This window comes from Bradyrhizobium sp., from assembly GCF_047605465.1.
Taxonomy (GTDB): Bacteria; Pseudomonadota; Alphaproteobacteria; order Rhizobiales; family Xanthobacteraceae; genus Bradyrhizobium.
The window spans coordinates 1-56067 of record NZ_JASGFS010000043.1 but is presented as its reverse complement, the minus strand read 5'-3'; the positions used below and the strand labels follow the sequence as shown (position 1 = coordinate 56067).

Sequence of the window (56067 nt, the reverse complement as noted above, 5' to 3'; positions counted from 1 at the left end):
GCTCGGCGCCGAAATCGTCATCGCCGCAAATCTTTCCAGCGACATCTTCACCCATTCCACGACGATCTATTCGCACGGCGCGATCCCGCAGCCGGTCGCACCGCCTGCCGAAGAGACGACCGCCAAGCGGCGCTTTCCGCGATTCTTCTCGCCCGAGAAGACCATGAAGCGCGAATTCTTCGGCGGCGGCGGACGGCCCGGCATCTCCTCGGTGATGGTCGACGCCTTCAACATCATGCAGGACCGCATCACCCGCGCGCGCCTCGCCGGCGATCCGCCGGACCTTCTCATCACGCCGCGGGTCGGACAATTCGGCTGGTTCGACTTCCACCGTGCCGAGGACCTGATCGCGTTCGGCGCCCGCGCCGCCGAGCGCGCGCTGGACTCGATCCAGGAGGCGATCGACGGTCTGGCGCCGGCGCCCGCGGGCAACGCCCCGCAGGTGAGCGAGTAGAGCGGACTCAGGCCGTCTTGATGTAGTCGCGCAGGGCTTCCTGCTCGGACTCGTATTCCTGCACGCGGCGCTTGACGATGTCGCCGATCGAGATGAGGCCGACCACCTTGCCGTTGTCGATGACGGGCAAATGGCGGAACTTGCCCTTGGTCATCATCTCCATGAGCTCGGCGACCGTGTCGGCCTCCTTGCAGGTCACGACCTTGCGGGTCATCACGCCGCTCACCGGCTCTTCCAGGACGCCCGCGCCGCGCTCGCCGAGCACGCGCACGATGTCGCGCTCGGACAGGATGCCCTCCAGCCGGCTCTGATTCATCACCAGCACCGCACCGATCTTCTTCTCGCCGAGCAGCTTGACCGCGACCGCCAGCTTGGCGTCCGGATCGACGCTCATGATCTGATGGCCCTTGGTGTTGAGAATGGAACGTACCGTCATTGTCGCCTCCCTGAATCGGACCCGTCCGCGTTTCGCGGTCCGGACTTGTTCACGAGTCTTCAACTAACAGTTTCAGCGCCGGTTTCATGCTCAGGCGCTTGTCGAAGCATTGCCGATACCGGCTTGTCGCTTCTGATCATTCTTCGCGGGAATGATGGATGAAATCGTGTCGAGCCGCAAGCGCCGCTTCAAATACGATTTGAAATGTCCTGTGATGACGCATCCGCAGCATCGCTTCGCACGCGCGGCACGGGATCGAACAGCGCGAACAGCAACAGGCCGGCGACGAAACCGCCGATATGCGCCTGCCAGGCCACGCTCGCCCCTTCCGTGCCGACACCGATCGCACCGACGCCGAACACGATGTTGACGCCGAACCAGACCGCGAGGAAGGCGATCACCCGCCCGTCGCGCAACGCCCGCGACAGCGGCAATGCCGGAACCTTGGCGGCGGTGTCGGCATCGGTACGGCTGAACGACAGGAAGCTGCCGCGCGCGAAGGCGAAACGGATCGCGGCCGCCATCGCGCCCGAGACCGAGGCGGAGGCGCCGATCATCGGCACGACAGCATGCTCATGAGTGACGAGATGGGCGAGCGCACCGGCCGCCGCCGTCACCGCCATGAAGGCGAAGAACCTGACGGCGCCGAAGCGCCGCGCCAGCGCACTGCCGAACGGCAGCAGCCACAACACGTTGAAGCCGATATGCGTGAGGTTGGCGTGCAGCAGCGAGTAGGTGACGAAGGTCCAGACCTTGGCGCCGGCGCCGCCGGGGATCTGCAGATTGAGCAGCGAGGAATCGTAGCGCTTGGGGATGAAGCCGAAGGCGTCGATGGTCCAGTTCTCGTACTCCGGCGGCAGCAGCACCCGCAGATGGATCACCGCCAGCAGGACGATGTAGGCCGTCAGCGCCGTCGGCAGCGTCAGGATCGGCTCGCGCCGGGGCTCCGGGAGGAGTTCGGCCGGCTGCTCCGGCGGAGAATTTGGCGGGGAGTCCAAGGGAGCTTCGCTTTCAGGCGCGACTGAACACTCACGTGGAGATATGCGCCTTTGCCCACCCTGTGCAAGTGCACAAATGGAAAAGGGAGGGCCCTGGGAGGCCCTCCCTGTCCGTGTCGGCCTTCAGGGCCCCAGAGGAATAAGGAGTATCCCCACCCCTCCCCGCGGCCCGTGACCAAACTGTTTGACGCCCGTGTACAGGCCTCGCCGAGAACCTGGAAAAGAACGGCGAGGCTTGCGACCGCGGTCACCATAGCAGCGCGGCGGAACAGGCAAAGCGCATAGTTAATTTAACGTTAACGACGCAAAGACCCGGCAAGCTCGCCCGAAAAAGCCCCTGCGGCATGGACGCTGCAGATCCCCTCCTGCACAACAACAAAGGGATCGCGGGTGCGCTGGAGCGGGACAGGTTTGTCCCACGCGGTTGCACCCCGGGGTAAGCGTTCAAACATGAAACATCCGTCGAGCCGCGAGTTCTTCGCGTATTGGGACAAGAAGCGCGGCAATGCGCGGGCGCCCGACCGGGCCGATATCGATCCGGCGGCCGTGCGCGGCCTGCTCGGCGACATCTTCGTACTGTCCTGCGAACAGGCGCTCGGCTTTCCATTCCGCGTCGCCGGCACCCGCGTTTGCGCCCTCACCGGCCGCGACCTGAAGGACCACAGCTTCGCGGCGCTGTTCACCGAGGCGAGCCGCAGCGAGATCGAGGAGATCGCCACCGTCGTGGCCGACGAGACGCTCGGCGCGATCGCCGGCGTCACCGCCATGCGCGAGGACGGCAGCAAGGCGCATCTGGAATTGCTGCTGCTGCCGTTCAATGCCCGTCCGCATACGCCCGTCAGCCTGACCGGCGTACTGGCGCCGTTCGACGATGAATGCGGCACGCTCGGCACCTTCACCCTCACCTCGTGGCGCTACCTGCACCAGCCGGAGAAGCTGCTGCCGCGCGCCATCCGCAAGCTGCAGATCGCACGCGGCCTGATGGTGTATGAGGGGCTGCGATAATCCCTTCGTGCCCCGGACGCCGCAACGCAATCCGGGACACGAGATCGTTCAGGCCTCAAGCGCCGAACGTCACGGCATCGCCAGGTGCCAGGCGCCGTTCAGGAAACCGTCGCCGGTGATGTCGCCGGGCTTCTGGTCCTTGGCGAAGGTGTAGAGCGGCTTGCCCTTGTAGGCCCATTGCTTGGAACCATCCTCGCGCGTGATGACGGTGTAGCCGTCGCCCGCGGCATCGCTGGCTTCCGCCTTCAGCACCGGCCAGTTCGTCGCGCAAGGACCGTTGCAAGCCGACTTGCCGTCGGCGTCCTTGTCGAAGGTGTAGAGCGTCATGCCCTTGGCATCGGTCAGCACGGCGCCCTTGTCGGTCTTGCCGGTCTTGGTCGGCGGCGCGGCGAATGCGGCGGGGATGATCGCGAGCGAGGCCGCGAGCGTGAGCGCGAGGCGGATCGAGGATGTCGTCATGGTGTCTCCTGTCATGCAATTGGCTTGCATGGGTAGGACGCCGCGCGATGCCCGGTATTCCTCGGGCGCCCGCATGGATATTTTTCACTGCACGCGACAGCGCGACGGAATAAATTGGATTCGACGAGACCACACGACGGATCGACATGAGCAAGTCGCATTGGCGCCGCGCGCACACGTCCGACCTGCACGCGATCGGCGCGATCGCGGCGCGCCTCCATCCCGATCTCCCCGAACGCCCCGAGGTGTTCGCGGAGAAGATGCGGCTTTATCCCGACGGTTGCCGCGTGCTCATCGCGGACGGCGAGATCGCCGGCTACGGGCTCTCGCATCCCTGGAAGCAGCACCGGATTCCACCGCTCGACGGCTTCCTCGAACGGCTGCCCGGTGACGCGGATTGCCTCTATGTGCACGACGTTGCGATTCTGCCGGATGCCCGCGGCGGCGTCGGGCGCGCCTATGTCGCGACGATCGAGCAACTGGCGCGCGCGGCGGGCATCGCGACGCTCGCGCTGGTCTCGGTCTACGCCACGCGGCCGTTGTGGGAGCGTCTCGGCTTTCGGCCCGTTCCGGCGGATGCGGAGCTGCTCGCGAAGCTCAACTCCTACGGCGCAGGCGCGACCTACATGCTCCGCGGCCTGGACGCGGCGTAAAGTCCCCCTCGTCCGTCGCGCTCACGCGGGCGTGAAACGTCCGCCTCGAACCGGCTTCGACCAGCTTCCGTCGAAGCAGAGTGCGAGCCGTTGCGGTCTCGCCGAACCGAGGCTGGAGAATGTCCATGACACTCACATTGTCGAAAGCCGCGTTCATCGCATGCGTTGCGACGACCGCCCTCACCGCGACCGGCGCCGGCGCGGCGCAGCTGCGCAACTATGGTTGCGACCTCGTCTTCTTCGATAGCTGCGGCGCGATCGACGCGCAGCAGCAGGCCGGCGGACGTCGCGTCATCAATCGCGACACCTCGCCGACCTACATGAAGCAGAGCGATCCCCGCTACAATTCCGCGATGCGTGATGCCGGAGGCGGTGGTGGTGGTGGCGGAGGCGGAGGTGGTGGCGGCGGTGGTGGCCGCTGAGCTCGTCACACGTCCCGGCATGACGATGCCGACGGAGCGGTCCGCCGGCATTGCTCTGGTCCAGTCGCCAAGGCTGCCGATCAGCCTCGGCGCTTCTTCTTCGGCTTCTTTCCGGACGGCCCCTTCGCGGCCCACGGGGTGACCGAAGGCGGCTCTGCCTGACCCTGCTTGTTCCGATGCTTCTTGTTCTTTCCGAACGTTGGAGCATCGTCGAATTTCGGGGCGTGCTGGCCATGAGCCTTGCCGCGCGGCTTGAACCCGCGCGTGTCACGCGGGCGTTCGTCGCGATGATCGCCGTCGCCGCTCTCGCGCCGCGGCGCGTGCGACCGCCCTTCCGAAGGCGCTTGCCGCTGCGGCGCGTCCGTCATCGGCTCGATGCGGATGCTGTCTTCCTTGTCCGGACGCTTGACCTTGACGGCGAAGGAGTCCGCGACCCGCTTGGAGATCTCGAACTCGGTGGTGGTGTCCATGATCTTGATCGCGCCGATGTCGCGCTTGTCGATGCCGCCGCGACGGCAGATCATCGGCAGCAGCCAGCGTGCCTCGGCATTCTTGCGCTTGCCGATCGCGGCCCGGAACCAGACGGTGGCCTCCGTCATCCCGTGGCGCGACGATTTATCGGATTTCGATCGGGGCCTGGCGGGACGGTCGCCGCCATCTGCGCCCTGGAATTTGTCGCGACCGCGATCGTCGCGCGGCCGGCTGCTGCGCTCGCCGGGATCGATGATGTCTTCGGGCGACGGCAGCCGCGCGCGATAGAGCCGCGCGAGCGCGGCTGCGATGTCCTCGGCCGACCGCTCGGCCAATAGCGCCTGCGCCATGACCAGATCGTCGGGCGTGGTCTCCTCCGTGAACAGCACGTCCTTCATGCGCTCGTGGTCGAGCTTGCGGATCTCGTCGGCCTGCGGCGCGGTGCCCCAGACCGCCTCGGTCCCCGAGAGATCGAGCAGCAGTTCGGCGCGGCGCCGGCGCGCCGGCGGCACCAGCAGGACGCTCGTCCCCTTCCGGCCCGCGCGCCCCGTCCGGCCCGAGCGATGCTGCATGACCTCGGCGTCGTTGGGCAGGTCCGCATGGATGACGAGGTCGAGGCTCGGCAGGTCGATGCCGCGAGCGGCGACGTCGGTCGCCACACAGACGCGGGCGCGTCCGTCCCGCAGCGACTGCAGCGCCAGGGTCCGCTCGTTTTGGGTCAATTCACCCGACAGCGCGACCACGGAGAAGCCGCGCTCCAGCAGCGCCGCCTGCAAGTGCCTGACGGCGTCGCGCGTGCTGCAGAACACCAGCGCGCTCGGCGCCTCGTAGAAGCGCAGCACGTTGACGACGGCGTGCTCGACGTCGCCGGGAGCGATCCGGATCGCGCGGTACTCGATATCGGCATGACCGCCTTCGTCGCCCGCGACCTCGATCCGGAATGCCTGCCGCTGATACTGCTTGGCCAGCGCGACGATGCCACGCGGGAACGTCGCCGAGAACAACAGGGTCCGCCGCGTCTCCGGCGTGGTCTCGAGGATGAACTCCATGTCCTCGCGAAAGCCGAGATTGAGCATCTCGTCGGCCTCGTCGAGCACGACCACCTTCAATTCCGAGATGTCGAGACGGCCGCGGCGCAGATGATCGCACAACCGTCCCGGCGTGCCGACGACGATGTGGGCGCCGGCCGCGAGTTCGCGCTGCTCGCGCCGCGGATCCATGCCGCCGACGCAGGAGACGACCCGCCCGCCGGCATGCCCATAGATCCATGCGAGCTCGCGCTGGACCTGCATGGCAAGCTCGCGCGTCGGCGCCACGATCAGAGCGAGCGGCGCGGCCGCCGGCCCGAACTGTTCGGCGCCCTCGAACAGATCCTTGGCCATGGCCAGCCCGTAGGCCAGGGTCTTGCCGGAGCCGGTCTGCGCCGAGACCAGGAGGTCGCGGTCGGCGGCCTCATCGGCGAGCACGGCGAGCTGAACGGGGGTCGGACGGTCGTAGTTTCGCTCGGCCAAAGCTCGGGCGAGCGGCGGGCTCAGGGACGGAAAAGACACGGGATGGAAAACCTTGGTTGATCCAGGCGCGGAATAGCGAGCCGAGGGGCCTGAAACTGCGTGCGCGGCAGACGGGGCGGCCGCACGCTGATGATTTGATTTGGAGGCTCTTTACGCCATGAGATCGCAAATAACCATGCCTATGATGCATGACTTGGCGGAAAGAGCCGCGCGCTCAACCCCAAGTCGAGGTGCGGCATGGCACGGCTTGGCGAGCTCTAGTCCCTGGATGTCACCAGCCTGTTGAAGCCGCCGGCAAGTCTCGCCCTGACGCGCATGACGTAGTCCTTCGCCGCGTAGCTCAGGGCGCGTATCGCGCGCCAGGCTTCGGTGGCCTGCAGCCACGCCCTCGCCTCGACGAACTTCCCGTAGCCCCAGGCGAAAGCCGGAATCTTCATCAGCTTGTCACGCGTGAGGTGGAACAGGCGCTCGACCAGAACGAGCTTGAGCAGCTCGCCGACGATGAATGCCCCCGCTCCGCTCAGGAACTGACCGGTCGCGACGAGGTAGGCGGCCACCGGCTTGATCGGCTCCAGAATGATGACGGGCACGGAAAACAGGGCGAGCGACGGATAAGGCGGCAGTGACCTGATCCAGGCCCGCAGCCGCTTGAACTCGAAATGCCGCCCCAGCCAGCGCGAGATGGGTCTCGCCATGGCCATGAACACCGCATCCACCAGGAAGTAGATGGCGGCGAGGATATAGGTGATGGGCGTCAGGATTCGCTTCACGGTAAACTCTCCCGCGAACTGAAAGCCGGAACCTGGGCTTTAGTTTCACCCTGGGATGGATAGTTCGCGAATTCCCTGTGGAACTTTCTGGGCACAGGCCGCGATCGGGCATTTCGCTGCCATTTTTGCGGAGAATCCGGCCTCAAATCTCCGCGTAGATCTCCAGCAGATTTCCGTCGGGGTCGCGAAAGAACAGGGTCCGGTGTCCGAAGGACTGGTTCGTTGGCGGCGACTGCAGCGCCACCCCCTGCCGCACGAGTTCGTCGGCGCATTGATCGACCTCGGGCGCCGATACCTTGAAGGCCAGCTGCAAGGAGGCGCTGCCTGCCGGCACCTGAACGTCCCCTGCGGTCCGGCCGGGTCTTGCCAGCGCCAACGTATTTCCGCCTACGCCGTATTCGATCCAGTTCGGCGAGAGCTCGCGCAGCAGGGGAAAGGCAAGGACCTCCTCGTAGAAGCGCCGCATCGCCGCCATGTCGCGCACGAAGATGACGGTGTAGTCGATCGCGCGAATGGCGCGGAAAGGCGAGCGCGGGTGTCGGCTCCGTTGCGCGGCTTGTTCATCCATCAGCGTGTCATTCCATTCCAAGATCGCCGCAGTGCGTAGCCCGTCCGGGCGACGGCCTCACTCGACCAATTCCGGCCACGGCACGATCGTCGACTTCACCGTCTTCATCGCCATCGCGTCCTTGACCGCCTGAGCGACGCCGTCCTCCGTGAACGGATAGATCGTCTGCATCTTCAACCACGGATATTTGTCGCGGGTGCGATAGAGCATGTCGACGCCGAGCGGCAGGTCGTTGCCGGTGAAGCCCCAGGAGCCGAGCACGTTGAGGTCCTTGGTGCAGATGCGGTGCCATGAGGTCTCGATCGAGCCGGCATCGGTGAACTGGCCCATCTCGACATAGGTGCCGCCGTCGCGCAGCATCTCGATGCCCTCGGGACCGGCGGTCGGGTGTCCCGAACAATCCATCACCAGATCGGCGCCGAAGCCGCCGACGATCTCGCGGACGCGCGCGATGCGGTCCTGCGGCGACCCGATCTCCTCGATGTTGACGGTCGCCTCCGCGCCGAACTCGCGCGCGAGCTTGAGCCGCGGCTCCTCGGGCGCGCCGACGCAGATCACGCGCCCTGCCCCCATCTCCCTTGCGGCCGCGACCGCGAGAATACCGATTGGACCCGAACCCTGGATCACGACCGTGTCGCCCCAGCTAAAACCGCCGGCGCGGCTGGCGCGATTGAAGGCGCGGATGCAGGACGTCAGCGGCTCCGACAGCGCGCCCAGCCGCAACGACATGTCGTCGGGCAGCTTGTAGATCTTGGTGCCCGGCAGCATGTCGAGATCGACATAGACATATTCGGCCCAGCCGCCCCACATGTGAGGCGCCTTGTCGAAGCCGAGATAGCGGCCGTAATAGACCGGCGTCAGGCACTTGTTCGCGGTCGGCGGGTAGTGGATGCAATAATAGCAGCGGCCGCAGGGCATCAGCGGCGGGATCATGACCTTCGAGCCGACCCGCAGCGGCTTGCTCATGAAATCCTCGGTGAATTCATCGCCGCATTCGACGATCACGCCGCCGATCTCATGGCCGAGCGTGAACGGCCAGGGCAGCGGTTTCGGCCAATGTCCCTTCAGGATGTGGAGGTCGGTGCCGCAGACCCCGCAGGCGCCGATCTTGATCAACGCGGCCTTCCGGCCGACCTTCGGCCACGGCACGGTGCGGATGACCGGCTCTGAGCCCGGCCCTGCGTGGGTGCAGACGCGGATCTGTTCCATGGCTGTCTCCCTCACCGCCCGCCTGTTATGATTGATTGGTGCGAGCTGACGGGAAGCGTATGTGAGATGCGCGGCCATGCCAAGCCGCGGCGCATTGCCCGCATGAGCGATCTGAAAAATGACACGCCTTCGACAGCCGGCATTGATCGTCTTTGGTGGACTTCCCGGCACCGGGAAGACGACGCTTTCCCGCGAACTGGCCGTGCGGCTCGCGGCGACGCATCTTCGGATCGACGCCATTGAACAGGCTCTGCGGGACTCCGGTCTCGCGGTCGGTGCCGCAGGCTATGTCATCGCCAACGCGCTCGCGGCCGAAAACCTGAAGCTCGGGCATCTCGTCATTGCGGACTGCGTCAATCCGGTGATGGCAAGCCGCGCGGGCTGGCGGCAGACCGCCTTGCAGAACTCGGCTCCGATCGTGGAGATCGAAGTGGTCTGCAGCGACCCGGCGACGCACCAGCGGCGCGTGGAGGGTCGAAGCGCCGACATCAGCAGCCACAAGCTGCCGAGTTGGGACGACGTGGTCAATCGCCACTATGAATCATGGGACCGGGAGCATCTTGTCCTCGACACGGCTCGCGGCTCGCTCGAGGATCTCGCCGCGCGGGCCGAGGCCTACACGCGAGAGACCATCGGTTCGCGAGCTCTGTAGTCCGCATCGGCGGAGCAATATGCGGGACGATTGGTCCCCGGTTGTCGCTTCGCATACCCGGGCCACGGCAGCCACACACCCATATGTCTTGAGCGAGCGGCGACGAACGTGTAAGGCCCCCGCAGTTCTGCCGTGGTGATCTCTTGAACTCCCTTCCCCAAAATCCTGTCGTCGCGTCCGGCTCTTTCGCGGCGATGAAGTCCCTGCCCTACCGTCTCCAGTTCATTGCCTACGTGCTGGCGATGATGGCCGACAACATCGAGCACGTGATCAGCTATTGGGTGGTGTTCCAGAAATTCCACTCGCCGACGCTCGGTGGATTTGCCGTGCTGTCGCACTGGCTGCCGTTCCTGCTGTTCTCGGTCGCCGTCGGCGGGCTCGCGGACCGGTTCGATCCGCGCCGGATCATCCAGTGCGGCATGCTGCTGTTCATCGTCGCGTCCGCCGGCTGGGGCTTCTTCTTCATCACCGACACCATCCAGATGTGGCACGCGATGCTGCTGCTGGTGATTCATGGCTGCGCCGGCGTGTTGTGGCAGACGCCGAACCAGCTCCTGCTCTACGATCTCGTCGCACCGGCCGACCTGCCGAGCGCGGTGCGGCTGAACGCGATGGCGCGCTATCTCGGCATCCTGGTCGGCCCTGCCGTGGGCGGCGTGATCATGCTCACGCTGGGCACCTCGCACGGGATCATCTTCAACACGCTGTTCTATCTGCCGATGCTGCTCTGGCTGTTCTGGGCGCCGGTGCGCGACACGAGCGTGGCGGTGCGCCGCTTCGCTGTCCGCGGCTTCGCCGACATCATGCTCACCATCCGTGCCATCGGCACGCAACCGGTGCTGGCTGCGATGACCTGGCTCGCAGGGCTCACCTCCTTCATGATCGGCAATGCCTACCATGCCCAGATGCCGGGCTTTGCCGGCGATCTCGGCAACGGCGATCCCGGCGTATCCTACAGCATCCTGCTCGCGGCCGATGCCGGCGGCGCGCTGCTCGCCGGCATCGCGCTGGAAAGCTGGGGGCGGCTCAAGGGAACACCGCGGACCGCGATCCTGCTCGCCATGCTGTGGAGCGTGGCGCTGCTCGGCTTCGCCGCGGTGAGGATCTACCCGGTTGCGATCCTGTTGCTGTTCTGCGCGGGCTTCTTCGAACTCTCCTTCAACACCATGGCGCAGGCCCTGGTCCAGCTGAACGCACCGGCGGACCTCCGTGGCCGGGTCGTCGGCCTCTACAACATGGCAGGCCTGGGAATGCGCGCTTTCAGCGGCATCACCGTCGGCGTATTCGGCGCGGCGATCGGAATCCACTGGTCGCTCGGCCTGTCGGCGGCGGTGCTCCTCGCCCTGCTGTTCTTCCTATACGGGCGTGCAACGAAGAAAGCCTGAGCGCGCGCACGTCTTCCCGTTGACTCCGGCAACCAGCCACCGCACGTTCGGCGGAATGGCAGTGGAGACGAGGCGTTGCAAAATCGCTGGTCCATTCTCGCGATCCTGTTCTTTGTCCGCCTCACCATCGCATTCCAATTCCAGAGCGTGGCGGCCGTCGCGCCGCTGCTGGAAAAGACATTCGGCGTCGGCCTCGCCGATATCGGCATCCTGATCGGGCTGTATTTCACCCCGGGCGTCGTGCTTGCGCTGCCGGGGGGCGCGATCGGCCGCGCCTTTGGCGACAAGCCGACGACGATCGCGGCCCTGCTGCTGATGACGGCCGGCAGCCTCGTCATGGCGCTGGCGGAAGCTTGGGGCTGGCAGATGGCGGGCCGGCTCGCTTCCGGCGCCGGCGGCGTGCTGTTGACGGTGCAACTCACCAAGATGGGCACTGACTGGTTCGCCGGAAAGGAGATCGCAACCGCCATGGCGATCTTCGTCAACTCCTGGCCGGCCGGCGTGGCGATCTCGCTTCTGGTGCTGCCGGCGATCGGCACCGCGCACGGCGCGAGCGCCGTCTTCCTTTCGGTCGGCGCGCTGACCGTGGCCGCGATCGCGCTGATCGCGCTCTATCGGCCGCCACCCGCGGCGGCTGCGGGACCGTCCGGCTCGGCTCGGCTCGAGCCCGTCGCACTGCTGGCGGTGATCGTCGCGGGCGCGACCTGGGGTCTCTATAATGTCGGCTTCGCCATGATCTTCTCGTTCGGTCCCTCGCTGCTGACCGAACGCGGCTGGACCATTGCCGCAGCCGGCTCCGCGATCAGCGTCGTGATGTGGCTGTCCGTGATCTCGGTGCCGGCCGGCGGCTATCTGGCCGACCGCACCAAACGGCCGCTGACGCTGGCGGTCGTGACGAGCCTCGCCGTCGCGCTCCTGCTGGTCTGGCTGCCGCGTTCGGACGCGGTGATCACGATCCTCGTCCTGATCGGCCTGATCGGCGGCCATCCGGCCGGGCCGATCGTGAGCCTGCCGGCCCGCGTGCTGGCGCCCGAGACCCGGGCGATCGGCATGGGCGCGTTCTACACCATCTTCTATGGGGCGATGATGCTGGGGCCGGCGGTCGCCGGGCGGCTCGCCAAGTCGGCCGGGAGCGCCGCGGCCGCCCTCGACGTCGGCGCGCTGGCCGTCCTGGCCTGCCTGCCGCTGATGTGGCTGTTCGAACGGATTGTTTCTGTCCGTAATCACCGCGACAAATGATAACGCCGCATTAACCCTATGCACCTTAGGGTCGTGCGGACTCCGCCCGGGCGGGGGGTCGGGTAATGAAAATGGCGTTGGCGAACAAAAAATTTCTTCCGGCCGCCGAGGAGCGTCGGCGTTTTCAGCGGGTGAAAGTCCACCTGCTCGGTCGCTATATGCTGCCGGATCGCCGCGAATTCCCCTGCCAGGTGATCAACATGTCGCCGGGCGGGCTCGCGCTGCTCGCGCCGGGCATCGGCAATGTCGGAGACCGCGTGGTCGCCTATCTCGACCATATCGGCCGGGTCGAGGGCAAGATCACCCGCATCATCGACAACGGCTTCGCCATGACGGTCGGGGCGACGCCGCGCAAGCGCGACAAGCTCGCCGCCCAGCTCACCTGGCTCGCCAACCGCGACATCCTCAACCTGCCGGAGGACCGCCGCCACGACCGTATCGTGCCGCGCAACCCGATCGCGGTACTGACGCTAGAGGACGGCACCAAGATGACGTGCCGCATCATCGACCTGTCGCTGTCCGGCGCGGCCATCGCCGCGGAGAACCGGCCGCCACTGAGAACGACGGTGCTGCTCGGCCGCGTCCAGGGCCGCGTGGTGCGAAATCTCGAGGACGGCTTCGCGCTGGAGTTCCTGCACGAGCAGCCCGCGGAGACTCTCGAAGAGAGCGTTACCGCGCGGTAAAGCGCAACCGCTTCAAAATCCCTGTTTTTCCAGCCTTGAAGGCGGCCTCCGCGATGCGGACGCCGCCTTTTTCACATCCAGCAACAGCCCTGCGCCGGTTAACACCGCCCCGCCGGCACGCGGAAACGGCAATACGGCCAGCGTTTTCGCGTTAATAGATAAAATTTGAATCGATTGCAGTCATTTCAAATTTTACGAGAATTCGATTCAAGTACAGATCGAATTCGATGCTCGTTTTACTTTCATTCGTCTCGACTTGACTTGGCCGACTTAGCGGCAACGCAAAAGCTCCATGCGAAATGTGGTCCCAACAAGAAACGGGGGCCACGATGTTCGATTTCAGGGGACGGGGAAAAAAGCTGGCGATGGTCGCCATGCTCCTCGGGATCAGCGCGACAGCGCAGGCCGGCGAAAGCCGTCTGCTCTACGCGAGCCTCGGCGACACCACGCGCGCGCCGATCGGCTGGGTCGAGTTCTGTGCCGAGAATGCCGCAGAGTGCCAGGGCGGGCCGTCGCAGCCGCGCGACATCGTGATGTCGCAGGCCGCATGGCGCGATCTCATCAAGGTCAATCGCTGGGTCAACGAGACCGTCAAGCCTTTGACCGACCAGGAGCACTGGGGCGTGATCGAGAAATGGTCGCTGCCGACCGACGGTTACGGCGACTGCGAAGACTACGTGCTGTTGAAGCGCAAGATGCTGATCGATGCCGGATGGCCGCGCGAGGCCCTGCTCATCACCGTCGTGCGCGACAAGAAGGGTGAAGGACACGCGGTCCTCACGGTCAAGACCGACAAGGGCGAGTTCATTCTGGACAACCAGAACGAGAGCGTCGTTGCCTGGACTGAGACCGGCTACCGCTTCGTCAAGCGCCAGTCGCAGAGCGATCCCAACGTCTGGGTCTCGCTCGGCGATACCAAGCCGGCGGTCGCCACCGCCAGCGCGAAGAACCAGTAGTCACCAAGGAACGAGTTACGCGACCCGGTCACATCCCCACCCCTCCCCGTCCCAGACCGGTTCGCGCGCGGCCAGCCATCCCCCAATGGCTGGCCGCAACCATTTTGGGGATGAGCGAACAGCGTCCAGTGCGCCCAGAATCAAGCTGGTGTTTGCCTGGCCGGCGAGGGTGCTGAAAGCATCGTGAGAGGGCATGCCGGCCAAGCGGGAAAACTCTTTGGGGCCGCCTTCGTGCCATCGTCACGCGACATCGACACCCTCACCAGCGCCGCAGCCAAATCCGCGCTGATAATCGCTAGGTCCTCTCTGCGAGAGAAGTCTGGAGTCCTGACGAACGTCTGGCGATCTGGCGCCCTGCAGATCGGGATCAACCGAGCTTTGCCGGTGCACGATCAGGCACGCTTCGAGCGAAGATCATCGGTCAGATGGTCATCGACGAAAGCGCAGCCCAGCTTAGTTGCGCCCTTCACGAAGCGCTTGATTCGGTCGGGGTATCGGAAACGAGTGGTCGATCGATAAGGGCGAAGCAAGCGTGGAACTGTCGGCGGCACATTCGCCGGCCGTGACCGCTTCACCTGAACGCCACGCGCCCCGTCTTCCGGCGGCGACGGTACGAAACATACGATCGAGCGCCATATCCGGCCGTAAATGCGATCGCGATCAAGATCAGCAGTACGGTTTCCATTGCTACGAAATCTCATGTGGCTGACGAAGCCGCTGCGCAGCAATGATGCGGAACCTCGTCTACTCGCCCTACTTGCCGAAACAAAATTAACAACTATAGATCATATGTTTCTATGTATTTCTACATGTGTCGATATGTTTCGGAGAATTCATGCTTCAAGTCAATGGGGGGAGGATCCCGTCGTTAGACGGGTGGAGAGCACTTGCGATCATTTCCGTGATGCTGACTCACCTTTGGGCCACGAATAAATTTCACGACGATGGTCCGATCACTCACTATGTGACGATGCAGGGAGATCTTGGCGTCAGAGTCTTCTTCGTCCTGAGCGGATTTCTGATCACCCATCTGCTGCTCACCGAATACGAGAAGTTCGGCCGCATCAGCCTGAAGGCCTTCTATACCCGCCGCATCCTGCGGATTTTCCCGGTGTATTACGCCTACCTGTTCGTTTTGCTAGCGCTGAGCGCGGCTGGGCTTTATCGTGAAGGCCTCACGGCATGGATTGGCGCGTTCACATTCACGCGCGACCTGATCGGTCAGTCAAGCGCAACAGGCCATTTCTGGAGCCTTGCCGTCGAAGAGCAGTTCTATTTGATCTGGCCCGCAGCGATCGTGGGCCTCAGCCTCACCCGGCGGCGGCGCCTCTTCTCCGCGCTGCTGACGGGAGTGATGGTCATCTGCTTCGTAGCCAGGTTACTTCCTTGCGCTCCAGAACTCGTCTGCAAAACGATCCTCCGCAACCATTCGCCGCTCATGTACATGGACTCGATCGCGGTCGGGTGCCTCATGGCGCCAGCGATCGACAGCAAGACTTTCTGGCGATGGAGACCAAGTCTCGGGTTGCCCGCGTCAATCCTGCTCCTCGCATCAACCCTGTTCGTCGATGTCGAGAGCAAGTTGCTCAGTTCGATTCTCCTGACGACGCAGGCTCTACTGATCGCGATCTGCGTGGCGGTTTCGGCCACCGCCAAATCCGGCATTGTGTTTCGAACGCTGAATCATCCCGCCATCGTTCAGATCGGGCTGCTCTCCTATTCGCTCTACGTTTGGCACATGATATTTCTGGCGCACTTCATTGGCCCCCCGCTAGCTGCGCTCCCGATTTACGACTGGCGCTTGTGGTGGATACCTTCATTGATAGTCGCGATCATATCGTTCCACCTGTTCGAGACACCAATATTGAAACTGAAGAAACGCTTCGAACGGATGCCACGGCACATGTCGCCGGAATTGGCAGCAAGGCCGCGAGTACAGGAGGAAATTGGCTCGATCAGTCCTGACCGGCGTATCGCGACCAGGGCACGCGGGTGGCCGTGAACTCGCGCCACGTGCTCCGCAAGGACGGTTGAACGCCGACCGATGCGCGCGCCTGCCAGCCGGCGATGGCGGCGACCGCGGTGGCGCTGTCGGGCGTCTCGGCGCCGAGCCCGTCGAGCAGAGACGCCGTCACCGCCATGTCGTTGAAGGCGCCGAGTTCCTCCTGCAAGGCGGCGAGCCGTCGCGAGAACCGTCGCGCGGACCTGCAGTCCTCGTACAGCGGCAGCAAAAACTCGGCGAGATAGCGCAGCCGCTTCGTCGCGAGGCGGACGCGGTGCAACTGCTCCGCCGGAAGCGACTTGAAGCGGCGGCCTCGCTTGAGCACCTTCGCGTATTGTCCCGCGAGGACGCGTTCCGCAAAATTCACCGCGGGTTCCGCGAACTGGCCGAGGTCTTCGGCGGCGACGCCGTTGCGCCAGCCCCGTGTCTCGATCCAGTCGCCGAGGCCGATCAGGAAGACGGCGCAGCGGCGGTCGTCGAGCGCAAGATGTGCCTTGCGATAGGCTGCCGACTGGCGTTTCGCCGCAACCTGCCCCAACGCATCGAAGCCGGCAACTGAGGCACAGGCCTTCGCGATCGTCGGCAAGGTCTCGAGCTGGAAGACATCCCAGTCGCGCGCGGCGGACAGATCCTGCGCCAGCCATCTGGCTTCCGACCGCAGCGCGTCGAGATTGCTGAGCGCTCCAACCGATCCCATCAGGTCGAGAGCCGATCGAAGCCGGCGCAGCGAGACACGCAGCTGATGGATGCCTTCGGGATTGCGGCCGTCCTCGGCCGCCGGCAGCGACTGCAGGAGATGGTGGAAGCAGGACCGCAGGATCGTCGCGAAAGCCTCGTCGAGGGTGACCGACGGATCGAGACGAAGCTTGCGCGGCCGTCGCGCCGATGGCGGCGTGCCGGCCGCGAGGTCGAAGCCGCGCGCCGACTTGCTGCGGATCGACGGCTTCACTGCTCCGTGCTCGGCGAGCCGCAACGCGATCTCGTAGATCGTGCTCGCGCTGCCGCCCTTGAGCTCCAGCTCGATCTCGCTCACCGGCATCGATCGATCGCCCGCCTTCAGGCTGCCGTGGTCGAAGGCCACCTCCACCGTTCCGGACGGCAGGTCGATCATGCGCGTGTGACGATGGATGTCGGCCGTGAACACGGCTTCGAGCGGCTGAGCCTGTAGATTGTCCCGAAGCTTGACCGGGATGAAGGGCATCGCCAGCGCGAGATCGGGCGCGAGCGAGGGAACGCTCGCCTCCCACTCGCCACGGCGCAGCGGATCGTCCGCGGCATCGGTCTTCACGGTCTGCACGAAGCGGGCGCCGCTCTGGCGAACGCGCAGGCTCAGCCCGTTGCGCCGAAGCATCCGGTCCGGCGTGTCATAATAGACGGAGTTGAGATGCTTTCGCGTGCCCTTGTTGCGGGCATTGCTCGCGATGATCGGTGCAGCGTTGAAATGCGCCATGCGATCGGCATCGACGAGAAGCTTGAGCTCGATCTCGCCCGCAGGAAGCGCGGCGCGGTTCGGCTGCGAAGGCACCGGCGCGGATGTCGCGCTCTCGGAAATCGTCTCTTGAACCGCTGACTCTTGAGTTGACGTCTCGTGAGTCAGAGCTTCGTCAAAGAGTGTTGTTTGCGCGCCGGCTTCGGCGGACCGAGCCTCGGCGAGAAAGCCGGCGGTGTATTCGATCTTTCGCGCCTTGGGGACTGGGTTCCCATCCAGCCCGCTCGGCGTTTTGCGGGCCGGAGTTGTGTCGGATTTAAGCATTTACCGGGACATGACGTTTCGATGACAGGCGACAACATACAGCCGAGACGAGGTCCGAGGAAGAGCCACGTTGGACTGACGCGAATGCGCATCGGCGAGACGCCATGTGAAGAGATCAGGCAGTTCCGTGACGTCGTGAGCGGATTGGAATGAATTAAATGACCGCAATCGCCGCAAACGATCGGAATCGCGAGCAAATCTCACCGGCTTTTTGTCGGATTGATGCGTCAGCGGGCTTGACAGTGCCGTCCAAACAATTCGTTGGAGGCAAATCGGTGTCCACAAGCCATGCGCCCAATGATGGGCTCGCGATTATGACAGTCGTTTTCCGCGAGATGGCACAACCGTGCACTGCGGAAAACCGACCGGGACGAGAGCACGTCTCGCGTCAGTGTCGATTCCCGCGCAACGTTTCGGTCATGCCTGCGCGCATCAGCGCGCAAGCGTGTTCTTGTAGATCTTTCCGTCCTTCATGATCACCACGAAGTTCTTCGCGGGATCTTCGACGAGCCGGATGTTGTCGAGCGGATTGCCGTCCACAAGCAGAAGGTCGGCGAACGCACCTTCCGCCACCACGCCGAGCTTGCCGGGATAGGGATTGCGTGGCCCCGACATGCTCAGGAGTTCGGCATTCGTCGACGTCGCCATCGCCAGCGCTTCGGCCGGCGTGTACCAGCGCGTGAGCACGGCCAGCATGGCGCCCTGCTGGTTCGCCAGCGCCTTCGAGAACAGGATGTCGGTGCCGAAGGCTGTCTTGATGTGGTACTTCTTCGCGAGCGTATAGACGCGTTCGGTGCCGGCAACGACCTGCCGCATCTTGTCCTGCTCGGCCGGCCCGAGCGCGGCGGCGCCGGACAGATCCAGGAACGGCTGCGTGCTCAGCCAGACGCCCTTCTCCGCGATCAGCTTTGCGCTCGCCTCGTCCATGAGGTGACCGTGCTCGATGCACTTCACGCCGGCTGCGATCGAGCGCTGGATCGCGACCGGGGTGTAGGCATGGGTCGCGACATAGGTGCCCCAATTGTCGGCGGCTTCAACCGCCGCGCGCAGCTCCGGCTCGGTGAAGGTGGAGACGTCGAGCGGACTGAAGGGCGATGCAACGCCGCCGCCGGCCGTGAGCTTGACCTGCGATGCGCCCTGCATGAGTTGCTCGCGCGCCCGGACGCGGACCTCGTCAGGGCTGTCGGCGACCATGCTGCCGCCGATGCGCTCCATGCGGCTGAGCATCCCGCCGATGGTTCGCGGCAGGTCGGAGAGCTGGCGGAAGTCGCCGTGGCCGCCGGTGATGGTGATCATGGCGCCGGACGGATAGATGCGCGGGCCCGCGACGAGATCTTCGTCGATGGCCTGCTTCAATCCGAAACTCGGACCGCCCATGTCGCGCACGGTGGTGAAGCCGCGCATCAGCGTCGCGGTCGCCTCGGACGCGGCCAGCAGATTGTTGTAGCCAACATCGCCCGCGAGCGCGGCCATCGGCGTCGGGCGCACCAGCATCGTGTGCCAATGCGCATCGATCAGACCCGGCATCAGCACGCGGCCGCCGCCGTCGATCACTTCACCGGCGGCGTTGATGTCGCCGGCTGAGATCTTCTCGATGACCTTGTTCCTGACGAGGACGCTGGACGGCGCGGACAGCGCACTGGCCTTGCCGTCGAAGATCCGGACGTTGCGAAACAGGATCACGGAGTCCTGTTGCGCCTGCACCGGTGACGATAGATCGAAAACCATTCCGGCGACCGCGAGCATTGTCGCAACCCGCGGCAACACTGCCGGCCTGCTCAAACCCCACATATCAGACCCCCGCGCTGCTAGGCCGTTCTGGCCACGGGCAGCCAGGCGAATGTCAGCCACCCGATGCCATGAGATAGCAGGTCGATGCCGAGCAGCAAACCCAGGACCCAGAGTCCGGTTGCCGGAAAGCCCGTGAGGATCACGAGACCGGCGAGAACGCCGAACAGGCCGGACGCGAGCATGATCCCCCCGCCCTGTTGCCAGCGGCCGAAGCCGATCAGCATGCGCACGACGCCGGAGACGAGGAGAGCCAGACCGAGCGCATAAGTGAGCAGCAGCGCGCCGGTCAGCGGCTGGCTGACCAGAATGATACCGAAGGCGATGTAGAGAACCCCGAGCAGCACCTGCCAGACGAAGCCGCCCCATCCCTTGGTCCAGAATGCGTGGAAGATCTCGAACGCGCCGGTTGCGATCGCCATCCAGCCGATGAAGAGCGCGCTGATGACGGTGAAGAATGCGACATCGCCGAGCACCATCAGCCCGGTGAACACCATGAAGAGGCCGAGCAGGACGCAGATCCATCGCGGCGGCTGCGGCAGGCCGGTCGCGCCCATCGGGGCGCTGTGGTCGTAGGTCGTCATGTCATCCTCCTTCGATCATCTCCAACGCCAGCCGCAATGGCGACGGCCACGATGCCACCAGCACTCCCAGCGGCGCCGCCGGTGCCGGTGCCGCGGTGGCGGGCGATGCGGCGGCCGATGGGGTGGGCGGGGACCCGGTGCCGGTAACGGACGGGCAGCTTGCGCATAGGTCTGGGCGGCGGGCGCACGCCCGTCCGAAGCAGGATGACCGGCCGGAGACATCTCGGGCAGCGCCGCAGCATCCTGCGGCCACATCCCGGCGCCGGCGCCGGCAAGGATCACGCCGCCAAACAGCAGGCGCAGCGTGTCGCGACGATCGATCTGGCTCATGGGCACTCCTTCACGACATCCCTGCCCTTCGAACTCACGTCTTCGCCGCCGTTTCATCGCCGGGGATCTCACCCGGCAGATAGTCGGGAAGCCGCCCCGCCGGGATGATCGCGATCAGCGCCAGACCGGCCATGATGAGCAAGCCGATCTTCAGCGCGCGCAGCCGCGCCTCGGTGTTCACGCGAACGGCTTCCGCAATCTGCTGCGGCGAGCCGGTGGTTCGCTCCAGCACGTTGCGCAGATGGTCGTTGCTGACGAAGGTGATGCTGTCGAGATCGACCTGGGCCTGAAGCTCCGGCGTCAGCACCGGGCTCGCCGTGATCTTGCCGAGCGCGATGGTGCTGAGCAGGCCGACCATGAGCGCTCCCGCCACCGCGGTCCCGACCGCAGAAGCGAGATTCTGCGTCGTGCCGCGCAAGGAGCCGACGTCGCCGGCAAGCGTCTTCGGCGACGACGTCACCAGGACGTTGAACAGCAGCGTCACCAGCGATCCCTGCCCGATACCGAACAGGACGAGCCCGAACAGGACCGGGACCTCGCTCCAGTCGTTGCGCACCACGAACGCCAGCCAGATCAGGCCGACGGTGCAGAACGCAAAGCCATAGCGGCCGATCTGCCGCGGCGTCAGCCGGTCGTAGACGTTGATGATCAGCATCGCCGAGAAGAAGACCGTGAGGTTGAACGGCATCATCGCGATCGCGGTGGCAAGCGGCGTGCGCCCCTGCACGATCTGGATGTAGAGCGGCACGGTGAAGTTCAGGGCGGCCTCCAGCCCGACCACGGCAAACAGCGCGTAGACGGCGCAGCGCTCCTCGGGAGAGTCGATCACCGAGAGTGCCAGCAGCGGGGTCTTGCCCGAGGCCTGCCGCCGGTGCGTCCACATCAGGAAGGCCTGCCCCAGCACGATGCCGAGCACGATCATGATCGGCGCGGGCGAAAGACCGAGCAGGTCGAACGGCGCGTTCGCCGTCGCAACGGCGAGGCCCCAGCCATTCAGATTGTTGAAGCCGAAGCTGATCAGGATGATCGCGCTCGCCGCCAGCGCAACACCGACGAGATCGATCTGCACGTCCGGCCGGCCGCGATCCGGCTTGAGGCGGAAACTCATCAGGAGCACGATGGCGGATGCCGCGATCAGCACGCCGAATGCCGGCCGCCAGCCGATATAGGTTCCGAGCACTCCGCCGATGATGAAGGCGAGGACGCCCGCGGCGGCGCGCGCCGAGCCGAGCGCACCAAGCGCGGTCGCCTGCTGGCGACCCGCGTAATTCTCGGCGATCAACGCAACCAGCGACGGCACGATCACCGCGCCCGCGGCGCCGCACAACGCCTGTGCCGAGATCATGACGGAGGCCGACGGGCTGAAGGTCATCATGACTTGCGAGACGAAGAACAGGACCACCGCGCCGCGGAATACCTGCAGCGCCCCGAAACGCTGGGCGAGCTTGGCGCCGAGCATCACGAAACCCGCCACGAGCATCGAATACGCCACGATCCCAGTCGCCACCGTCGTCGGCGGGACGCCGAAGCTCGTGACCATGCCTCCCATCGCCACCGGCAACGAGGCGACGTTGAACGACATGATCATCTGGCCGAGCGCGATCGCGATCATGGGAATCCATGACGCCCGCTCCTCCTGTTGAACATCGCCGATCGACATTGTCTGCGTTGCCATGACGTCCCTCCCACCTGACCGGCATTGCGATCGGCCGGGCCAGGAGCCCGGCGATCGCCTCGGCGTGCGTTCACTCTTCCGGTTTCGACACGAACAGATCCATTCCCAGCCGCTGCGACAGGAATTTCGCAGCAAGTTGTCCCCGAACGCTGTTGCCGGCGGCGTCGAGCGGCGGCGCGAAGGTGCCGAAGCCGCCCTTGCCGGGCGACACCGCGACGATGCCGCCGCCGATCCCGCTCTTGCCGGGCAAGCCGATGTCATAGAGCCAGTCGCCCGACGTCTCGTAGAGACCGGCCGTGATCATCACGGCAAGCGCATAATGGCAGACCGAGGCGTCGACCACGCGCTCCCTGGTGACCGGATTGACGCCGCCGTCGGCGAGCGTCGCCCCCATCACGGCGAGATCGCGGGCGCTCACATTGAGCGAGCACTGACGGGTGTAGAGATCGGTCGCTTCCTTTGCATCGCAATAGATGCGGTCGTAGCTCTCCAGCAGCCGCGAGATGCTGCGATTGCGAAAATTGGTCTGCGATGCCGAGGCGTAGACTTCCTCGTTGAGAGGCAGCTTTCGGCCGGCGAAACGCGACAGGCCGTCGTGGATGAAGGTCCAGCGCGCCTCGGCGGTGGCGCCCGGCGCCAGGCTGGTCGTTGCGATCGCGCCGGCATTCACCATCGGGTTGGTTCGGCCGCCACCCTGCTCGATTGCGGCAAGAGAATTGAACGGAAGCCCGGTCGCGTTGGCGCCGAGCTTGGCGCGCGCCTGTTCGGGCCCGACCGTCTCGCAGATCAGGGCAAACAGGAACGGCTTGGACACGCTCATGATGGAGAATTCGTAGTCGACGTCGCCGGCGCCGTAGACTTGTCCGCTGGTCCCGACAACGCAGACGCCGAACAGTTCGGCCGGCACTCGGGCAAGCGCGGGATAGACCTGGGAATTGGCTCCGTCGCGATTTGGCTTGAAGCGCCGTTGCGCCTCGTCGACGAGCGATTGCACGGTCTCGGGACCGGGCAAATGGCCGGTCGAAACATAGGCAGTCTCTCGTTCTTCAGCCAGAGATCGCCCCATGGCACCACCCCGCAGAACGGATTCAACTGGTGTCGGCTCCGTTCTAGAACTCAACCCCGCAGCCAGTTGATGCCGTCAGACGCTGAGAGTCAATTTTCAACCTCAGGGCGATTCTGCAATCCAGCCATTCGACTCGGAGACAACCCTCTCGTTAGAAACCTTCTGACATCGATGCACTGCGGAATACGTAAGTTAAGCTGTCTCACTTGCATTCAGTTCAACTCAAATCGCGAATGTCACATGGCTTTCGCAATCAACGACAGATTGCAACTTGCCCGATCGGGAGTACGATCGCGCGGCCTGCCGGGTAGAACAACGCAAGCAAGATGAGGGCGAACAGGCAGGACCAAGATCAGGTGGCGAGGCGCAACATGGTGGCACAAACGGGTGACGGACACATTCTGCTGACCAAGAAGCTCGGCGGACTTTTCGCGATCATCATCGGATGTCTGCTGACCGCGGTCGGCGTGACGTTCGAATCCTCAGGCATGACAATTCTGGGCGTATTGTTTCTGGCGCTGGGCGCCGTCCTGCTCGTGCTCAAGATCGTCAGGCGAAACCAGGGACCGCCGGTGACCTAGCCGGCGACCGCTCAGGCACCGAGCACGTCCGCGAGCCGCAACTCGTCGGCGACCGGCTCCTTCAGGAAGAGCTCGGCCTCGATTTCCGTCAGGTGCGACAGCGTCTGCGCGCGCGCGGCTTGGCGGTCGCGCTTGCGGATCGCGGCGACGATCTCGGCGTGATGATCCGTGCCGCAGGCCGGCGTGTCGTGACGGCGGTACAGCAGAATGATCAGGGAAGACCGCGCGATCAGCTCCTTGAGGAAACCGAGATAGATATTGTGGCCCGACATCTCGGCGAGCAGGCGGTGGAATTCGCCGGACAATCGCACCGAGGCGCGCGCATCGCCGTGCAGCTCGGCGGCACGCTCCTCGGCGAGATGCCGGCGGAGGCGATCGAGCCAGGCCGGGGATACCGCATCGATCGCGAGATCGACGATCGCGGGCTCGATCAGGCGGCGCGCCTCGAACACTTCGCGGGCGTCGGCGGGCGTGGGGCGCGCGACGAAAGCGCCGCGGTTCTTCTCGATGTTGACGATGCCCTCATGTGCGAGCTGCTGGAGCGCGGTGCGCACCAACGTGCGGCTGGCACCATAGATCTCGCCGATTTCGTCCTCGCCGAGCTTGGTGCCCGGCAACAGGCGATGCTCGAGGATCGCCGCGGTGACGCCTTCCCGAATGCGGCTGACACGATCGCTCACATCTGGCGCGTCGGATTTCGGTCGGGTCTTGGCCGCCATGGATGAGAGGGCTCGATCGCAGAATACCGGCCTCGAATGTTAGTCGACCCGCCGTATCCAATGACAGGCGAAACTTTATACAATCCATGACCTATCTGTGTGCAGATCTCTGCGACGGGGTCATCCCGCCTGATCCAGCCGGATTCGATCTAACGATCTGACTCCGTTGCACAGTTTCGAAATTCGGCCCGATCCGCCCGCTTGGCACGGACCTTGCGGAGGGAGGCGAAGCATCGCCCTCGCCCCGGACACGCCATGGCCACTCCCGCCGCTCTCGAACTGGTCGCCGTCACCAAGCGCTACGACACGACGCTGGCGGTCGACAGCGTCAACCTGAAGATCCCGGCCGGCACCTATTGTTGCCTGCTCGGCCCATCCGGCTGCGGCAAGACCTCGACCTTGCGCATGATCGCCGGTCATGAAGCGGTCAGCGAAGGCGACATCATCCTGGGACCGCAGAACGTCACCGATCTCGAGCCCGCCAAACGCGGCACGGCGATGATGTTTCAGTCCTACGCGCTGTTTCCGCACCTCACCGTGCTCGACAACGTCGCCTTCGCGCTGAAGATGCGCGGCATCGACCGCGCGACACGGCACCGGCGCGCCGGCGAATTGCTCGAGCTCGTCGCGATGAGCCCGTATGCGGGCCGGCTCCCGGCGCAACTGTCCGGTGGCCAGCAGCAGCGCGTCGCGCTCGCCCGCGCGCTCATCACCGAGCCGCAGATCCTGCTGCTCGACGAGCCGCTCTCCGCGCTCGATCCGTTCCTGCGCGTGAGGATGCGCGGCGAACTCAAGCGGCTGCAGCGCGAGCTCGGCATCAGCTTCATCCAGGTCACCCATGGCCAGGAGGAGGCGATGGCGCTTGCCGACCACATCGTGGTGATGAACCACGGCAGGATCGAGCAGCAAGGCACTGCCCGAGACATCTTCCACCATCCCCGCACCGAATTCGTGGCGCGCTTCATCGGCGGCCACAACGTCCTCAGCGACGCCGGCAACCTCATCGCCGTGCGCGCCGATCAGCTCGGCGTCGCGCCGTTCGCCGACGGTGCGTTCGGCGCGCCGGCGCTGCTGACCCAGACCGAGTACCAGGGCTCCTACGTCGCCGTATCGCTCACGCTCGACGACGGCACCGCCCTGTTCTCCCACGTGCCCGAGGCCACCTTCGACGTCCATCCGTTCCGTCCGGGCGATCGCGTGCTGGCAACCTGGGATCCCGCCAAGGCGCAGCGCCTGCAGTAGACGCCCCGGAATTCAAGACAACGCGCAACAGAGGAGTGACTGATATGACCGAGACCACCAGGACGACCGGCGTCAGCCGCCGCACGCTGCTCAAGGGCACCGCAGGTCTTGCCGGCCTTGCCGCCGGGTCCGGCGCCATCACAGGCTTTCCCTACGTGAAGTCGGCCGAGACCAAGGTGCTACGCTATCTCGGCACAGCCGTGAACGAGGGCGACGACATCTCCAAGCAATGCCTGAAGGACACCGGCATCAAGATCGAATACATCACCGCGACCACCGACGACGTCACCAAGCGCGTGATGACCCAGCCGAACTCTTTCGACGTGCTGGACACCGAATATTTCTCGCTGAAGAAGCTGGTCCCGTCAGGCAACATCCTTGCCCTCGACGCCCGGAAGATCAAGGAATTCGACAACATCACGCCGGTCTTCACCAAGGGCGAGACGCCCGGCGGCAAGAAGATCGGCGGCCAGGGCACCGCGCCCTGGAAGGTGCTCTATCTCGAAGGCAAGGACTCCAAGAAGTTCGCGACGTCGGCGACCGAGTTCGTCACGCTGATCCCGACCGTCTACAACGCCGACACGCTCGGCATCCGCCCCGACCTGATCAAGCGGCCGATCGGCTCGTGGGCGGAGCTGCTCAATCCCGAATTCAAGGGCAAGGCCTCTATCCTCAACATCCCCTCGATCGGCATCATGGACGCGGCGATGGTCGTGGAAGCCACCGGCAAATACAAATATGCCGACAAGGGCAACATGACCAAGGAAGAGATCGACCTCACCATGAAGGTCATGACCGAGGCCAAGAAGGCCGGCCAATTCCGCGCCTTCTGGAAGGACTTCAACGAGAGCGTCAACCTGATGGCCTCGGGCGAGACCGTGATCCAGTCGATGTGGTCACCGGCAGTGACGAAGGTGCGCTCGATGGGGATTGCCTGCACCTTCCAGCCGCTCAAGGAAGGTTATCGCTCCTGGGCCTCGGGCTTCTGCGTCTCCAAGGGCGTCTCGGGCGCGAAGCTCGACTGGGCCTATGAGTTCGTCAACTGGTTCCTGTCCGGCTATGCCGGCGCCTATCTCAATCGCCAAGGTTACTACTCCGCGGTGCTCTCGACCGCGAAAGCGAACATGGAGCCCTATGAGTGGGCCTACTGGATGGAAGGCAAGCCGGCCGAGAAGGACATCAAGGCGCCCGACGGCTCGCTGCTGGAAAAGGCCGGCGCCGTGCGCGACGGCGGCTCCTACGAAGATCGCATGGGCGCGGTCGCGTGCTGGAACGCCGTGATGGACGAGAACGACTACATGGTCCGCAAGTGGAACGAGTTCATCGCGGCGTAGACTGATGGACACGTCGGAGACCATCCTGCAGCAGGCGTCCCCGGACCTGGTCCGGGGATCCGGCACCGAGCGCGCCACGAAAATGGCGCGCCTGTCGCCGTCCTTCGTGTCCTGGCTCCAGGCCGGGCCGATGATGCTGGTGTTTCTCGCCTTCTTCCTGATCCCGCTGGTGTTCGACGTCATCGTTTCGTTCTGGGACTACAACGAGTACCAGCTGCTGCCCGCCTTCTCGGGCCGCGGCTATACCGACACGTTCGAGGGCTGTCTCGCACAGCTCCCCGACCTCTGCACGATCGGCAAGACCTATCTGAAGACGCTGAAGCTCTGCTTCCTGGTCTGGGTGATCACGCTGTTCATCGGTTTCTGGGTCGCCTATTTCCTCGCCTTCCACGTCAAGTCCAAGACCTGGCAGATGGGACTGTCGCTGCTCTGCACGATCCCGTTCTGGACCTCCAACGTCATCCGCATGATCGCCTGGATCCCCCTGCTCGGGCGCAACGGCCTCGTGAATTCGGGCCTGATGAAGGCGGGGCTGGTCAACCAGCCGGTGGAATGGCTGCTGTTCTCCGAATTCTCGGTCGTGCTGGCGCTGGTCCATCTCTTCACCTTCTTCATGGTGGTGCCGATCTTCAATTCGATGGTGCGCATCGACAAATCCCTGATCGAGGCGGCCTATGACGCCGGCGCCACCGGCTTCCAGACGCTCGTCAACGTCGTTATTCCTCTCGCCAAGCCCGGCATCGTGATCGGTTCGATCTTCGTCATCACCATCGTGATGGGCGACTTCATCACCATCGGCGTGATGGGCGGCCAGCAGATCGCCGCCGCCGGCAAGATCATCGAGACGCGGCTGAACGCGCTGCAATTCCCGGCCGCCGCGGCGAATGCCGTGATCCTGCTCGCGATTACCTTCCTGATCATCACCATGATGTCGCGCATCGTCGACATCCGGAAGGAGCTCTAGCCGATGAAGGAAGGCCGTCCGCGCAGCTTCTACGTGCTCGCGATCTTCTTCGCGGCCTATGTGCTGTTTCTCTACGGCCCGATGATCGCGATCTACGTCCTGTCGTTCCAGGGACCGCAGGGCGGCCTCACCTTCCCGATGAACGGCGTGTCGACCTTCTGGCTGGTCAAGCTGTTCGAGGGCACCGGCATCGTCGATCTCGGCGCCGCCTTCCGCCGCTCGCTCCTGCTCGGACTCGTGGTGATGGCCGTCACCGTCGTGCTGTCGGTGGCCGCCGGCATGGCTTTCCGCAGGAAATTCAAGGCGCAGAGCATCCTGTTCTATTCGGCGATCGCGAGCCTCATCGTGCCCTCGATCATCACCTCGCTCGGCATCTCCCTCGAATTCCGCATCATCGACGACCTGATCAAGGCGCATTGGAACGAGAATTTCGAGACCTCGATGGGCCTGCTCACCTCCGGCCTCGGCGCACACCTGACCTGGACGCTGCCGTTCGGCCTGCTCATCATGTTCGCGATCTTCAATCGCTTCGACCCGCGTCTCGAGGAGGCCGCGCGCGATCTGGGCGCGACGCCCTGGCAGACGTTCCGCTACGTCGTGCTGCCGATCATCCTGCCTTCGGTGATCGGCATCGGCCTGTTCGGCTTCACGCTGTCCTGGGACGAGCTTGCCCGCTCCAGCCAGGCGATCGGGCCTGTCAACACGCTGCCGCTCGATCTGCAGGGGCTCACCACCACGGTGACGAAGCCCGACATCTACGCCCTCGGTACCGTGATCTCGGCGGTCTCGTTCGCGGTGATCACCCTTGCGCTCGGCACCATCCACGTGCTGAACAAGCGGCAGGCGGCCAAGGGATCGGACGCCGGCAAGGGGCTCGTCTGACGCAATGCGACTTCATGTCGTCAATCCCAACACGACAGCCGCGATGACGGCGAAGATCGGCGCGGCCGCGCGCGCGGTGGCATTGCCCGACACGGTGATCGACGCGCGTCAGCCCGCGATGGGGCCGGTCTCGATCGAGGGTTTCTACGACGAAGCCTTCGCCGTGCCCGGGATGCTCGGCTGCATTCGCGAGGCCGATCGCGATGGCGCCGATGCGCACATCATCGCCTGCTTCGACGACACCGGCCTCGATGCGGCGCGCGCCGCAGCCACGGCCCCCGTGATCGGCATCGGCGAGGCGGCCTTTCACGTCGCGAGCCTGGTCGCCGCGCGCTTCGCGGTGGTGACGACGCTCGGCGTCTCGATTGTGCCGATCGAGCACAATCTGCAGAAATACGGCCTCGCGGCGCGCTGCGCCCGCGTCCGCGCCGCCGAGGTCCCGGTCCTCGCGCTCGAGGAGCGAAACGCCGATGCGCTCGGCAAGATCACCGCGGAGATCACGGCCGCGATCCGTGACGACCGCGCCGAGGCCATCGTGCTCGGCTGCGCCGGCATGGCCGATCTGGCCACCGAGCTCGCCGCCACCCACGGCCTGCCAGTGGTCGACGGCGTCGCCGCCGCGGTCACGCTCGCCGAAGGAATGGTGCGGCTCGGGCTGAAGACCTCCCGGCTCGGGCCCTATGCGGCGCCGCGGCCGAAGACCTATTCCGGGCCGCTCGCACCGTTTCAGCCGTAGGGATTCGCCGCTTCTTTGCGTTGGAGCAATGCGCGACCCAAGTTTCGCCCTATGCTGTGGTAGAATGCCGCACCAGAGTTCGTAGGGGTTAGTATGAGAAAAAACGATGTGACCTGCGCCGCCTGTGGAGCCGGCTTCCGTCGGCTGGAGCTGACGACGCCGCCGGCAACCAAAGGGGAGTATCGGTGCCCCGCCTGCGACGAAGTCCTTGAAAAATTCGACGGCAGCGCGTTCATCGCCTACCGGCTTACCATCCAGCCCTCGATGAAGGCGGCCCGAGCCTAGCGGATCGGCCGGCAGCTCCCTCCGCCCGCCGCAAATTGCGGCTCGGGAGCGCACGCCTGCGGGCCTTCGGGGAGGCCCTCCAGGTCAGTGGCCCCCACCTTTTTCGGCCGCCGGCCTCTTTTTGGTCCCATTCCTTGCCAAAACCTAGCGTTTTCGGGACATCCCGGCGGCCCCCAGGGGTTGCCGGCCTTCGCCACTTTCCAAGTTTCGATTTGGGGTTTGTCAGCGATGATCGATCTCGCAGAGACCACACCGCCCGGCCCGTTCGCGCGTCTCGGCGCCCAGCCCATCGCGCTGACCGCCGCCGTGCTGCTGCTCCTGATCGCGGGGGTAACCTCGATCGCGATCTGGCGCGCCTACACGGGCACCGCCCCGGAGAGCGACCGCGTGGTCGCATCGCGGCAGCTTCAGGCACGCACCGCACAGGCATCCGAGCAGTTGGTCGAGAAGACCAGGGGATTGGAAGTCACACAGCAGGAATCGATCGACCAGCTGCAGGTCGTGCAGGATCAGCTTCAGACCATGAGGCGGCTGCTGGCGGCGCAACAGGCCGATACCAAGCGCCTGTCTGAGCAGGTCACGACCCTGAACGAGTCCATCGACAATCTGCGGCAATCCTTCGCCAGCGCACGCGCGGCAGACGCAGAGACGCCGTCGGTTACCTCAAGGAAACCAGCACGTCACCGCGTCCAGGCGAGCGCGCGCAAGCGCGGCAAATCGCGCAGTTGAGAAGCGGCGAAGGCAAAGTAAGACTTTATTTTGGCGGCTTGTGAACTGGATCACATTTGCCAGTATGATTCCGCGCCATGTTAGCGGTTACCGGATGGCGTAAGCCGATTTCAATATCCGGGGCTGGCAAGGTCGTTGACGGTATACTGCGTCAACGGCCTTGTTTTTTAGTGGTTTCGACGAGCTCCAGCTCTCACTCGCAGACATCGACGCGACGGACACGCCATCCCGACGGCGTCATCACGCGCTTTCGCACGACATAGCAGCCGCCATAGCCATCATCGTAGCCGGCGCCATAATAATAGGGACCGCCGTAGGGATAGCCGTAGCCGTAATAGCCGCCGTAGTAACCGGCTCCGGCCAGACCCGCGCCGATCGCGACACCCGGCCAGAAGCCGCCGCCGTGCCAGCCACCGCCATGCCAACCGCCGCCACCGTGCCAGCCGCCGCCCCGCGCTTCGGCCGCCTGTGGGGCCAACAGCCCGACCGCCGCGACGGCCAATCCGGCCATGATCATCCTGCGTAACATCAATCGATCCTCCGCGTGGAAACGCTCCACACTCCAACGCGAGGACAAGCTAATGCCAGTTCGGGATTCATGACAGCGAAGCTGTCTCACTTCCGCGCGAGCGTCAGCAGCCGCGGCAGATGCTCTTCATCCTCTTGTCGAGCAGCCGGTTCTCGGCATTCACGGTGGCGTCCGCGTCGGGATTCGCCCCGCCTCCCGTGCCGGTGGTCACGCCAGGGGCGGTGTTCGCGCCGGACGATTGGGCCGTGCCCAGGCTGTTGGTGCCCGGAGCCTGCGCCGGAGCATTCGCCACCCCGCCCGTCGATCCCGTGCCGACGCCGGTCGTCTGCGCGAACGATATCGCCGGCATCGCCGCGAGGCTGCAGATGACGATCACGGTCTTGATTGAAACGATTGACGGTCGGTCCATTGGACATGCTCCTTTACCGGACAACCTCCGCGGCGAGGACCGGTTCCGGAACGAACGCCGTCACGTCCGCTTGATAGTCAGGAGGCAGGCACGGTCATGCGGAAACTGATCGCGTTCGACGAGGACACGCTCGGCAAGCTGAAGCAATTGGGGCGCGACAGGATGGCGACGTTTCAAGAGCTCGCGGACGAAGCCTTCGCGGATCTCCTGAAGAAGCACGGCATCCCCATCGATCTCAGGGATGCCTTGCGCAAGAGCGCACGACGCGACGGTGACTCCGACAAGCCGGGCGCACGTCCCAAAACCAGAAAGGCCAAATCAAGATGACCGATCGCGATCCCTTTGCGGAAGGCGAACACGCCGCGCGCGAGAGCATTCCAGCCGAAGCCAACCCGTATCAGGACGGCAGCGACGAGCATGCGCTGTGGGCCGCAGGCCACGAGAGGGTCGCGAGCGCGGCCGAAGCGCGCGAGTCCGAAGGAAGCTGAGTTCAGCCGATCCGCTTCAGGCCCTTCTTGAAGCGCGGACCGTTGGCGACGTAGAACCTCGCCGCGCTTCCCATCTTCTGCACCTGGGCGTCGTCGAGCGAGCGGATCACGCGCGCGGGCGAACCGATGATCAGCGAGCGCTCGGGAAATTCCTTGCCCTCGGTGATGACCGAACCCGCGCCGACGATGCTGTTGCGGCCGATCTTGGCGCCGTTCATCACGATCGAGCCCATGCCGATCAGCGCGCCCTCCTCGATGGTGCAGCCGTGCAGGATGACGTTGTGGCCGACGGTGCAGTTCTTTCCGATGACCATGGGAAAGCCGAGATCGGTGTGGCAGGTCGAGCCGTCCTGCACGTTGGCGCCCTCGCCGATTTCGATCCATTCGTTGTCCCCGCGCAGCACCGCGCCGAACCAGACGCTGGCGCCGGGCTTCAGGCGCACGCGGCCGATCACGGTCGCGGTCTCCGCGATGAAATAGTTGCCGTCGGCGGGAAGGTCGGGCGCCTGCCCGTCGAGCTCGTAGATCGCCATGGGGGTCTCCTGTCCGGTTGCCCCTGGCATAGCGAAAGGGCGGCCGCGAAGCAAAGGGCCACCTCGCCGGTCGGTCCCGCAGGCTCGGCGTCAGACGCCGCTTCAGACTTGGCGTAGAGCTCGACTTAGAAACTTGGCGCGGTGCCTGGCTTCAGACCAGAACGCCGGCCGCGCGCAGCGTCATCAGGAAGAACGTGCCGCTCATCATGCTCCAGAATCCGGCGATGACGGTGGCCATCATCACGAATTCGAAGCGGCGGCTTTCCACCCGCATGCCGCGCAGCGTGTTGCGCATGATGATGAAGGGCGCCGCGAACACCAGGAACGGCACCGCCGCGAACGTCCTCGGCGCGACGCCGTCCTGCAGCAGCCCGAAACCCGCCGGCCGCTGTGCGACCGCCTGGTATCCACTCACGAGCGCGCCCGCGAGCGCGAAACCGATGCAGATCGAGAAGAAAGTATTGAGAGCTTCAGGTGTCATCGGAACGGTCCGCCCTTACGCAACGCCGGAGCTTTCCTGTGACAAAAAGTGCCGCTTAACGCTACATTATCCTTAAGGGACGGTTAACGGCGCCAGCCGGTGTGCGCAGAGCGCCCTTTGCGTTCCGCCGAGCGGGAACACTCCGCGAAACCGCCCTTGCGTGGCATATTGCGCGCTGATTCGTCGGCCGCCGGCCGACCTCCTGCGCATTGCACGACGTCATGACGGTGTTCTCGGCAACCTCTCTTCGCTCCCGCAGAAGTCGCACCGGGACTCATCTCGTCCCGTTCGCGGTGGGCGGCGCGTTTGCGGCGGGCGCGATCGCGCTGGTCGCCTATCTGTTGTGGCCGACCTGGGGCGTGGGCGGCGCGAGCGCGCCGGACAAGCTGCCGGTGAGCATCGGCGGTACGCTGTTCAACGTGCCGACCGCCGCGATCCGGATGAAGATCCAGCGGCACTCCGGGCCGCAGGAACGCATCGACGTCGACTTCCTCTATCCCTCGCTCGAACCGCCGGGCGCGCCCAAGCGTGTCACGGCCGACACCGTCGAAGAGGCGATGCAGCCGGTCGACCGCATCTTCCTCTCGATCGCGGCGCATCACGACGCGCTGTCGCCCGAGCAGCGTGTCGGCACGATCTATCCGCGCTATCTCGATCAGGCCGCCACGATGCCGCTGGACGGGCTGACGATGCGCATGTTCCGCGCGGAAACACCCTATGGCAGCGAGGATCTGTATTCTTCGACAGACCCGGCGCTCACCGCGCGATGCACGCGTGATGCATCGACCCCGGGCATGTGTCTCTCCGAACGCCGCGTCGACGGCGCCGACCTCACCTTCCGCTTCCCGCGGAGCTGGCTGTCGCAATGGCGCGAGGTGGCCGAGGCGATGGACAGGCTGACGACGCAATTGCGCGGGCCGAGAGCCTAGCGCGCGTCGCGGAAACTTGCCTGCGACCATCCCGCGAGATACCCGCCTGCGGCGAGCTCTCACGACGAGGTTGAGTTTCGCGGCGAGGTATCAATCTCTCACGGAGGAAAGCCCGTCGCAGGCGCGCGTCTCGCCATGCAGGCCGAACGCGCTCTGCGTGTCAGCGACTACGGGCGAGACGGAGGCAGCGACTATTCCTGATCGACGAGATCGTCCTCGAGGATCGCCATCTGGAACTGGAACGAGCGATCATCGTCCTCGTCGTCGACGAACAGCACGCCGATGAACTCCTCGCCGATATAGACCTCTGCGGAGTCGTCCTTCTTCGGCCGCGGCACGACGCGGATCTTGGGATTGCCGAATACGCGCTTCAGATACGCGTCGAGCTTTCTCACTTCCTTGACGTCCACGGCAAGTCTCCAATCGAAATCTGGGTTGGCGGGGTTTTAGGACGAGACGCGACGAACCGCCAGCATGAATTGCCAAAGAATTTGGGGACGAAACGAGCCGGAAAATCCGGCTCTTTTCGGAGTCAAAGACCCATCGCGTTGATCATCTGATCCATAGTGCGCGAGGGCTCGGCGCAACCGGCCTCACCGACGATCTTGGCGGGCACACCAGCGACCGTGACGTTGTGCGGCACGGGCTTCACCACGACCGAGCCGGCCGCGATGCGCGCGCAATGACCGATCTCGATATTGCCGAGGATCTTCGCGCCGGCTCCGATCAGGACGCCGTGACGGATCTTCGGATGACGGTCCTCGTTCTCCTTGCCGGTGCCGCCGAGCGTGACGCCATGCAGGATCGAAACGTCGTCCTCGATCACCGCGGTCTCGCCGCAGACGAAGCCGGTGGCGTGGTCGAGGAAGATGCCGCGGCCGATGCGCGCGGCGGGATTGATGTCGGTCTGGAACACCGCCGAAGCGCGGCTCTGCAGGTAATAAGCGAAGTCCTTGCGGCCCTTCAGGTAGAGCCAGTGCGCGAGGCGATGCGTCTCGATCGCATGAAAGCCCTTGAAGTAGAGCAAGGGGTCGATGAAACGTGCGGTTGCGGGATCGCGGTCGTAGACGGCGACGAGATCGGCGCGGAAGGCATTGCCGAGATCGGGATCGTCGCGCAGCGCTTCGTCATAGGTCTGGCGCACGAGATCGCCCGACAGCGCCGAATGATCGAGCCGGTCGGCGAGGCGATGAATCACCGAATCCTCGAGCCGGCTGTGATGCAGCACCGTCGAATAGATGAAGGTCGCAAGTTCGGGCTCGCGATGGACGATGTCCTCCGCTTCGCTCCGGATTCGATCCCATATCGGATCGAGCGATGCGAGCTTTCCTCCCGGATTGACCTGATGCACTGCCATGGGACCTGCTCTTTCGAATTGGCTCGCGTTGATCGTTCTATAGCACAGCTTAGGCGACAAAGTCCCGGTGGGCTTGCCTGAGAGTGAACGCCGCGTTGCCCCGCCAAAGCAGTCAACACATTGAAACACAACACTTTCTTCTGGCGCCCCAAGCGGCAAGGTCGGCTCAAAGTGGTCAGAGTTTCGCCAAATTCAAGCCGGACGGCCTCAAACTATTGGTGAATTCCTCATCAGCGGTTATTGCCATCATGGTCCGGTACACGACGGAGCGGTTTTGAGCATCACCACTGATAGTTTGCGCGCGCGCGCCGCGGGCTCGTTCTGGCTGCGGCTCGCCGCGGTGGCCCTGCCCCTCCTCATGATCGCGCCGGCGTTCTGGAACGGTTATCCGCTGCTGCAATGGGACACCGGCGGCTATCTGGCGCGCTGGTACGAGGGCTATCTCGTCCCGAGCCGCTCCACCGTGTTCGGCCTCTATCTGCACTACGGCGAGAGCTTCGGTTTCTGGATCAACCTCGCCGTCCAGTCGCTTGCGACGCTGTGGCTGTTGCAGCTCACCCTGCGCGTGCTCGGCCTGATGCAGACGTTCCGCTTCGTCGCGATCAGCCTGCTCCTGATCCTGTCGACCGCCCTGCCCTGGCTCGCCAGCATGCTGCTCACCGACATCTTCGCCGGACTGTCGGTGCTGTCGCTGTTCTTGCTCGCGATAGGAGGCAACCGGACGTCGGTGTTCGAAAAGATCTCGCTGTTCGTCTTCACCGCCTTTGCGGCCGCGACCCACAGCGCCACGCTCGGCGTGCTGTTCGGGCTCTGCGTCGTCGGGTGGATGGCGCGGCCGCTGCTGGGCCGCCGCCTGCCGCTGGCCGGATTGGCGCAGGCGAGCCTCACCATCGTCGCGGGCGGCCTGATGCTGGTGTCGGCGAACCATGCGCTGTCGGGCAAATGGGCCTGGACGCCGGGCGGCTACGGCGTCGCCTTCGGCCGCATGATGCAGGACGGCATCGTCGCGCGCTATCTCAACGACCATTGCGCGCGCGAGAGCTTCAAGCTCTGTCCCTATCGCAACGAGTTGCCCGCGACGGCGGACGAGTTCCTGTGGGGCAACAGCATGTTCAACACGCTCGGCCGGTTCGAAGGCATGAACGACGAGATGGGCTACATCGTCGTGCATTCGCTCGCCGCTTATCCGACCTGGCAGACCGGCGCGGCGCTGCGGGCGATGGGCCAGCAATTGCTGCATGTCGCCACCGGCGAAGGCACCAGCGGCTGGATCCCGCACACCTACGGCATCATCGAACGTTACATCCCCGCGCAGGTCGAACCGATGCGCGCAGCGCGCCAGCAGCGCTGGGACATCGACTTCGACGATGTGAACTGGTTGCACGTTCCGGTCGCGCTGATCTCGATGCTGGCGCTGGTCGGCCTGCTCGCACATTCGCTGGCGACCCGCCAGCTGGATGACCTGACGCTGCTCGCGGCAACCGTCACGCTGGCGCTGCTCGGCAATGCCCTCATCTGCGGCATCATCTCCGGGCCGCACGACCGCTACGGCGCCCGGATGGTGTGGGTCGCGACCTTCGTGGTGCTGATGGCGCTGACGCGCCGCATTCGCGACGACGAGGAGCCGGCGGACGAACCCTCAGTGTCGGCTTGAGAGGAAGTCGAGCACGCCGGTCTTGTAGATCTTGTCGCCGACCGCGCGCATGTGATCGCGGTTCGGGATGTCCAGCACGGCGGAACCGGGAATGATCGCGCCGAGCGCGCTCGCCGAACCGGCGACCTCGTCATTGGTGCCGACAGCGACCAGCACGGGCACGTCGATGCCTGCGGCTTCCTGCCTGGTCATCAGCTCGCGCGTACCGCGCAGGCAGGCGGCGAGCGCACGACGGTCGGACCGGGTCTGATCGGCGAAAGCGCGGAAGGTGCGCCCGACAGGATCGGTGACATCGTCGAGCGAGGGTGCTTCGAGCGCCTTCGCCACGTTCTCACCCGGTCCGGTGCCCTCGATCAGGCCACCGATGCCGATGCCGCCGAGGATCGCCGAACGCAGCCGCTGCGGCTCGTTGAGGCCAAGCCAGGCCGTGATCCGCCCGCCCATCGAATAGCCCATGATGTCAGCCTGCGGGATGGCGAGATGGTCCATCAGCGCGAGCACGTCGCCGGCCATGGTAGGGATCGAATATTGCGCGGGCTCGTAGAGCTTCGCGCTTTCGCCATGTCCGCGATTGTCGAGCGCGATCACACGACGGCCGTTCTTGCGCAGCTCCGAAACCCAGGTCGGATAGACCCAGTTCACGTTCTTGCTCGAGGCAAAGCCGTGCACCAGGATGATCGGATCACCCTCGCCCTCGTCCAGATATGCAATTTCGACAGCGCCGTTGTGGAAGCTCGGCATCAGATATTCCGCGTCTTGAGGGGAAGGATTGATCTTAGGCCTTGAGGGCCGCGCCCGCCATAGCGGCCCGGGCTGCGATCTCCGCCTGATGCCGCCGCCGTCTGCGGTCACACCAGGCCTGAGTGACGCGTTCGGCTGTCGCCTTGATCGACGACAGAAGTCCGAACAGGGTCAGCGCCGCGCCGAACAGCCAGATCGCAAGATCGAACGCGCCGGTCGCAAGCAGGAGCGCGCTCCGGCCGAGGAGCTTGAGGATGGCGCGGGTCTTGCCGCCCTGCGCTTCGGCAAGCCGGGCCGCGCGCGCGACGTCCTTCGGGCCTTCGGCGATGCGCAGCGTGTCCATCGCGCCGCGCGTACCGGTCTTCTCGGCGACGCGCGTGACGTCCTTGCCGAGCCGGACCAGCGCGCCGGCCTTCTCGGCGCGGAACGCGGCCTTGATCGCGCCGGCGGTCTCGCCTGGCCGCAGGACCGATCCCGTCGCCACCGCATTCTGAAGCATCGGCGTGTCCACCACTTCCCGCGCGGACCGGCCGGCCCAAGCCGCGAGACCCTCGCCGAGCCGCCCGACCTTGCGGGCATCCTTGACCAGCGTCAGCCCGGCGCGAACCGGCGATGCGCCGCCCGCCGACATGTAGGTCACGGCCGTGACTGCGATGCCTGCGGCGGCAAGGCCCAGCACGACGCGATCGGTGTCCTCGCCCGTGGCGAGATGCTTGCCCTCGCGCACGACGTCCCTGATGTCGCCGATCACGAAGAGATCGCCGGCCATCGTCCCGGACAGGCTGGCGACATCGTCGGCATTGCCGGTGATCAGCCCCGTGGCAAAGCGTTTGGCGAAATGCGTCGTGGAGTTTTCTTCCTTGACCGCGTCGTTCACGCGGCTCACGAGGTCGTCGGGAAGCGTGATGTCGCGCTCACGCGCGAGTGCGACGAAGCTGCTCGCGAGATCGGCGTCGCCGCCTGCAAGGGCCGCTTCGATATTGTCCTGAAGCAGATGGTCGTTTTGCCGCAGAAGCACGTCGAGCTTGAGCTCGGACAAGGCGGCCGGATCGTCCTGGGCAGCGAGCACCGCGCCTGCCTCGCGGGCATGCGGCATCACGTGCACGAGCATGAAGCTGCATGCCGCAATCCCGGTCAACGCTGCACCGATTCGCAGCCACTTCATGCCGGAAGCCTGGATGCTTGCAGGATCATCTGAGCCTGATGGTTCGTCTTTCGTCGCAACTGCCCTCGCCCACAGAAATAGTATGCCAAAATTGCGACACAACGTCCCCGACGAAAGAAGGGCTTCTCTGAGGCGACAAGATTGTGTCGAATTTGCATGAACAAATGAGCATGGGGCAGTTGCGAACCTTTCCGTTCCACTGGACTAGCAATCATCTCTACCCCCCAGTATGGTCCGCCGCGTTCAAGCGTGCCGCGTTCAGTTTTGATTGTGTCTGCTGCCATTGCTACCCCAGGATGAGTTACGATGTCCGACCATGTCGTCCCGCACTTCCATAACGATGCCGGTGTCCCCGTCATCGAGATCGGCTCGAAAGAGTTCATGTGCGTGGGCGCAAATCCTCCGTTCGATCATCCGCACGTCTTTCTGGACCTCGGCAACGACAACGAGATCATCTGCCCCTACTGCTCGACGCTGTACCGCTTCGCCGCCGACCTGAAGCCCGGCGAGGCGCGGCCGCCGGAATGCGTCCTGAAGGACAAGGTGGCCTGACCGGTCCCATCGGTCAGGGGTGGCCCTCTCCCGAACGATCGTCATCGCTGGTGCCGGAATCGGAGGTCTGACGGCCGCGCTCGCGCTTGCCGCCCACGGCTTCCGGATTGTCGTGCTCGAGAAGGCCGAGCGGCTCGAAGACGTCGGCGCGGGCCTGCAACTCTCTCCCAATGCCAGCCGCGTGCTGGTCGACCTCGGCCTTGCCGAGCGCATTGCGCCGCGCGCCGTGACGCCGGAGGCGGTCTGCGTCATGAGCACGCGCGCCGGTGGCGAACTGCTGCGTATGCCGCTCGGTGACGCGGCAGCAGCACGCGCCGGCGCACCCTATTGGGTGGTGCATCGAGCCGATTTGCAGTCGGCGCTGGCCGGCGCGGTCGCCGACCATCCCGATATCGAGCTGAAGCTCGGCGCGAACTTCGAGGATGTCGCGCCCCACGCCAAGGGACTGACCATCGTCCACCGCGCCGGCACGATCCGCCGCAGCGATCTGGCGAGCGCGCTGATCGGCGCCGACGGCATCTGGTCGACGGTGCGCCAGCAACTGTTTCCCGAGGTGCAGCCGCGCTTCACCGGCCTGATCGCCTGGCGCGGCACGTTCGATGCGACGCAGCTGCCGAAAGACTATTCGGCACGACGGGTGCAGCTCTGGATGGGCCCGAACGCCCATCTCGTCGCCTATCCGATCGCCGGCGGACGCCAGATCAACGTCGTCGCCGTGCTGCCGGGCACATGGAACAGGCCGGGCTGGAGCACGCCCGGCGATCCCTTCGAGGTGATGGATGCCTTCGCCGCGCCGCGCTGGCCGCCGACGGCACGCATGATGCTCGCGGCGGTCGACACCTGGCGCAAATGGGCGCTGTTCGGCGTGCCCGAGGGCTGCGGCTGGAGCAAGGGCCCGATCGCGCTCCTGGGCGACGCCGTGCATGCCATGCTGCCCTTCGCGGCCCAGGGCGCCGGCATGGCGATCGAGGACGCGGCCGTGCTCGCGAGATGCCTCGGCGATGACGCGGCCGAGAGCGCGAGCGGCATCGCTGCGGCGCTGAAGCGATATGGCAACGCGCGCCAGGCGCGCGTGCGACGCGTGCAGCGGACGGCACGTCAGCAGGGGCGCATCTATCATTTCAGCGGCCCGCTCGCGCTCGCGCGTGATCTTGCGATCCGCGCGCTCGGCCCGGAGCGCATGCTGGCGCGGCAGGACTGGATCTACGGCTGGCGTCCCTGACGCCCAACGAGACCGGCGCGCCGGCTCAGCGCGCGGCCCTGCCGGATCTGGACGCAGGCCCCGCCGTGGGCGCCGGCGTCGCGGGGGGTGTCGCCTCAGGCGGCGTTTCCCGGCACTTGTTGCGGCGCCAGGCTTCCTCGGCAAATTGCGCCTGCCCACGGACCGAGACGTAATCGTTGCGATAGGCGAGCTCGGACACGACGGCGCCGCCGGCTCCGGTCTGTGCCTTGTCCATCAGCCTCTGCAGTTCCGCGGTGCGGGTGGCGAGCGTCTTGCGCTCCGCCTCGAGCTGCTTGCAGTCATACAGTTGGAATTTGCCCGGATCGGCGAAGGCGGGAGCAACCGTCTCGCTCATGCCGGCGCAGCCCGACAGCGCGAAGCCGGCTCCGAGCAGCAATAGAAGCGCGCCCTGCGTGCGCAGGCGGTGGGAAAGCGAAGCAGCCATGCCGGATGAATAGTCCCCGTGGATTGAGAATGCCTAAAGCAACAACAGATGTCCGGATTGAGGCTTTGCCTTGTGCCCGGTTCGAAGAACGCCCCCGAACTGCTCCCGACGCGATCCGTTGCAGGCATCGCGTCGGCTTTAAGCCTTTGATCTTGCTGGATCAAGCGGGCAGCGGGAAAAGCGAGCCCCCCGCACAAACGGAGACTCCGGATCTCCAATGTCCGGTGCGTCAACCCATGCACCGGAGAGTCGTCGCGCCGCGGCGCTATTGAAACCGCCTTGCCCGAGAATTCCATCTTCGCCTGCCCGACGTCTTCGGACCGATCGCAACACGCGAAGATGCGCATCGCGCCCGAACAAGCCGCGCCGAGCAAAAAACCCTGCAATCGCTGCAGAATCCGCTATAGCAATTCGGCGTTTCCCTGCAGGCAACCCGCCGCTAGGATGGAACGACGCGGGCGTGGCGAAATTGGTAGACGCAAGGGACTTAAGCGATTGAGTGCCCACGGGGAAACCCGAGGTGCAGAACTGCTCAAACTCGGGGAAACCGGTCACAGGCAATCCCGAGCCAAGCGCGCCGACCGAAAGGCCGGCGCGAAGGTGTAGAGACTAGACGGGCAGCGCCTACAGCGCGAACGCGCCAGGGCGAAGGTATAGTCCAGACCACAAACGAGCCGACGGTCGCGAACGCACCAAGGCGAGGCGGCGAAAGCCGTAGCTGGTAAGAAAATCCCTCGGCTCGCAAGAGCTGTGCCGGTTCAAGTCCGGCCGCCCGCACCATCCAGCTCCAGAGTTGATCAAGCGAACAACGCGATCGCGGGGCCGCGAGGCGTATTCCCATTCTGTGGCGATGACGATCGCCGCGCATGAGGTCCGGCCTGATCGCGCAAATGGCTGACCAACTCCGGTGCCGATCAAAGACCATGCGAGGATCACACGATCGCTCGGGCCATCCATCGCCTCCGATCGCGAATGACGCGATCGCGTGTCCTTTCCGATAAGGGCACAGCTTATTTCAATCTTTACGTGTATCATAAAATTCTATTTTCTAGAGATTGTTTTCTCGCCTAGGATGCGGTGTTCCATTTTTTCCCGCTGCTCAATTTCAGGAGATCTTTTCATGCGTACACCTGCAATTCGTCCCCATGGCATCGGCGTTCGTGGATCGACGCTCTCGCGCAGTTCGTTGCTTTTCGAAGGGCCGTTCGGCCGGATTTTTCGGGCGCTGCCTCCAGCGGATTTCGGCAAGGACGACAATGCCTCGATCGACGCGCTGAAAAAGCTCGGCACCGCGATGATCTCCAAAGTCGATCCCGCAGATCCGAAGGATGGCGAGGACGATGAAGAGAGCGGCATCCCCGCCGCCTACACATATTTCGGACAATTCATCGATCACGATCTGACCTTCGATCCGGCCAGCAGTCTGCAGAAGCAAAACGATCCGGACGCGCTGCTCGACTATCGAACGCCCAAGTTCGATCTCGACAACATCTACGGACGCGGGCCGGACGACCAGCCGTACCTCTACGAAGACAACACGCCGTTGTTCATCCTCGGCCCCAAATTGACCGGAGCTGCGGCCAATCCGCGGGCAAGGGATCTCCAGCGCAGCCAGCCGGACAAGGGACCGCACCGTGCCATCATCGGCGATCCCCGCAACGACGAGAACGTCATCGTCTCGCAGCTCCAGGGCCTGCTGCATCGCTTTCACAACAAGGTCGCGGCGGATATGCGGGCCGCGGATCCGAATGTGAGCTTTGCGGCGATCCAGCAGGAAGTCCGGTTTCACTATCAGTGGATCGTGCTGAACGACTTTCTTCCGACGATCGTGTCGGACGAGGCGCTGAAGGAAGTATTGCCGAAGGCGGCGGGAAGCGGGCTCTTCAAGCCCAACCTTCAATTCTACAAGCCTCGCAACGAGACCTTCATGCCGCTCGAATTCTCGGCCGCCGCCTACCGGTTCGGTCATTCGATGGTGCGGCCGGGATACCGGCTCTCGGAGACGATCAAGCCGCTTTCGATCTTCGGCAAGAACGAGAATGAGGATCTCAGGGGGTTCCGCAAATTCCCGTCGAACTGGGCGATCGACTGGAATCTCTTCATGGACCTCGAGGAGCGGGATCCCTCGAACACGACCCGAACGCAGCTCGCCTACAAAATCGATACGTCGCTCGTTAACCCGCTCGGCCATCTGCCGCGCTCGATCGGGTTCGATCCGGCGATCCTGGCCCAACGCAACCTGCTTCGCGGCTGGCGGATGCGCTTGCCGTCGGGACAGGCGGTGGCCGAGGCGATGGGCCTCGAACCGCTGAAAGACAAGGAAATTCGCATCGGGAAATTCACCGGCGCGAAGGACGACATCGTCGCAACGATCGATGAGATCGATCCGGCCTTCAAGGGCAATTGTCCGCTCTGGACCTATGTCCTGGCTGAAACCGTGGAGGTCAAGGTGCCGCTCAAGACCACCAGGGGCGAAAAGAAGATCAAGACGCGGAAGCTCGGCCCGGTCGGCGGACGGATCGTCGCCGAGACGATCGTCGGCCTGCTTGCCCATGATAGCCAGTCCTACGTCTCCCAGAACCCGCTCTGGAAGCCGGCCAAAGCGATCAAGGGAAAGTTCGGACTGCGCGAACTCATGCTGACCGCCCTGCAGGGATAAGCTTGGTCAGCACTTCTGATCACCGGGAGACGCGCCGGGATGCGGCGCGTCTCGCAACTGCAATGGCGCCGCGATCAGTTACGAAGAGGCGCTTCCGGCAGGAGGCGCATGCGGGCCGGACGAAAATCGAACAGCAGGATCCAGAAGCAGACGAGCGCGATCGCCAGCAGGCCGAAACCACCCTCGAAGGCATTGCCCGTCAACGACATCAACGAGGGAACGCCGATGCCGACGACGAGAACGGCGGCAAGCGCCAGCGGCGACAGATCGACGATGAGGATGGCGGCATAGATCGCCAGTTCGAAGAAGGCATATTCCTTCAGACGCGGCGAGCAGAGATAGAGCGCGTACATCGCGAGCACGGTCAGGCGCGTGGCCATGCGCGGATGATCGACCAGCCAGCGATCCAGCCGCGCCAGCAACCATCCCTCCCCTGAGCGGATCGTGCGCCATGCCAGCAGGGCGAATGGCCCGAGCACGAGCGCAAGAACCGAGAGCCCGTACATCGCAAACACGACCGGCAGGTTCTCACCGAGCCCGGCGCGATCCGCGACACTCTGCACGAGCAGGAGCAGCGACGGGTTGGTCTCTTCCAGATAGACCGAATGCTGGTTCGGGATCTGTCCCTTGATCGCGAGCAGCCAACTCGAGAACAGGTCCGCATAGAAAATCATCGAGATCAGGATCGGCAGCGCAAAGGCCAGGCCTGCCGCAGCGATCAGGATGAGCTTCCGACGACGCGGCTGCGGCAGCAAATAGAGCGCGGCCAGAACCGGGCAGAACACCAGCTTGAACGACATCACGAGGCCGAGCAGCGCGGCGCCGGCCACGTTGGCGAGAAAGCTCCGATCGTCGTGACCCGCCTTCACGCCGGACCGAAGCAGCAGCGCCAGCGCGGCCGCCGTCAGCAGGCCGCTCAGAATCGCGAAGTTTCCGGATGCCGAAACCCATTCGAAACCGACGAACGCGCCGAAGACGCAGATCAGCCTCAGCACGATGTCGCGTGGACCGTTGCGCGCTCCACCGAGACCGGGCAGCAGCAGGCCGCAGAGCACAGCGAGGGCGACGAAGACCATGCGAAAATGAACGACGAGGAAGCCGCCCGTGCACAGGGGCCGGAAGACGTCCAGCGTCACCGGCAGATAGGGATAAGAGAGCCGGGTGCCCTTCAGATTCTTGACGAAGTAGGGATCGAGCCCGGCGACGTGGGCGTCGACCGCGGCGCAATTGACCCGGACATCCCACCCGTATTTCACGTCGAGCGCAGCGTCGGTGGTGAGGTTGGCGAACGCGAGAAGCCCGACCAGCGTGATCAGGCAAGCCAGCCAGGTGCTTCGTCGCCCAGCCATGTCGGCCGGCGGCTCCAACCATCGTGCTGGACCGGTGATGTCGGACAACGCGGACACCCTGCTCGAGTGACGCCCTCGCCTCGCGTGGCGCCTTATAATCGGGCCACCTTGGACGCGATCCCTTTCGGATTCATCTCGCCGGCGGGCGGATTCCGCAGGGCCGCGCTCTTATGGTGAATTCCCGGTTTCCGAGGCGATCCGCCGGAATGCCTCCCCTCACCGATTCTTGTCCGCGACCCGGGCCTGACAGCCATCCCAAAAAATGGGTTGTGCAGCGCAGCATTCCCGATACAAACGCGCTTGAAATCAGAGGTGTGCTTCCTTGTCCGACGTCAATGCCGACAGTTGGGTGTCCTCGGGACACCGCCCGATGGGCTTTCCCGAGTTTGTCGTCGTCATCGCCTCCATCATGGCGCTCAATCCACTCGCGATGGATATGATGCTGCCGGCGCTGCCCAATATCGGGGCAGCCTTCAAGATCCCCGTCGCCAACCATCTCCAGCTGGTGCTGTCGACCTTCCTGATCGGCTTCGGCGCAGGCCAATTCATCATGGGCCCGCTGTCCGACCGTTTCGGGCGGCGGCCGGTGCTGCTCGGCGGCATGGCGGTCTATGCGGTGGCGAGCGTGCTGGCGGTCGCGGCGCCCTCGTTCGAGGCCCTCCTGCTGGCGCGTGCGCTGCAGGGGTTCGGGACCGCCGCAACGCGCGTGATCGCGACGTCGATCGTCCGCGACTGTTACGTCGGACGCCGCATGGCGAGCGTGATGTCGCTCGCGATGATGGTGTTCATCGCGGTGCCCGTGATCGCGCCGTCGTTCGGACAGGCGGTGCTGATGGTGACCGCTTGGCGCGGCATCTTCTTCGTACTGACGCTCTACGGCTTGCTCGCGCTCGCATGGTGCGTGCTGCGACTGCCGGAGACGCTCCCCGACACCGAGCGCCGGTCGCTCGCGCCCGCCGACGTGCTTGCCGCCTTCCGGCAGACCGTGACCAACCGCCAGACCATCGGCTATGCGGTCGCCGCCGGCAGTGTCATGGGCGCCCTGTTCGCTTTCGTGTTCTCGGCCCAGCAGGTCTTCACCGGCATCTATCACCTCGGCCATTACTTCCCGCTCGCCTTCGCCGCGATCGCAGCCGGCACCGCCATTGCCGGGTTCCTCAACGCCCGGTTCGTCGGAACGCTCGGCATGCGCGTGATCTCGCATGGCGCGCTGACGCTCTATGCCGTGGTGGCGGGCGCGATGCTGCTCACCGAAAGCCTCGGGATGCTGCCGCTGCCCGTGTTCATGGCGCTCTCGGCGCTGATGATGTTCGCATTCGGCCTGATGGTCGCCAACTTCACCGCGCTCGCCATGGAGCCGCAGGGCCACATCGCCGGCACCGCCTCCTCGCTCTATGGCTCGATCACGACGCTGATCGGCATCGTGATCGGCATGGCGATCGGGCAGAGCTTCGATGGAACGCTGCTGCCCTTCACGACCGGATTCTTCCTGTCGACGCTCGCGGCGCTCGCCATCGTGCTGGTGACGGAGAAGGGCCGGCTGTTCAAGCCGCATCACCGTCCCGTCGCCTGAGGAACTTCCCCGCGTTCTCGATGTTGTCCTGCAGCAATTCGAGAGGCAGGCTCATGGAACCCGAACACAGCACTGAACCTCACGCCGGGGAACGGCGAGAGACCGAACGTTCGGAACCGGGTGACGCGCGCGCCGCCTTCACTCCGCCCTTCGCCAACGAAGGGCTGGAGCGGCTGCGCGACAGTCACTGCTGAGAGCCCTGCTCCGCTGCACGCTTGCTGGCGCTGAAATCCTCTACGCCGCTCTGCGGATCCGCCGCTCGCGGCGGCACCATCAACACGACCAGTTCCCGCGTGACGCCGGGCCGCCCCCAGAGCGTTGCCTGCAGCGTGACCTCGCGCCGGACGAAATGGCCTGCGCGCGAAGAGACCCACTCCATCCAGCGCCCGCAATAATCCTGGCCACGGAAACACAGCGCGGCCCACCCGCGGTCCAGCGTCGTCTTCCGCGGCAGGCCCCATGTGTACTGGTATTCGAACGGCCGCGCGTAATACGGATGGTCGGGGCTGTAGAAGGCGGTCGCGAACGCCAGTGAATCGTCGCCGCTCACCGCGCTCAGCGGCTCGCCGGTCAGTTCAGCCCATTCACGCGTCAGTTCGTTCGCGGCCTGCACGTAGAAGTTCCGCCCCTCCTCGTAACCGTGATTGTTGCGATAGACGGCGTGGATCGGCGCGGCGACGAGCACGGCGACGAGTGCGACACCGGCCGTGATCACGGTGACGTTGACGGTGTAGAACCGCTCGATCGGATAACGCGCGCCGCAGACCACGAGCACGACAAACAGGAACAGCCCCTGCAACGCCCACAGCGACGGCAGATCCGTTCCCATCGCCAGCGACGTGATGCTCGGCAACACGAGCGTACCGATCGCGATGTAGAAGAGAAGCTTCAGGCCGGAGCTCATTGCGACGAAATCGGCCGGAAACTGCTTCAGCCGCGTGCCTGCGATCAGGATCCACAACGCGGCCGACACGCTCATCGCCGCGACCAGCCCCAGCAGGAAGTTCTTGACCTCGCCGAGCGAGTTCAGGGCATTGCCGTTGGCATGGTTCAGCGCATAGGAGAAGGTCGACGCGCCCGTGGTGACGAGCCAGTGGATGTGCGGCGAGAGCATCACGAGCCCGGCGGCGACCGATATCCAAGGCGAGGCCGAGGTCAGATAGGAGCGTCGCGCGGGATGGGCCAGCGCGGCCAGCGCGAAGCTCGCGACAAGAAAGACCGAATAATATTTGCCGACCATCGCCAGCGCTGCCGTGCAGCCCGCCGCGATCGCCCACAGGGCACCGCGTGTCTCGAACGCACGCAGAAAGCAATAGGTCGCGAGCGGCCAGGTCGCGAGCAGCACCGAATTGGCGTTGAAGCGCTGGGCGTGGAACTGATAGGCCGGCGTCAGCATCAGGAGCAGCAGGACCAGGATGCGCTTGTGTCCGCTCACGAACTGCCGCGCGATCAGGTCCACGAAGTACAAGGCCAGACCCGCATTGGCCATCGCCATCAGTTGAAGCGACCACTCGGTTGACGGGAAGACGAAGGTCCACACCGCCGTGACCCAGCCCATCAGTGGTGGATGCTTGTGATAGCCCCAGGCGAATCGTCGCCCGAGCGTCCAGGCCTCCAGCGTGTCCGGATGCAGGCCCCCGCCCGCATAGGCAACGACCAGATAGAGCGTCCAGATCGCGACGAAGCAGACGAGCAGCAGCGGAACCGCCCAGCCCGCTTCCACGCCGTCGAGCCAGCGAAGGAAAGGGCGGCGCCACCGCGCCGGTGCGCGATCCGACCGTTCGGCCATCGCCTGGAATGCAAAATCGATGGGCACGTGATTCAAATCAGCAAACGAAAGGGATGCGCAAGGACGGCGTATCTATTTCAGGATAGAAACAAATAGCAATGACTACAGACTGGAAGAGTTAAAAGCCTGGTTGCCTCATCAACCTGACACGAAGCTGACATGCGCGGCCCAAACGACAACGGCGCCGCTGATGTCAGCGGCGCCGCGTCGTGATCGGAACGAAGGGCGCGCGAGCGCCCTCGCCTCATTCGGACTTGTCGATGTTCCAGAACACCGGGGTCGCCGGGCCGTCGAGCACGCCCGTGAGCGACTTCCGCCAGGCGCTCGGCGCCAGATACTGGCCGAGCGGGATGTAGATCACCTGGTCGTAGGCTTCCTTCTGGATCTCGGTCGCGATCGCCTTCTGCTTCTCGATGTCGGGCGCGCGGACGAAGTCCTCCTTCAGCTTCTCGATCTTGGCGTCTTCCGCCCAGCCGAACCAGCCGCCCTTCTTGCCCTGGCCGCCGATCGAGAGATTCGAGATCGGGTTGGAGACGTCGGCGCTGACCCAGTTGGTGAAGAACATGTTCCAGCCGCCTTCCTTCGGAGGCTTCTGGCTGGCGCGGCGGCTCACCACCGTCTGCCAGTCGGTCGCCTGCGCATCGACCTTGAAGCCAGCCTCACGGAGCAGTTGCACCGCCACCGTCGGCTGCGCCTTCAGGGTCACGACATCGCCGGGAACCATGACGACGACCGGCGTGCCGTCGTAGCCGGACTCGGCGAGCAGCTTCTTGGCCTCCGCCATGCCGGTGCCCTTGACCAGAGTCTCGGAGCCGACGTCGGAAGCGAACGGCGTGTCGCAGATGAAGAAGGCGCCGCAGATCTTGTAGTACTTCGGATTGCCGACGAGCGCGTCGAGCACGTCCTTCTGGTTCATCGCCAGGAAGGCCGCGCGGCGGATCTTGGGATTGTCGAAGGGCGGATAGAGGAAGTTCATGCGACCGAGGGTCTGGTAGCCGAACTTGTTCAGCGTCTCGACCTTGAGGTCGGGATTGCCTTCGAGCACCGTCAGCAGATCCCAGGGCGGCACTTCCATGAAGTCGATGTCACCCGACTGCAGCGCGTTCACCGCGGTCTGCGAGTCCGGCATGGTGATCCATTCGACGCGATCGACCTTCACGACCTTGCCGCCGGCCGTCCAGCTCGCCGGCTCCTTGCGCGGCACGTAGTCGGTGTTCTTGACGTAGACCGCCTTCACACCGGGCTGGAATTCACCCTGCACGAACTTGAACGGTCCGGAACCGATCTGCTCGGGGATCTGCTTGTCCGGCGGCGTCTCGGCAAGACGCTTCGGCATCATGAAAGCCACGCGCGAGGACGGCTTGCCGATGGAGTCCAGCACGAGACCGTAGGGCTCCTTGAGCTTCAGCGTGATGGTCTTGGCATCGGTCGCCTCGAGGCTCGCGGTGAAGTCCATCAGCTTCTGGCCCATGCCGTCGACGGCGGCCCAGCGCTTCAGCGAGGCAACGCAATCTTCCGCCGTCACCGGCGCGCCGTCGTGCCACTTCAGGCCGTCGCGCAGTGTGAAGGTGTAGGTGAGCTTGTCGTCGGAGATCTTCCAGTCCGCCATCTGCGGCTGGATCTTGAAATTCGAATCCGTCGCGATCAACGTGTCGTAGACCATGTAGCCATGGTCACGCGTGATGTAAGCGGTGGTGAAGATCGGATCGATGATCCGAAGATCGGAATGCATCACCGCCGTGATGGTCTTGCCAGCGGCAAGCACCGGCGAGGCCAGCACCGTCGAAAGCGCGACGACCGATAGCGCAAGTTTGGAGGCGAATGCGCGACACCCCCGGCGCATCAAGTGGAACATAGAAAGTTTCTCCTGACGTGAAACTGTTCAAAAGGCAGGTCACTGGATGAGCATTCGGATCGTTCTTTAGGCGAACTAACCTCATGCAATGCCTTTATCTTTTCGAGACTTGCAGACAGTGTTGAGCGCGTCAATCCGGTTTCGCTGCAGCCCGCGGCGTCACGCGCACGGGCTCCATAAGGACCGGTTTGGCTCTACAACCCTATCCGCTCGTCCAGCCCGAAGCGGATGCAATGCGCGTTCCAACTCTTCCAAGCCTGAGAGATCCGAGATGAATCCAGCCAATCTTCCTTTTGATTCCGAGGCCATGCTCGAGGGCCTGCGCAACTGGGTGGAATGCGAAAGCCCGACCTGGGACGCAAGCGCAGTGAACAGGATGCTCGATATCGCAGCGCGGGATATGGCGATCATGGGTGCGACCATCGAGCGCATCGCCGGCCGGCAAGGCTTCGGCGGCGTCGTCCGCGCGCGCTTCCCGCATCCGAAGCAGGGAGAGCCCGGCATCCTCATCGCCGGACACATGGATACCGTGCACCCGGTCGGGACCATCGAGAAGCTGAAGTGGCGACGCGAAGGCAACAAGTGCTACGGCCCCGGTATCTACGACATGAAGGGCGGCAACTACCTCTCGCTGGAAGCGATCCGGCAACTCGCGCGCGCTTCCTTCACGACGCCGCTCCCGATCACCGTGCTGTTCACGCCGGACGAGGAAGTCGGCACGCCGTCGACCCGCGACATCATCGAGGCGGAAGCGGCGCGCAACAAATACGTATTGGTGCCCGAGCCCGGCCGCGCCGACAACGGCGTGACTACGGGGCGCTATGCGATCGCGCGCTTCAATCTAGAGGCAACGGGCCGGCCGAGCCATGCCGGCGCGACCTTGTCGGCGGGTCGTTCGGCGATCCGCGAGATGGCGCGGCAGATCCTTGCGATCGATGCGATGACGACGGAGGACTGCACCTTCTCGGTTGGCGTCGTGCATGGCGGCCAATGGGTCAACTGCGTTGCCACGACGGCGACCGGCGAAGCCCTCTCCATGGCCAAACGTCAGGCAGATCTCGATCGCGGTGTCGAGCGCATGCTGGCGCTGTCCGGCACGAGCAATGATGTCGCCTTCAAGGTGACACGCGGCGTCACCAGGCCGGTGTGGGAGCCGGATGCCGGAACGATGGCGCTGTACGAGAAGGCGCGCGGCATCGCCAAATCGCTCGGCGCCGAGCTCCCGCATGCGAGCTCCGGCGGCGGCTCCGACGGCAACTTCACGGGCGCGATGGGCATCCCGACACTCGACGGCCTCGGTGTGCGCGGCGGCAATGGCCATACGCTCGAGGAGTTCATCGAAGTCGACAGCCTGGTCGAACGCGCGCGATTGATGGCCGGACTGTTGGCAACGCTGGAGTAACAGGCCGGGTTATTCCCGGGCGAACCGGAATGACGGTTGGCTTGGCTTGGCTTGGCTTGGCTTCGCACTGCACAATGCGTTGGCAGTCACGGTTGAAATTTAGCCTTGTTCAAAAATGAGGCGCGTCGTACTGCTCGATGGTCCACGCGACGACGCGGGAGAGATCGCGATGAAAGCTTCGGCTTTCGTTGCGGCGCCGACGGAGCAACCGCCCCGGAAACTCTCAGGCAAAAGGACCGTATCGTCAGGACGATCTGGAGAGAGACGGCACGATTGATCGTGACGTCCACCGAAGGGGATAGTCCGTCCGCGAGCCTTGCGAGGCCCGCACCGGATCAAGCTCTCAGGTACCGTGACAGATGGGGCGCCGCCAACAGCCGTTCGCTGGCGGTCAGCCGACTCTAACTCACGGGAGCCCCGAACCTGCCATGACTCATATCGCCATCATCGGCGCCGGCATCACCGGCGTAACGACCGCCTATGCCCTGCTCGAACGCGGCTACAAGGTGACGGTGCTCGACAAGCATCGCTACGCCGCGATGGAAACCTCCTTCGCCAACGGCGGACAGCTTTCGGCCAGCAATGCCGAAGTCTGGAACAGCACGGCGACCATTCTCAAGGGTCTGCGCTGGATGTTCCGACGCGACGCCCCGCTCCTGATGAATCCGCGGCCGAACTGGCACAAATATTCCTGGATGGGCGAGTTCGTCGCCAATATCGGCAACTACCGCGCCAACACGATCGAGACCACGCGGCTCGCGATCGCGGCCCGCAAGCACCTGTTCACGATCGCTGAACGCGAAGGCATCGACTTCGATCTCGAGCGCCGCGGCATCCTGCACATCTATCACGACAAGAAGGGCTTCGAATCCGGCCTGCAAGTCAATGCGCTCCTGACGGAAGGCGGGCTCGACCGCCGGGCGGTGACACCCGAAGAGATCCGCAGCATCGAACCGACGCTGCGCAAGGATTATTACGGCGGCTTCTACACGCCGTCAGATGCGACCGGCGACATCCATAAATTCACGCGCGGGCTGGCCGACGCCTGCAAGCGGCGCGGCGCGACCTTCATCCACGACGCCAATATCGACTCGATCGCGCGCGCAGCCGGCGGCTTCGTCATCGGCTGGGCTGATCCTACCGCAGACGATGTCTCGGCATCCTCGCGCGGAATGCTGAAGGTGGACGGCGTCGTCGTCTGCGCCGGTGTCGCGAGCCGTCAATTCGCCGCACTGCTCGACGAGCGCGTGAACGTCTATCCGGTGAAGGGCTATTCGATTACCGTCCAGCTCGACTCCGCCGAGAGCCGCAACGCCACGCCGACCGTCAGCCTGCTCGACGAAGCCGCGAAGATCGTCACGAGCCGGCTCGGCGCCGACCGGTTTCGCGTCGCCGGCACCGCCGAGTTCAACGACTTCAACCGCGACATCCGCGCCGATCGCGTTCAGCCGCTGGTCGATTGGGTGCGCAGCAACTTCCCCATGGTCGAGACCTCGCGGATCGTGCCCTGGGCCGGGTTGCGTCCGATGATGCCGAACATGATGCCGGTGGTGCGCGCGGGCCGGATACCGGGCGTGTTCTTCAACACGGGCCATGGCCATCTCGGCTGGACGCTCTCGGCCGCGACCGCGCAGATGATAGCCGAGACCATCGACGGATGGCGCGGGCTCAATGTGCCGCCTACCGTGTCCTTGCACGAGGGCGGACACGAGGCGCGCCGTGCGTCCTGAGTGGACCGGACTGAGGCCGGGCGGGGCCTTGATACCGCCCTGCCCTTGGCACACAATTTGCCACGAAAGGTTGGCTTATCCGGCCGCCCTTTCCAGCTCGGGTGACAGGCGCGCATGATAAGACACGACGACAGCGAGTGCCGTAAAGTCCAGCAAGTTCCGCAGCCGGGGATAGGTGCATGGTAGGATATCTCATTCGCCGCGTTCTGGCTGCGGTGCCCGTCATGGGCGTCGTCGCACTGTTCGTGTTCCTGCTGCTGCGGCTGACGCCCGGAGATCCCGCCGCGATCCTCGCCGGCGACAACGCCACGCCGGAACGGCTCGAGCGCATCCGCACCTCGCTCGGCCTCAACGATCCGCTGATCGTGCAGTTCATCACCTGGGTGAACAAGCTGCTGCACGGCGATCTCGGAACGTCGCTGATCTCGAACCTGCCGGTGATGAAGATGATCGGCCAGCGCGTCGAGCCATCGATCTCCATCGCACTGTCGACGATCATTCTCGCCGTCGTGGTCGCCGTTCCCCTCGGCGTGATCGCGGCCTGGAAGCACGGCACCTGGGTCGACCGGTTCGTGATGGGCCTCTCCGTGCTCGGCTTCTCCGTACCGGTGTTCGTGATCGGCTATGTCCTGATCGAGATCTTCGGCATCGAGCTGCGCTGGGTGCCGGTACAGGGCTTCAAGAGCATCAGCGCCGGCTTCGGACCGTTCTTCGAACGGATCGTCCTGCCGACCTGCGCACTGTCCTTCATCTACATCGCGCTGATCGCGCGCATGACGCGCGCTGCCATGCTCGACGTGCTCGGCGAGGACTACGTTCGCACCGCGCGCGCCAAAGGCATCAACGAGGTCGCCGTGATGATGCGGCATGCGCTGCGCAATGCGGCCGTACCCGTGATCACCGTGATCGGCACCGGCTTCGCGCTCCTGATCTCCGGCGTCGTCGTCACCGAGAGCGTGTTCAACATTCCCGGCATCGGCCGGCTGACGGTCGACGCGGTGCTGGCGCGCGACTACCCGGTAATCCAGGCGATGATCCTGCTGACGTCGCTGATCTACGTCGTCGTCAATCTCCTGATCGACGTCGCCTACACCCTGCTCGATCCGCGGATCCGGTACTGAGGCAAGGAAGGGACACACATGTCGGTCGATAGCCTTCCCCAGTCGTCCATCCCGGTCACGTCGCCGCTGCGGCCGCGCTTCGGATTCCTCACTTCCACGCCGATCATCGCGGCCGCCACGATCTGCCTCACGCTGATCGTGCTGATCTCGATCCTCGCGCCGCTGATCGCCCCGCACGACCCGATCCAGCTCGCTCCCTCGCAGCGGCTGAAGCCGGCCTCCGCGCAGTTCCTGCTCGGCACCGACGCTTATGGTCGCGACCTGCTGTCGCGCGTCATCTACGGCGGCCGCGTCTCGCTGCTGATCGGCATCGGCTCGGCGATCCTGTCGATCGTCATCGGCCTCGCGATCGGCCTCGTGTCCGGCTTCTTCAAGCTGATCGATTCCGTCATGATGCGCATCATGGACGGCCTGATGGCGATGCCGAGCATCCTGCTCGCGATCGCGGTGGTGTCGCTGTCCGGTGCCAGCATCTGGACCGTGCTGGTCGCGATCACGATTCCGGAGATTCCCCGCGTCGCACGCCTCGTGCGTTCGGTGGTGCTGTCGGCACGCGAGGAGCCCTATGTTGAAGCGGCGATCTCGGTGGGCTCGTCCCTGCCGAAGATCATGTGGCGGCATTTGATGCCCAACACGATCGCGCCCCTGATCGTCCAGGGCACCTATGTCTGCGCCTCGGCGATCCTCACCGAGGCCATCCTCTCCTTCCTCGGCGCCGGCATCTCGCCGGAAACGCCGACCTGGGGCAACATCATGGCCGAGGGCCGCCAGTACTTCCAGATCAAGCCGACGCTGATCTTCTGGCCGGGGCTGCTGCTCTCGCTCGCGATCCTCAGCATCAACCTGATCGGCGATGCCGCCCGCGACGCACTCGATCCCCGCATGAAGCAGCGGGAAGGAAAGTGATGACCATCATTTCCGTCATTCCTGAGCACGACCACGTCGCGAGCGCGAAATCCGTTTCATGTCTTGAATTGCGGCCCGATGGGTTCTCGCGCTGCGCGCGCCCCGGAACGACGAGAGAGCCTGCATGACCAACACCGTCCTCGACATCAATAACCTCGTCGTATCCGTCGGCAAGAAGCCGAAGGGCGCGAACATCATCGACGGCATCTCGATCCAGGTCCGCGAGCGCGAGACGCTGTGCGTCGTCGGCGAAAGCGGTTCGGGCAAGTCGGTGACGTCGCTCACCGTGATGGGCCTGCTGCCGAAGGGAACGCTGTCTCCGACCGGCGGCAGCGTGAAGCTCGTCGGCGAAGAGTTGCTCACCGCGACCGACCGCCACTTGCGCCAGCTCCGCGCCACCCAGATGGCGATGATCTTCCAGGAACCGATGACCGCGCTCAATCCTGTGGTACCGGTCGGGCGCCAGATCGACGAGGTCCTGCGCGCGCACACCAATCTCGACGCGAAAGCGCGAAAGAAGCGTATCCTCGACATGATGGAGCAGGTGCGCCTGCCCCAGGTCGAGCGCATCTTCGCCTCCTACCCGCATCGCCTCTCCGGCGGCCAGCGCCAGCGCATCATGATCGCGATGGCACTG

General features: G+C 64.7%; 56 protein-coding genes and 2 riboswitches (1 of these 58 only partly in view). Of the genes, 31 read left to right on the top strand and 25 right to left on the bottom strand.

All coding sequences use genetic code 11. The features are described 5' to 3' along the window. Positions 1-454, top strand: the end of a protein-coding gene (locus QM712_RS25655; protein WP_415025942.1) for a patatin-like phospholipase family protein. 575 nt of this gene lie to the left of the window's left edge; 454 of the gene's 1029 nt are visible here — the last part of the coding sequence; its start codon lies off the left edge, out of view; its stop codon occupies positions 452-454. 7 nt (positions 455-461) lie between these two features. Here the strand turns inward: QM712_RS25655 and QM712_RS25650 are convergent, their stop codons facing one another. Continuing rightward, positions 462-890: a CBS domain-containing protein gene (locus QM712_RS25650; protein ID WP_415025941.1), complete on the bottom strand. Its 429-nt coding sequence runs from the start codon at positions 888-890 to the stop codon at positions 462-464. 188 nt (positions 891-1078) lie between these two features. After that, complete coding sequence (locus tag QM712_RS25645) at positions 1079-1888, bottom strand: rhomboid family intramembrane serine protease (RefSeq protein ID WP_415025940.1); 810 nt, start codon at positions 1886-1888, stop codon at positions 1079-1081. Between the two features lie 450 nt (positions 1889-2338). Here QM712_RS25645 and QM712_RS25640 point away from each other — a divergent pair, with 450 nt between their 5' ends. Beyond that, on the top strand, positions 2339-2893 hold the full coding sequence (locus QM712_RS25640; protein ID WP_415025939.1) for a PAS domain-containing protein: 555 nt from the start codon (positions 2339-2341) through the stop codon (positions 2891-2893). Positions 2894-2962: 69 nt separating this feature from the next. Here QM712_RS25640 and QM712_RS25635 read toward each other — a convergent pair whose 3' ends face one another. Continuing rightward, positions 2963-3352 carry a hypothetical protein gene (locus QM712_RS25635; RefSeq protein WP_415025938.1) on the bottom strand — a complete coding sequence of 130 codons (390 nt, stop codon included), beginning with the start codon at positions 3350-3352 and terminating at the stop codon, positions 2963-2965. Positions 3353-3498: 146 nt separating this feature from the next. Between QM712_RS25635 and QM712_RS25630 the strand changes: the two genes are divergently transcribed. After that, the gene (locus QM712_RS25630; RefSeq protein WP_415025937.1) at positions 3499-4005 is read left to right on the top strand and encodes a GNAT family N-acetyltransferase; all 507 of its coding nucleotides are present in this window, start codon (positions 3499-3501) and stop codon (positions 4003-4005) included. Positions 4006-4130: 125 nt separating this feature from the next. Further along, entirely contained in the window at positions 4131-4427 is a 297-nt protein-coding gene (locus QM712_RS25625; protein ID WP_415025936.1) for a hypothetical protein, read from the top strand. An 80-nt stretch (positions 4428-4507) separates the two neighbouring features. Here the strand turns inward: QM712_RS25625 and QM712_RS25620 are convergent, their stop codons facing one another. The 4 genes from QM712_RS25620 to QM712_RS25605 all read right to left on the bottom strand — a co-directional run bounded on the left by QM712_RS25620 (position 4508) and on the right by QM712_RS25605 (position 8956). Further along, positions 4508-6448 (bottom strand): DEAD/DEAH box helicase, encoded by a 1941-nt coding sequence (locus QM712_RS25620; RefSeq protein WP_415025935.1) that lies wholly within the window; start codon positions 6446-6448, stop codon positions 4508-4510. 218 nt (positions 6449-6666) lie between these two features. Continuing rightward, complete coding sequence (locus QM712_RS25615; protein ID WP_415025934.1) at positions 6667-7179, bottom strand: hypothetical protein; 513 nt, start codon at positions 7177-7179, stop codon at positions 6667-6669. Between the two features lie 142 nt (positions 7180-7321). Further along, positions 7322-7747: a VOC family protein gene (locus QM712_RS25610; protein ID WP_415025933.1), complete on the bottom strand. Its 426-nt coding sequence runs from the start codon at positions 7745-7747 to the stop codon at positions 7322-7324. Between the two features lie 57 nt (positions 7748-7804). Continuing rightward, complete coding sequence (locus QM712_RS25605) at positions 7805-8956, bottom strand: zinc-binding dehydrogenase (protein WP_415025932.1); 1152 nt, start codon at positions 8954-8956, stop codon at positions 7805-7807. Positions 8957-9074: 118 nt separating this feature from the next. On the opposite strand from QM712_RS25605, the gene QM712_RS25600 reads away from it, so the two are divergent. From QM712_RS25600 to QM712_RS25575, 6 genes are all read left to right on the top strand, one after another. Continuing rightward, entirely contained in the window at positions 9075-9608 is a 534-nt protein-coding gene (locus QM712_RS25600) for an AAA family ATPase (RefSeq protein ID WP_415025931.1), read from the top strand. 143 nt (positions 9609-9751) lie between these two features. Next, positions 9752-10993, top strand: coding sequence for an MFS transporter (locus QM712_RS25595; RefSeq protein ID WP_415025930.1), 1242 nt, complete (start codon positions 9752-9754; stop codon positions 10991-10993). Between the two features lie 75 nt (positions 10994-11068). After that, positions 11069-12232, top strand: coding sequence for an MFS transporter (locus QM712_RS25590; protein ID WP_415025929.1), 1164 nt, complete (start codon positions 11069-11071; stop codon positions 12230-12232). A 71-nt stretch (positions 12233-12303) separates the two neighbouring features. Then, the gene (locus tag QM712_RS25585) at positions 12304-12915 is read left to right on the top strand and encodes a PilZ domain-containing protein (RefSeq protein WP_415025928.1); all 612 of its coding nucleotides are present in this window, start codon (positions 12304-12306) and stop codon (positions 12913-12915) included. A 329-nt stretch (positions 12916-13244) separates the two neighbouring features. Beyond that, positions 13245-13871, top strand: a complete 627-nt coding sequence (locus QM712_RS25580; protein WP_415025927.1) for a transglutaminase-like cysteine peptidase — start codon at positions 13245-13247, stop codon at positions 13869-13871. Between the two features lie 835 nt (positions 13872-14706). Next, positions 14707-15873, top strand: a complete 1167-nt coding sequence (locus QM712_RS25575) for an acyltransferase family protein (RefSeq protein WP_415025926.1) — start codon at positions 14707-14709, stop codon at positions 15871-15873. Here the strand turns inward: QM712_RS25575 and QM712_RS25570 are convergent. From QM712_RS25570 to glsA, 5 genes are all read right to left on the bottom strand, one after another. Next, positions 15827-17626, bottom strand: coding sequence for a CHAD domain-containing protein (locus QM712_RS25570; RefSeq protein WP_415025925.1), 1800 nt, complete (start codon positions 17624-17626; stop codon positions 15827-15829). The two genes, QM712_RS25575 and QM712_RS25570, sit on opposite strands and share 47 nt — an antisense overlap. A gap of 432 nt (positions 17627-18058) precedes the next feature. After that, positions 18059-19372 (bottom strand): amidohydrolase family protein, encoded by a 1314-nt coding sequence (locus QM712_RS25565; RefSeq protein WP_415025924.1) that lies wholly within the window; start codon positions 19370-19372, stop codon positions 18059-18061. A 62-nt stretch (positions 19373-19434) separates the two neighbouring features. After that, positions 19435-19998, bottom strand: a complete 564-nt coding sequence (locus QM712_RS25560) for an HdeD family acid-resistance protein (protein ID WP_415025923.1) — start codon at positions 19996-19998, stop codon at positions 19435-19437. A gap of 364 nt (positions 19999-20362) precedes the next feature. After that, on the bottom strand, positions 20363-22003 hold the full coding sequence (locus QM712_RS25555) for an MFS transporter (protein ID WP_415025922.1): 1641 nt from the start codon (positions 22001-22003) through the stop codon (positions 20363-20365). A 70-nt stretch (positions 22004-22073) separates the two neighbouring features. Next, entirely contained in the window at positions 22074-23069 is a 996-nt protein-coding gene (gene glsA, locus QM712_RS25550; RefSeq protein WP_415025921.1) for a glutaminase A, read from the bottom strand. Positions 23070-23440: 371 nt separating this feature from the next. Between glsA and QM712_RS25545 the strand changes: the two genes are divergently transcribed. Next, the gene (locus tag QM712_RS25545) at positions 23441-23650 is read left to right on the top strand and encodes a hypothetical protein (RefSeq protein ID WP_415025920.1); all 210 of its coding nucleotides are present in this window, start codon (positions 23441-23443) and stop codon (positions 23648-23650) included. A gap of 11 nt (positions 23651-23661) precedes the next feature. Here the strand turns inward: QM712_RS25545 and QM712_RS25540 are convergent, their stop codons facing one another. After that, the gene (locus QM712_RS25540) at positions 23662-24369 is read right to left on the bottom strand and encodes a GntR family transcriptional regulator (protein ID WP_415025919.1); all 708 of its coding nucleotides are present in this window, start codon (positions 24367-24369) and stop codon (positions 23662-23664) included. A gap of 255 nt (positions 24370-24624) precedes the next feature. On the opposite strand from QM712_RS25540, the gene QM712_RS25535 reads away from it, so the two are divergent. From QM712_RS25535 to QM712_RS25505, 7 genes are all read left to right on the top strand, one after another. Continuing rightward, a complete protein-coding gene (locus QM712_RS25535; RefSeq protein WP_415025918.1) occupies positions 24625-25611 on the top strand; it encodes an ABC transporter ATP-binding protein in 987 nt (328 codons plus the stop codon). Positions 25612-25655: 44 nt separating this feature from the next. Further along, entirely contained in the window at positions 25656-26945 is a 1290-nt protein-coding gene (locus tag QM712_RS25530; protein WP_415025917.1) for an ABC transporter substrate-binding protein, read from the top strand. A 4-nt stretch (positions 26946-26949) separates the two neighbouring features. Next, complete coding sequence (locus QM712_RS25525; RefSeq protein ID WP_415025916.1) at positions 26950-27909, top strand: ABC transporter permease; 960 nt, start codon at positions 26950-26952, stop codon at positions 27907-27909. 3 nt (positions 27910-27912) lie between these two features. Beyond that, positions 27913-28791 carry an ABC transporter permease gene (locus QM712_RS25520; protein WP_415025915.1) on the top strand — a complete coding sequence of 293 codons (879 nt, stop codon included), beginning with the start codon at positions 27913-27915 and terminating at the stop codon, positions 28789-28791. Between the two features lie 4 nt (positions 28792-28795). Further along, on the top strand, positions 28796-29527 hold the full coding sequence (locus QM712_RS25515; RefSeq protein WP_415025914.1) for an aspartate/glutamate racemase family protein: 732 nt from the start codon (positions 28796-28798) through the stop codon (positions 29525-29527). Positions 29528-29620: 93 nt separating this feature from the next. Then, positions 29621-29812, top strand: a complete 192-nt coding sequence (locus QM712_RS25510; RefSeq protein WP_415025913.1) for a hypothetical protein — start codon at positions 29621-29623, stop codon at positions 29810-29812. 228 nt (positions 29813-30040) lie between these two features. Then, positions 30041-30541, top strand: a complete 501-nt coding sequence (locus QM712_RS25505; RefSeq protein WP_415025912.1) for a hypothetical protein — start codon at positions 30041-30043, stop codon at positions 30539-30541. 193 nt (positions 30542-30734) lie between these two features. Here QM712_RS25505 and QM712_RS25500 read toward each other — a convergent pair whose 3' ends face one another. Continuing rightward, on the bottom strand, positions 30735-31070 hold the full coding sequence (locus QM712_RS25500; RefSeq protein ID WP_415025911.1) for a hypothetical protein: 336 nt from the start codon (positions 31068-31070) through the stop codon (positions 30735-30737). 103 nt (positions 31071-31173) lie between these two features. Continuing rightward, positions 31174-31479 carry a hypothetical protein gene (locus tag QM712_RS25495; protein WP_415025910.1) on the bottom strand — a complete coding sequence of 102 codons (306 nt, stop codon included), beginning with the start codon at positions 31477-31479 and terminating at the stop codon, positions 31174-31176. Positions 31480-31575: 96 nt separating this feature from the next. On the opposite strand from QM712_RS25495, the gene QM712_RS25490 reads away from it, so the two are divergent. Together QM712_RS25490 and QM712_RS25485 are read left to right on the top strand one after the other, a co-directional pair. Continuing rightward, complete coding sequence (locus QM712_RS25490; RefSeq protein ID WP_415025909.1) at positions 31576-31806, top strand: hypothetical protein; 231 nt, start codon at positions 31576-31578, stop codon at positions 31804-31806. After that, entirely contained in the window at positions 31803-31967 is a 165-nt protein-coding gene (locus QM712_RS25485) for a hypothetical protein (protein WP_415025908.1), read from the top strand. The genes QM712_RS25490 and QM712_RS25485 overlap by 4 nt, the downstream gene beginning before the upstream one ends. A 2-nt stretch (positions 31968-31969) precedes the next feature. Here the strand turns inward: QM712_RS25485 and QM712_RS25480 are convergent, their stop codons facing one another. Together QM712_RS25480 and QM712_RS25475 are read right to left on the bottom strand one after the other, a co-directional pair. Continuing rightward, complete coding sequence (locus tag QM712_RS25480; protein WP_415025907.1) at positions 31970-32500, bottom strand: gamma carbonic anhydrase family protein; 531 nt, start codon at positions 32498-32500, stop codon at positions 31970-31972. Between the two features lie 151 nt (positions 32501-32651). Beyond that, on the bottom strand, positions 32652-32981 hold the full coding sequence (locus QM712_RS25475; protein ID WP_415025906.1) for a DUF6949 family protein: 330 nt from the start codon (positions 32979-32981) through the stop codon (positions 32652-32654). 221 nt (positions 32982-33202) lie between these two features. Between QM712_RS25475 and QM712_RS25470 the strand changes: the two genes are divergently transcribed. Then, entirely contained in the window at positions 33203-33910 is a 708-nt protein-coding gene (locus QM712_RS25470) for a hypothetical protein (protein WP_415025905.1), read from the top strand. A 191-nt stretch (positions 33911-34101) separates the two neighbouring features. Here the strand turns inward: QM712_RS25470 and QM712_RS25465 are convergent, their stop codons facing one another. Next, the gene (locus QM712_RS25465) at positions 34102-34320 is read right to left on the bottom strand and encodes a DUF3126 family protein (RefSeq protein WP_007602550.1); all 219 of its coding nucleotides are present in this window, start codon (positions 34318-34320) and stop codon (positions 34102-34104) included. Positions 34321-34442: 122 nt separating this feature from the next. Continuing rightward, a complete protein-coding gene (gene cysE, locus QM712_RS25460; RefSeq protein ID WP_415025904.1) occupies positions 34443-35267 on the bottom strand; it encodes a serine O-acetyltransferase in 825 nt (274 codons plus the stop codon). Between the two features lie 274 nt (positions 35268-35541). Between cysE and QM712_RS25455 the strand changes: the two genes are divergently transcribed. Beyond that, the gene (locus QM712_RS25455; RefSeq protein WP_415025903.1) at positions 35542-36921 is read left to right on the top strand and encodes a hypothetical protein; all 1380 of its coding nucleotides are present in this window, start codon (positions 35542-35544) and stop codon (positions 36919-36921) included. On the opposite strand, the gene QM712_RS25450 is transcribed toward QM712_RS25455, so the two are convergent. Beyond that, positions 36907-37662 (bottom strand): alpha/beta fold hydrolase, encoded by a 756-nt coding sequence (locus QM712_RS25450; RefSeq protein ID WP_415025902.1) that lies wholly within the window; start codon positions 37660-37662, stop codon positions 36907-36909. The two genes, QM712_RS25455 and QM712_RS25450, sit on opposite strands and share 15 nt — an antisense overlap. Before the next feature lie 34 nt (positions 37663-37696). After that, positions 37697-38827: a hypothetical protein gene (locus QM712_RS25445; RefSeq protein WP_415025901.1), complete on the bottom strand. Its 1131-nt coding sequence runs from the start codon at positions 38825-38827 to the stop codon at positions 37697-37699. 306 nt (positions 38828-39133) lie between these two features. Between QM712_RS25445 and QM712_RS25440 the strand changes: the two genes are divergently transcribed. Beyond that, positions 39134-39379 (top strand): zinc-finger domain-containing protein, encoded by a 246-nt coding sequence (locus tag QM712_RS25440; RefSeq protein ID WP_131871198.1) that lies wholly within the window; start codon positions 39134-39136, stop codon positions 39377-39379. Between the two features lie 19 nt (positions 39380-39398). After that, complete coding sequence (locus QM712_RS25435) at positions 39399-40601, top strand: FAD-dependent monooxygenase (RefSeq protein WP_415025900.1); 1203 nt, start codon at positions 39399-39401, stop codon at positions 40599-40601. Between the two features lie 25 nt (positions 40602-40626). On the opposite strand, the gene QM712_RS25430 is transcribed toward QM712_RS25435, so the two are convergent. Continuing rightward, complete coding sequence (locus QM712_RS25430; RefSeq protein ID WP_415025899.1) at positions 40627-41046, bottom strand: twin-arginine translocation pathway signal; 420 nt, start codon at positions 41044-41046, stop codon at positions 40627-40629. Between the two features lie 1120 nt (positions 41047-42166). Between QM712_RS25430 and QM712_RS25425 the strand changes: the two genes are divergently transcribed. Beyond that, positions 42167-43705: a peroxidase family protein gene (locus tag QM712_RS25425; RefSeq protein ID WP_415025898.1), complete on the top strand. Its 1539-nt coding sequence runs from the start codon at positions 42167-42169 to the stop codon at positions 43703-43705. 74 nt (positions 43706-43779) lie between these two features. Here QM712_RS25425 and QM712_RS25420 read toward each other — a convergent pair whose 3' ends face one another. Further along, positions 43780-45054, bottom strand: coding sequence for a hypothetical protein (locus QM712_RS25420; RefSeq protein ID WP_415025897.1), 1275 nt, complete (start codon positions 45052-45054; stop codon positions 43780-43782). A 322-nt stretch (positions 45055-45376) separates the two neighbouring features. On the opposite strand from QM712_RS25420, the gene QM712_RS25415 reads away from it, so the two are divergent. Then, the gene (locus QM712_RS25415; protein ID WP_415025896.1) at positions 45377-46627 is read left to right on the top strand and encodes a multidrug effflux MFS transporter; all 1251 of its coding nucleotides are present in this window, start codon (positions 45377-45379) and stop codon (positions 46625-46627) included. A gap of 184 nt (positions 46628-46811) precedes the next feature. Here the strand turns inward: QM712_RS25415 and QM712_RS25410 are convergent, their stop codons facing one another. Beyond that, positions 46812-48416 (bottom strand): glycosyltransferase family 39 protein, encoded by a 1605-nt coding sequence (locus QM712_RS25410; protein WP_415025945.1) that lies wholly within the window; start codon positions 48414-48416, stop codon positions 46812-46814. Between the two features lie 244 nt (positions 48417-48660). Continuing rightward, on the bottom strand, positions 48661-50271 hold the full coding sequence (locus QM712_RS25405; protein WP_415025895.1) for an ABC transporter substrate-binding protein: 1611 nt from the start codon (positions 50269-50271) through the stop codon (positions 48661-48663). 271 nt (positions 50272-50542) lie between these two features. Here QM712_RS25405 and QM712_RS25400 point away from each other — a divergent pair, with 271 nt between their 5' ends. From QM712_RS25400 to QM712_RS25380, 5 genes are all read left to right on the top strand, one after another. Next, positions 50543-51673: a M20/M25/M40 family metallo-hydrolase gene (locus QM712_RS25400; RefSeq protein ID WP_415025894.1), complete on the top strand. Its 1131-nt coding sequence runs from the start codon at positions 50543-50545 to the stop codon at positions 51671-51673. Positions 51674-51818: 145 nt separating this feature from the next. After that, a riboswitch (glycine riboswitch) is annotated at positions 51819-51922 on the top strand. Positions 51923-51925: 3 nt separating this feature from the next. Continuing rightward, positions 51926-52034, top strand: a riboswitch (glycine riboswitch). A 67-nt stretch (positions 52035-52101) separates the two neighbouring features. Further along, entirely contained in the window at positions 52102-53403 is a 1302-nt protein-coding gene (locus QM712_RS25395) for a D-amino acid dehydrogenase (RefSeq protein ID WP_415025893.1), read from the top strand. Positions 53404-53582: 179 nt separating this feature from the next. Beyond that, positions 53583-54524, top strand: coding sequence for an ABC transporter permease (locus QM712_RS25390; RefSeq protein ID WP_415025892.1), 942 nt, complete (start codon positions 53583-53585; stop codon positions 54522-54524). An 18-nt stretch (positions 54525-54542) separates the two neighbouring features. Further along, positions 54543-55430 (top strand): ABC transporter permease, encoded by an 888-nt coding sequence (locus QM712_RS25385; protein WP_415025891.1) that lies wholly within the window; start codon positions 54543-54545, stop codon positions 55428-55430. Between the two features lie 124 nt (positions 55431-55554). Beyond that, a partial coding sequence (locus tag QM712_RS25380; RefSeq protein ID WP_415025890.1) for an ATP-binding cassette domain-containing protein occupies positions 55555-56067 on the top strand: 513 nt, incomplete at its 3' end.

What these genes read in the sequence shown, in the direction of transcription:
- QM712_RS25650 (WP_415025941.1), bottom strand. Translation starts at nt 890, where the DNA reads ATGACGGTACGTTCCATTCTCAACACCAAGGGCCATCAGATCATGAGC.
- QM712_RS25640 (WP_415025939.1), top strand. Translation starts at nt 2,339, where the DNA reads ATGAAACATCCGTCGAGCCGCGAGTTCTTCGCGTATTGGGACAAGAAG.
- QM712_RS25635 (WP_415025938.1), bottom strand. Translation starts at nt 3,352, where the DNA reads ATGACGACATCCTCGATCCGCCTCGCGCTCACGCTCGCGGCCTCGCTC.
- QM712_RS25630 (WP_415025937.1), top strand. Translation starts at nt 3,499, where the DNA reads ATGAGCAAGTCGCATTGGCGCCGCGCGCACACGTCCGACCTGCACGCG.
- QM712_RS25625 (WP_415025936.1), top strand. Translation starts at nt 4,131, where the DNA reads ATGACACTCACATTGTCGAAAGCCGCGTTCATCGCATGCGTTGCGACG.
- QM712_RS25610 (WP_415025933.1), bottom strand. Translation starts at nt 7,747, where the DNA reads ATGGATGAACAAGCCGCGCAACGGAGCCGACACCCGCGCTCGCCTTTC.
- QM712_RS25605 (WP_415025932.1), bottom strand. Translation starts at nt 8,956, where the DNA reads ATGGAACAGATCCGCGTCTGCACCCACGCAGGGCCGGGCTCAGAGCCG.
- QM712_RS25600 (WP_415025931.1), top strand. Translation starts at nt 9,075, where the DNA reads ATGACACGCCTTCGACAGCCGGCATTGATCGTCTTTGGTGGACTTCCC.
- QM712_RS25585 (WP_415025928.1), top strand. Translation starts at nt 12,304, where the DNA reads ATGGCGTTGGCGAACAAAAAATTTCTTCCGGCCGCCGAGGAGCGTCGG.
- QM712_RS25580 (WP_415025927.1), top strand. Translation starts at nt 13,245, where the DNA reads ATGTTCGATTTCAGGGGACGGGGAAAAAAGCTGGCGATGGTCGCCATG.
- QM712_RS25575 (WP_415025926.1), top strand. Translation starts at nt 14,707, where the DNA reads ATGCTTCAAGTCAATGGGGGGAGGATCCCGTCGTTAGACGGGTGGAGA.
- QM712_RS25570 (WP_415025925.1), bottom strand. Translation starts at nt 17,626, where the DNA reads ATGCTTAAATCCGACACAACTCCGGCCCGCAAAACGCCGAGCGGGCTG.
- QM712_RS25565 (WP_415025924.1), bottom strand. Translation starts at nt 19,372, where the DNA reads ATGCTCGCGGTCGCCGGAATGGTTTTCGATCTATCGTCACCGGTGCAG.
- QM712_RS25560 (WP_415025923.1), bottom strand. Translation starts at nt 19,998, where the DNA reads ATGACGACCTACGACCACAGCGCCCCGATGGGCGCGACCGGCCTGCCG.
- QM712_RS25555 (WP_415025922.1), bottom strand. Translation starts at nt 22,003, where the DNA reads ATGGCAACGCAGACAATGTCGATCGGCGATGTTCAACAGGAGGAGCGG.
- glsA (WP_415025921.1), bottom strand. Translation starts at nt 23,069, where the DNA reads ATGGGGCGATCTCTGGCTGAAGAACGAGAGACTGCCTATGTTTCGACC.
- QM712_RS25545 (WP_415025920.1), top strand. Translation starts at nt 23,441, where the DNA reads ATGGTGGCACAAACGGGTGACGGACACATTCTGCTGACCAAGAAGCTC.
- QM712_RS25540 (WP_415025919.1), bottom strand. Translation starts at nt 24,369, where the DNA reads ATGGCGGCCAAGACCCGACCGAAATCCGACGCGCCAGATGTGAGCGAT.
- QM712_RS25535 (WP_415025918.1), top strand. Translation starts at nt 24,625, where the DNA reads ATGGCCACTCCCGCCGCTCTCGAACTGGTCGCCGTCACCAAGCGCTAC.
- QM712_RS25530 (WP_415025917.1), top strand. Translation starts at nt 25,656, where the DNA reads ATGACCGAGACCACCAGGACGACCGGCGTCAGCCGCCGCACGCTGCTC.
- QM712_RS25525 (WP_415025916.1), top strand. Translation starts at nt 26,950, where the DNA reads ATGGACACGTCGGAGACCATCCTGCAGCAGGCGTCCCCGGACCTGGTC.
- QM712_RS25520 (WP_415025915.1), top strand. Translation starts at nt 27,913, where the DNA reads ATGAAGGAAGGCCGTCCGCGCAGCTTCTACGTGCTCGCGATCTTCTTC.
- QM712_RS25515 (WP_415025914.1), top strand. Translation starts at nt 28,796, where the DNA reads ATGCGACTTCATGTCGTCAATCCCAACACGACAGCCGCGATGACGGCG.
- QM712_RS25510 (WP_415025913.1), top strand. Translation starts at nt 29,621, where the DNA reads ATGAGAAAAAACGATGTGACCTGCGCCGCCTGTGGAGCCGGCTTCCGT.
- QM712_RS25505 (WP_415025912.1), top strand. Translation starts at nt 30,041, where the DNA reads ATGATCGATCTCGCAGAGACCACACCGCCCGGCCCGTTCGCGCGTCTC.
- QM712_RS25500 (WP_415025911.1), bottom strand. Translation starts at nt 31,070, where the DNA reads ATGTTACGCAGGATGATCATGGCCGGATTGGCCGTCGCGGCGGTCGGG.
- QM712_RS25495 (WP_415025910.1), bottom strand. Translation starts at nt 31,479, where the DNA reads ATGGACCGACCGTCAATCGTTTCAATCAAGACCGTGATCGTCATCTGC.
- QM712_RS25490 (WP_415025909.1), top strand. Translation starts at nt 31,576, where the DNA reads ATGCGGAAACTGATCGCGTTCGACGAGGACACGCTCGGCAAGCTGAAG.
- QM712_RS25485 (WP_415025908.1), top strand. Translation starts at nt 31,803, where the DNA reads ATGACCGATCGCGATCCCTTTGCGGAAGGCGAACACGCCGCGCGCGAG.
- QM712_RS25480 (WP_415025907.1), bottom strand. Translation starts at nt 32,500, where the DNA reads ATGGCGATCTACGAGCTCGACGGGCAGGCGCCCGACCTTCCCGCCGAC.
- QM712_RS25475 (WP_415025906.1), bottom strand. Translation starts at nt 32,981, where the DNA reads ATGACACCTGAAGCTCTCAATACTTTCTTCTCGATCTGCATCGGTTTC.
- QM712_RS25470 (WP_415025905.1), top strand. Translation starts at nt 33,203, where the DNA reads ATGACGGTGTTCTCGGCAACCTCTCTTCGCTCCCGCAGAAGTCGCACC.
- cysE (WP_415025904.1), bottom strand. Translation starts at nt 35,267, where the DNA reads ATGGCAGTGCATCAGGTCAATCCGGGAGGAAAGCTCGCATCGCTCGAT.
- QM712_RS25450 (WP_415025902.1), bottom strand. Translation starts at nt 37,662, where the DNA reads ATGCCGAGCTTCCACAACGGCGCTGTCGAAATTGCATATCTGGACGAG.
- QM712_RS25445 (WP_415025901.1), bottom strand. Translation starts at nt 38,827, where the DNA reads ATGAAGTGGCTGCGAATCGGTGCAGCGTTGACCGGGATTGCGGCATGC.
- QM712_RS25440 (WP_131871198.1), top strand. Translation starts at nt 39,134, where the DNA reads ATGTCCGACCATGTCGTCCCGCACTTCCATAACGATGCCGGTGTCCCC.
- QM712_RS25430 (WP_415025899.1), bottom strand. Translation starts at nt 41,046, where the DNA reads ATGGCTGCTTCGCTTTCCCACCGCCTGCGCACGCAGGGCGCGCTTCTA.
- QM712_RS25425 (WP_415025898.1), top strand. Translation starts at nt 42,167, where the DNA reads ATGCGTACACCTGCAATTCGTCCCCATGGCATCGGCGTTCGTGGATCG.
- QM712_RS25420 (WP_415025897.1), bottom strand. Translation starts at nt 45,054, where the DNA reads ATGGCTGGGCGACGAAGCACCTGGCTGGCTTGCCTGATCACGCTGGTC.
- QM712_RS25410 (WP_415025945.1), bottom strand. Translation starts at nt 48,416, where the DNA reads ATGGCCGAACGGTCGGATCGCGCACCGGCGCGGTGGCGCCGCCCTTTC.
- QM712_RS25405 (WP_415025895.1), bottom strand. Translation starts at nt 50,271, where the DNA reads ATGTTCCACTTGATGCGCCGGGGGTGTCGCGCATTCGCCTCCAAACTT.
- QM712_RS25400 (WP_415025894.1), top strand. Translation starts at nt 50,543, where the DNA reads ATGAATCCAGCCAATCTTCCTTTTGATTCCGAGGCCATGCTCGAGGGC.
- QM712_RS25395 (WP_415025893.1), top strand. Translation starts at nt 52,102, where the DNA reads ATGACTCATATCGCCATCATCGGCGCCGGCATCACCGGCGTAACGACC.
- QM712_RS25390 (WP_415025892.1), top strand. Translation starts at nt 53,583, where the DNA reads ATGGTAGGATATCTCATTCGCCGCGTTCTGGCTGCGGTGCCCGTCATG.
- QM712_RS25385 (WP_415025891.1), top strand. Translation starts at nt 54,543, where the DNA reads ATGTCGGTCGATAGCCTTCCCCAGTCGTCCATCCCGGTCACGTCGCCG.